Origin of the sequence: Pseudomonas sp. ANT_J28 (assembly GCF_008370005.1) — a bacterium.
GTDB classification, from domain to species: Bacteria; Pseudomonadota; Gammaproteobacteria; order Pseudomonadales; family Pseudomonadaceae; genus Aquipseudomonas; species Aquipseudomonas frigoris.
The window spans coordinates 1-56,381 of the sequence record NZ_VOBM01000036.1 but is presented as its reverse complement, the minus strand read 5'-3'; the positions used below and the strand labels follow the sequence as shown (position 1 = coordinate 56,381).

The 56,381-nt window shown below is 59.4% G+C and carries 55 protein-coding genes, 4 tRNA genes and 1 pseudogene; 14 read left to right on the top strand and 46 right to left on the bottom strand.

Annotated features, from left to right (window positions below; genetic code table 11):
* The first annotated feature begins 86 nt into the window (after positions 1-86).
* Positions 87-959 (top strand): triacylglycerol lipase, encoded by an 873-nt coding sequence (locus FQ187_RS22520; RefSeq protein WP_149631159.1) that lies wholly within the window; start codon positions 87-89, stop codon positions 957-959.
* 60 nt (positions 960-1,019) lie between these two features.
* Here the strand turns inward: FQ187_RS22520 and FQ187_RS22515 are convergent, their stop codons facing one another.
* The 17 genes from FQ187_RS22515 to FQ187_RS22435 all read right to left on the bottom strand — a co-directional run bounded on the left by FQ187_RS22515 (position 1,020) and on the right by FQ187_RS22435 (position 14,684).
* Positions 1,020-1,580, bottom strand: coding sequence for a DUF1285 domain-containing protein (locus FQ187_RS22515; protein WP_149631158.1), 561 nt, complete (start codon positions 1,578-1,580; stop codon positions 1,020-1,022).
* A 17-nt stretch (positions 1,581-1,597) separates the two neighbouring features.
* A complete protein-coding gene (locus FQ187_RS22510) occupies positions 1,598-2,206 on the bottom strand; it encodes a DUF4823 domain-containing protein (RefSeq protein WP_033056964.1) in 609 nt (202 codons plus the stop codon).
* A gap of 87 nt (positions 2,207-2,293) precedes the next feature.
* A complete protein-coding gene (locus FQ187_RS22505) occupies positions 2,294-3,262 on the bottom strand; it encodes a GTP 3',8-cyclase MoaA (protein WP_074878968.1) in 969 nt (322 codons plus the stop codon).
* 139 nt (positions 3,263-3,401) lie between these two features.
* Positions 3,402-4,040, bottom strand: a complete 639-nt coding sequence (locus tag FQ187_RS22500; protein ID WP_007945721.1) for a TetR/AcrR family transcriptional regulator — start codon at positions 4,038-4,040, stop codon at positions 3,402-3,404.
* A gap of 342 nt (positions 4,041-4,382) precedes the next feature.
* Positions 4,383-5,168: a TatD family hydrolase gene (locus FQ187_RS22495; protein ID WP_033056960.1), complete on the bottom strand. Its 786-nt coding sequence runs from the start codon at positions 5,166-5,168 to the stop codon at positions 4,383-4,385.
* Between the two features lie 14 nt (positions 5,169-5,182).
* Complete coding sequence (locus tag FQ187_RS22490) at positions 5,183-5,539, bottom strand: PilZ domain-containing protein (RefSeq protein WP_129437442.1); 357 nt, start codon at positions 5,537-5,539, stop codon at positions 5,183-5,185.
* A gap of 83 nt (positions 5,540-5,622) precedes the next feature.
* The gene (locus FQ187_RS22485; RefSeq protein WP_149631157.1) at positions 5,623-6,612 is read right to left on the bottom strand and encodes a DNA polymerase III subunit delta'; all 990 of its coding nucleotides are present in this window, start codon (positions 6,610-6,612) and stop codon (positions 5,623-5,625) included.
* Positions 6,605-7,237 carry a dTMP kinase gene (gene tmk / locus FQ187_RS22480; RefSeq protein WP_046049079.1) on the bottom strand — a complete coding sequence of 211 codons (633 nt, stop codon included), beginning with the start codon at positions 7,235-7,237 and terminating at the stop codon, positions 6,605-6,607. The genes FQ187_RS22485 and tmk overlap by 8 nt, the downstream gene beginning before the upstream one ends.
* A 19-nt stretch (positions 7,238-7,256) precedes the next feature.
* Positions 7,257-8,522 (bottom strand): endolytic transglycosylase MltG, encoded by a 1,266-nt coding sequence (gene mltG / locus FQ187_RS22475; protein WP_149631156.1) that lies wholly within the window; start codon positions 8,520-8,522, stop codon positions 7,257-7,259.
* A 3-nt stretch (positions 8,523-8,525) separates the two neighbouring features.
* A complete protein-coding gene (gene pabC, locus FQ187_RS22470) occupies positions 8,526-9,341 on the bottom strand; it encodes an aminodeoxychorismate lyase (protein ID WP_149631155.1) in 816 nt (271 codons plus the stop codon).
* The gene (gene fabF / locus FQ187_RS22465) at positions 9,341-10,585 is read right to left on the bottom strand and encodes a beta-ketoacyl-ACP synthase II (RefSeq protein WP_095132060.1); all 1,245 of its coding nucleotides are present in this window, start codon (positions 10,583-10,585) and stop codon (positions 9,341-9,343) included. Before fabF ends, pabC begins: the two co-directional genes overlap by 1 nt.
* A 108-nt stretch (positions 10,586-10,693) precedes the next feature.
* Positions 10,694-10,930 carry an acyl carrier protein gene (acpP, locus tag FQ187_RS22460; RefSeq protein ID WP_003442511.1) on the bottom strand — a complete coding sequence of 79 codons (237 nt, stop codon included), beginning with the start codon at positions 10,928-10,930 and terminating at the stop codon, positions 10,694-10,696.
* Positions 10,931-11,121: 191 nt separating this feature from the next.
* A complete protein-coding gene (fabG, locus tag FQ187_RS22455) occupies positions 11,122-11,865 on the bottom strand; it encodes a 3-oxoacyl-ACP reductase FabG (protein WP_095132058.1) in 744 nt (247 codons plus the stop codon).
* Between the two features lie 16 nt (positions 11,866-11,881).
* Positions 11,882-12,820, bottom strand: a complete 939-nt coding sequence (gene fabD / locus FQ187_RS22450) for an ACP S-malonyltransferase (protein WP_149631154.1) — start codon at positions 12,818-12,820, stop codon at positions 11,882-11,884.
* A 125-nt stretch (positions 12,821-12,945) separates the two neighbouring features.
* The gene (plsX, locus tag FQ187_RS22445; protein WP_149631153.1) at positions 12,946-13,956 is read right to left on the bottom strand and encodes a phosphate acyltransferase PlsX; all 1,011 of its coding nucleotides are present in this window, start codon (positions 13,954-13,956) and stop codon (positions 12,946-12,948) included.
* Positions 13,957-13,960: 4 nt separating this feature from the next.
* Positions 13,961-14,143 (bottom strand): 50S ribosomal protein L32, encoded by a 183-nt coding sequence (gene rpmF / locus FQ187_RS22440; protein ID WP_008152339.1) that lies wholly within the window; start codon positions 14,141-14,143, stop codon positions 13,961-13,963.
* Positions 14,144-14,156: 13 nt separating this feature from the next.
* On the bottom strand, positions 14,157-14,684 hold the full coding sequence (locus FQ187_RS22435) for a YceD family protein (protein WP_004371317.1): 528 nt from the start codon (positions 14,682-14,684) through the stop codon (positions 14,157-14,159).
* 106 nt (positions 14,685-14,790) lie between these two features.
* Here FQ187_RS22435 and FQ187_RS22430 point away from each other — a divergent pair, with 106 nt between their 5' ends.
* The gene (locus FQ187_RS22430; protein WP_149631152.1) at positions 14,791-15,369 is read left to right on the top strand and encodes a nucleoside triphosphate pyrophosphatase; all 579 of its coding nucleotides are present in this window, start codon (positions 14,791-14,793) and stop codon (positions 15,367-15,369) included.
* A 59-nt stretch (positions 15,370-15,428) separates the two neighbouring features.
* On the opposite strand, the gene sppA is transcribed toward FQ187_RS22430, so the two are convergent.
* Genes sppA through rluC form a run of 3 tightly spaced genes read right to left on the bottom strand, consistent with a single transcriptional unit; the run spans position 15,429 to position 18,054 of the window.
* Entirely contained in the window at positions 15,429-16,418 is a 990-nt protein-coding gene (sppA, locus tag FQ187_RS22425) for a signal peptide peptidase SppA (protein ID WP_129437458.1), read from the bottom strand.
* A gap of 24 nt (positions 16,419-16,442) precedes the next feature.
* A complete protein-coding gene (locus FQ187_RS22420) occupies positions 16,443-17,105 on the bottom strand; it encodes an HAD-IA family hydrolase (protein ID WP_149631151.1) in 663 nt (220 codons plus the stop codon).
* The gene (gene rluC, locus FQ187_RS22415) at positions 17,092-18,054 is read right to left on the bottom strand and encodes a 23S rRNA pseudouridine(955/2504/2580) synthase RluC (protein WP_046049069.1); all 963 of its coding nucleotides are present in this window, start codon (positions 18,052-18,054) and stop codon (positions 17,092-17,094) included. The genes FQ187_RS22420 and rluC overlap by 14 nt, the downstream gene beginning before the upstream one ends.
* 700 nt (positions 18,055-18,754) lie before the next feature.
* Between rluC and rne the strand changes: the two genes are divergently transcribed.
* Positions 18,755-21,922 carry a ribonuclease E gene (gene rne, locus FQ187_RS22410; protein WP_149631150.1) on the top strand — a complete coding sequence of 1,056 codons (3,168 nt, stop codon included), beginning with the start codon at positions 18,755-18,757 and terminating at the stop codon, positions 21,920-21,922.
* A gap of 80 nt (positions 21,923-22,002) precedes the next feature.
* On the opposite strand, the gene FQ187_RS22405 is transcribed toward rne, so the two are convergent.
* From FQ187_RS22405 to FQ187_RS22350, 12 genes are all read right to left on the bottom strand, one after another.
* Entirely contained in the window at positions 22,003-22,593 is a 591-nt protein-coding gene (locus FQ187_RS22405; RefSeq protein WP_149631149.1) for a nucleotidyltransferase family protein, read from the bottom strand.
* Entirely contained in the window at positions 22,590-23,573 is a 984-nt protein-coding gene (locus FQ187_RS22400; RefSeq protein WP_149631148.1) for an XdhC family protein, read from the bottom strand. Before FQ187_RS22400 ends, FQ187_RS22405 begins: the two co-directional genes overlap by 4 nt.
* Positions 23,573-25,894, bottom strand: a complete 2,322-nt coding sequence (locus FQ187_RS22395; protein WP_149631147.1) for a xanthine dehydrogenase family protein molybdopterin-binding subunit — start codon at positions 25,892-25,894, stop codon at positions 23,573-23,575. Before FQ187_RS22395 ends, FQ187_RS22400 begins: the two co-directional genes overlap by 1 nt.
* The gene (locus FQ187_RS22390) at positions 25,891-26,361 is read right to left on the bottom strand and encodes a (2Fe-2S)-binding protein (protein ID WP_149631146.1); all 471 of its coding nucleotides are present in this window, start codon (positions 26,359-26,361) and stop codon (positions 25,891-25,893) included. Before FQ187_RS22390 ends, FQ187_RS22395 begins: the two co-directional genes overlap by 4 nt.
* 244 nt (positions 26,362-26,605) lie before the next feature.
* Entirely contained in the window at positions 26,606-27,625 is a 1,020-nt protein-coding gene (murB, locus tag FQ187_RS22385; protein WP_149631145.1) for a UDP-N-acetylmuramate dehydrogenase, read from the bottom strand.
* Positions 27,622-28,086, bottom strand: a complete 465-nt coding sequence (locus tag FQ187_RS22380) for a low molecular weight protein-tyrosine-phosphatase (RefSeq protein WP_149631144.1) — start codon at positions 28,084-28,086, stop codon at positions 27,622-27,624. Before FQ187_RS22380 ends, murB begins: the two co-directional genes overlap by 4 nt.
* A complete protein-coding gene (gene kdsB / locus FQ187_RS22375) occupies positions 28,086-28,850 on the bottom strand; it encodes a 3-deoxy-manno-octulosonate cytidylyltransferase (RefSeq protein WP_046049062.1) in 765 nt (254 codons plus the stop codon). The genes FQ187_RS22380 and kdsB overlap by 1 nt, the downstream gene beginning before the upstream one ends.
* Positions 28,847-29,032, bottom strand: coding sequence for a Trm112 family protein (locus tag FQ187_RS22370; RefSeq protein ID WP_007945752.1), 186 nt, complete (start codon positions 29,030-29,032; stop codon positions 28,847-28,849). Before FQ187_RS22370 ends, kdsB begins: the two co-directional genes overlap by 4 nt.
* A 25-nt stretch (positions 29,033-29,057) precedes the next feature.
* Entirely contained in the window at positions 29,058-30,068 is a 1,011-nt protein-coding gene (lpxK, locus tag FQ187_RS22365) for a tetraacyldisaccharide 4'-kinase (protein WP_149631143.1), read from the bottom strand.
* Entirely contained in the window at positions 30,068-30,499 is a 432-nt protein-coding gene (locus FQ187_RS22360) for a biopolymer transporter ExbD (protein WP_149631142.1), read from the bottom strand. The genes lpxK and FQ187_RS22360 overlap by 1 nt, the downstream gene beginning before the upstream one ends.
* Complete coding sequence (locus FQ187_RS22355) at positions 30,496-31,131, bottom strand: MotA/TolQ/ExbB proton channel family protein (RefSeq protein ID WP_178122745.1); 636 nt, start codon at positions 31,129-31,131, stop codon at positions 30,496-30,498. Before FQ187_RS22355 ends, FQ187_RS22360 begins: the two co-directional genes overlap by 4 nt.
* 98 nt (positions 31,132-31,229) lie before the next feature.
* Positions 31,230-33,452, bottom strand: coding sequence for a DNA internalization-related competence protein ComEC/Rec2 (locus FQ187_RS22350; RefSeq protein WP_149631140.1), 2,223 nt, complete (start codon positions 33,450-33,452; stop codon positions 31,230-31,232).
* Positions 33,453-33,587: 135 nt separating this feature from the next.
* Between FQ187_RS22350 and FQ187_RS22345 the strand changes: the two genes are divergently transcribed.
* Positions 33,588-34,106: a DUF2062 domain-containing protein gene (locus tag FQ187_RS22345; RefSeq protein WP_149631139.1), complete on the top strand. Its 519-nt coding sequence runs from the start codon at positions 33,588-33,590 to the stop codon at positions 34,104-34,106.
* Between the two features lie 167 nt (positions 34,107-34,273).
* Here FQ187_RS22345 and FQ187_RS22340 read toward each other — a convergent pair whose 3' ends face one another.
* The 4 genes from FQ187_RS22340 to FQ187_RS22325 form a co-directional block, all read right to left on the bottom strand.
* Positions 34,274-35,053: an ABC transporter permease gene (locus tag FQ187_RS22340; protein WP_149631138.1), complete on the bottom strand. Its 780-nt coding sequence runs from the start codon at positions 35,051-35,053 to the stop codon at positions 34,274-34,276.
* Positions 35,050-35,982, bottom strand: coding sequence for an ABC transporter ATP-binding protein (locus FQ187_RS22335; RefSeq protein ID WP_149631137.1), 933 nt, complete (start codon positions 35,980-35,982; stop codon positions 35,050-35,052). The genes FQ187_RS22340 and FQ187_RS22335 overlap by 4 nt, the downstream gene beginning before the upstream one ends.
* A gap of 133 nt (positions 35,983-36,115) precedes the next feature.
* Entirely contained in the window at positions 36,116-36,739 is a 624-nt protein-coding gene (locus tag FQ187_RS22330; RefSeq protein WP_149631136.1) for a glutathione S-transferase family protein, read from the bottom strand.
* A gap of 43 nt (positions 36,740-36,782) precedes the next feature.
* Positions 36,783-37,442 carry a transglutaminase family protein gene (locus FQ187_RS22325; protein WP_149631135.1) on the bottom strand — a complete coding sequence of 220 codons (660 nt, stop codon included), beginning with the start codon at positions 37,440-37,442 and terminating at the stop codon, positions 36,783-36,785.
* Positions 37,443-37,691: 249 nt separating this feature from the next.
* On the opposite strand from FQ187_RS22325, the gene FQ187_RS22320 reads away from it, so the two are divergent.
* Both FQ187_RS22320 and FQ187_RS22315 read left to right on the top strand, forming a co-directional pair.
* On the top strand, positions 37,692-40,139 hold the full coding sequence (locus FQ187_RS22320) for an acyl-CoA dehydrogenase (protein WP_149631134.1): 2,448 nt from the start codon (positions 37,692-37,694) through the stop codon (positions 40,137-40,139).
* Between the two features lie 86 nt (positions 40,140-40,225).
* Positions 40,226-40,633, top strand: a complete 408-nt coding sequence (locus FQ187_RS22315) for a PA2817 family protein (protein WP_008152400.1) — start codon at positions 40,226-40,228, stop codon at positions 40,631-40,633.
* A 100-nt stretch (positions 40,634-40,733) separates the two neighbouring features.
* On the opposite strand, the gene FQ187_RS22310 is transcribed toward FQ187_RS22315, so the two are convergent.
* Complete coding sequence (locus FQ187_RS22310; protein WP_149631133.1) at positions 40,734-41,732, bottom strand: LysR family transcriptional regulator; 999 nt, start codon at positions 41,730-41,732, stop codon at positions 40,734-40,736.
* Positions 41,733-41,823: 91 nt separating this feature from the next.
* Here FQ187_RS22310 and FQ187_RS22305 point away from each other — a divergent pair, with 91 nt between their 5' ends.
* From FQ187_RS22305 to FQ187_RS22290, 4 genes are all read left to right on the top strand, one after another.
* A complete protein-coding gene (locus tag FQ187_RS22305; protein WP_149631132.1) occupies positions 41,824-42,450 on the top strand; it encodes an alanyl-tRNA editing protein in 627 nt (208 codons plus the stop codon).
* 92 nt (positions 42,451-42,542) lie between these two features.
* Positions 42,543-43,313, top strand: coding sequence for a 2OG-Fe(II) oxygenase (locus FQ187_RS22300; protein ID WP_056742718.1), 771 nt, complete (start codon positions 42,543-42,545; stop codon positions 43,311-43,313).
* 1 nt (position 43,314) lies between these two features.
* Entirely contained in the window at positions 43,315-43,950 is a 636-nt protein-coding gene (locus FQ187_RS22295) for a LysE family translocator (protein WP_149631131.1), read from the top strand.
* Positions 43,951-44,147: 197 nt separating this feature from the next.
* Complete coding sequence (locus tag FQ187_RS22290) at positions 44,148-45,887, top strand: dipeptidase (protein WP_149631130.1); 1,740 nt, start codon at positions 44,148-44,150, stop codon at positions 45,885-45,887.
* Positions 45,888-45,991: 104 nt separating this feature from the next.
* Here the strand turns inward: FQ187_RS22290 and FQ187_RS22285 are convergent.
* The 4 genes from FQ187_RS22285 to FQ187_RS22270 form a co-directional block, all read right to left on the bottom strand.
* Positions 45,992-46,067, bottom strand: a tRNA-Gly gene (locus FQ187_RS22285).
* Between the two features lie 3 nt (positions 46,068-46,070).
* Positions 46,071-46,146, bottom strand: a tRNA-Glu gene (locus FQ187_RS22280).
* A 105-nt stretch (positions 46,147-46,251) separates the two neighbouring features.
* Positions 46,252-46,327 (bottom strand) — tRNA-Gly (locus FQ187_RS22275).
* A gap of 2 nt (positions 46,328-46,329) precedes the next feature.
* Positions 46,330-46,405: transfer RNA gene (locus tag FQ187_RS22270), tRNA-Glu, on the bottom strand.
* A 393-nt stretch (positions 46,406-46,798) separates the two neighbouring features.
* Between FQ187_RS22270 and FQ187_RS22265 the strand changes: the two genes are divergently transcribed.
* On the top strand, positions 46,799-47,557 hold the full coding sequence (locus FQ187_RS22265) for a hypothetical protein (protein ID WP_046054392.1): 759 nt from the start codon (positions 46,799-46,801) through the stop codon (positions 47,555-47,557).
* A gap of 129 nt (positions 47,558-47,686) precedes the next feature.
* Here FQ187_RS22265 and FQ187_RS30955 read toward each other — a convergent pair whose 3' ends face one another.
* From FQ187_RS30955 to FQ187_RS22250, 4 genes and pseudogenes are all read right to left on the bottom strand, one after another.
* Positions 47,687-48,550 (bottom strand): methyl-accepting chemotaxis protein, encoded by an 864-nt coding sequence (locus tag FQ187_RS30955; protein WP_371925551.1) that lies wholly within the window; start codon positions 48,548-48,550, stop codon positions 47,687-47,689.
* Positions 48,548-48,772, bottom strand: a pseudogene (locus FQ187_RS30950) (HAMP domain-containing protein); the annotation flags it as partial. The pseudogene FQ187_RS30950 and the gene FQ187_RS30955, both read right to left, overlap by 3 nt.
* Positions 48,773-49,758: 986 nt before the next feature.
* Positions 49,759-51,150 (bottom strand): PLP-dependent aminotransferase family protein, encoded by a 1,392-nt coding sequence (locus tag FQ187_RS22255; RefSeq protein WP_149631128.1) that lies wholly within the window; start codon positions 51,148-51,150, stop codon positions 49,759-49,761.
* Between the two features lie 183 nt (positions 51,151-51,333).
* Positions 51,334-52,095 carry an SDR family oxidoreductase gene (locus FQ187_RS22250; protein WP_149631127.1) on the bottom strand — a complete coding sequence of 254 codons (762 nt, stop codon included), beginning with the start codon at positions 52,093-52,095 and terminating at the stop codon, positions 51,334-51,336.
* Positions 52,096-52,330: 235 nt separating this feature from the next.
* On the opposite strand from FQ187_RS22250, the gene FQ187_RS22245 reads away from it, so the two are divergent.
* Positions 52,331-53,335 carry an NADP-dependent oxidoreductase gene (locus FQ187_RS22245; RefSeq protein ID WP_149631126.1) on the top strand — a complete coding sequence of 335 codons (1,005 nt, stop codon included), beginning with the start codon at positions 52,331-52,333 and terminating at the stop codon, positions 53,333-53,335.
* A gap of 123 nt (positions 53,336-53,458) precedes the next feature.
* Here the strand turns inward: FQ187_RS22245 and pyrF are convergent, their stop codons facing one another.
* The gene (gene pyrF, locus FQ187_RS22235; protein ID WP_178122744.1) at positions 53,459-54,157 is read right to left on the bottom strand and encodes an orotidine-5'-phosphate decarboxylase; all 699 of its coding nucleotides are present in this window, start codon (positions 54,155-54,157) and stop codon (positions 53,459-53,461) included.
* Between the two features lie 293 nt (positions 54,158-54,450).
* Between pyrF and FQ187_RS22230 the strand changes: the two genes are divergently transcribed.
* Both FQ187_RS22230 and FQ187_RS22225 read left to right on the top strand, forming a co-directional pair.
* Positions 54,451-55,209, top strand: a complete 759-nt coding sequence (locus FQ187_RS22230; protein ID WP_033053235.1) for a response regulator — start codon at positions 54,451-54,453, stop codon at positions 55,207-55,209.
* Entirely contained in the window at positions 55,209-56,261 is a 1,053-nt protein-coding gene (locus tag FQ187_RS22225; protein ID WP_149631124.1) for a HAMP domain-containing sensor histidine kinase, read from the top strand. The genes FQ187_RS22230 and FQ187_RS22225 overlap by 1 nt, the downstream gene beginning before the upstream one ends.
* Positions 56,262-56,381 lie beyond the last annotated feature (120 nt).

The following is a 56,381-nucleotide window of genomic DNA, read 5'->3' as shown; positions in this document are numbered from 1 at the left end:
CCACTTTGTGACCTACGGTTAGCCGCGACAGATCAAGCAGTCAATAGCATCTGTTCCACTCAAGTCCCCTATCGACAGGTATAAGCATGAACATGGATGCGTCTACGCAATACCCGATTGTTTTGGTCCACGGCCTTTTTGGCTTCGATAAAATTGCCGGTTATCCCTACTTCTTCGAAATCAAGGAAGCCCTGGAACATGCTGGCGCCAAAGTGTTTGCCGTTAACATTCCAGCCGTTAACGGAAACGAGGAGCGCGGTAAAAAACTGCTCGAACACGTCAACCGTATTTTGCAGGAAACGGGAGCCACCAAGGTCAATCTGATCGGCCACAGCCAAGGTCCGCTGGCTGCACGCTACGTAGCGGCGCTACACCCGGAAAAGGTCGCATCAGTCACTTCTGTCAGCTGCCCCAATCATGGCTCCGAGATTGCCGACCAATTGCATAAGGCGCTGACACCTGGTGAGTTGCCCGAAGCGCTCGTACTAGCCCTGTTCAAAGCAGTCGGCACCTTCATTTCGTTGATCAGCGACCATCCGGAAAACCCTCAGGACCCTCAAGCAGCCTTCGAATCGTTGACCAGCGCAGGTTTGGCAGCCTTCAATAAGAAGTACCCGCAAGGGCTACCAGAACATTGGGGTGGGGAAGGCAACGAAATTGAAAACGGCGTGTACTACTACTCCTGGAGCGGGATCCTGCAAAATTTTCAAAGTCTGCAACCTCTCGATCCGTCCCACTTGAACTGTATCGTGCTGTCGAAGTTATTTTATAAAGAGAAACACGCCAACGATGGGCTAGTCGGACGGTACAGCTCGCACCTGGGCAAAGTCATTCGTTCGGATTACCCAATGGATCATTTCGACGCAGTCAATCAAATGGCCGGGATCACGAGTTGGAACGTAAGCCCAGTCCACCTCTATCTTGAACATGCTGCTCGGCTTAAGGACAAAGGTTTGTAGGTAAAAAAAAATGGCCCACCTGATAGCGGGCCATTTTCCAGAACACAGCAACTCGGCGAGTTACGGCTCAAGCCCGATGGGAAAGAACTCGCCACCGCTCCACACGCCCAGCCATCGTTGCCCGTCGATCTCGCGGGTAACGGCCAGCTCCACGAGTTGGTAGAACACGTTGCGGTGGATCAGGGCTTCGAGGTTGGTGCGCACATGCACGTAGGGCGCAGGTTCCTGCGTGACCGGGTCGATCACCACGCGCATGGGGTGTTCGGTGCCGGCCTCGGCGGTCTCGTCAACATTGGTGGTAAAGCGCAGGAGTTGTGCTTCACCTTCGCCTTCGACATCCACGGCAATCGCCACGAAGGGCGCGTCGTCGACCTTGATGCCAACCTTCTCGACCGGGGTAATGAGGAAGTAATCGTCACCATCGCGACGAATGATGGTGGAGAACAGCTTGACCATCGGCTTGCGCCCGATTGGCGTGCCCAGGTAATACCAGGTGCCGTCACGGGCGATACGCATGTCGATGTCGCCGCAGAAGTCGGGGTTCCACAGGTGGACCGGCGGCAAGCCTTTGGTTTTGGGGATTTGCCCCAACAGATCGTTGGCTTTTTGCGGGCCACTCATGGCGTTCTCCTTTTGAATTACTGGTCGCTGAGCCCCAGCAGGCTGCGCGCGTATTGTTCAAGCGGCGGGCCCATCAGGTCTTCTGGCTTTTTGTCGTGGAACGTCAGTAAACCGCCACGACCCTTGATCCGTGCAGTATCAATCAAATACTGGGTGCTGGTCTCGATCAACATGATTTGAATGACACCACCGTCGATACCGAGGCGATCCAAGGCTTCCTGATCGAGCCACTCGTCCGAGTTGCCAATACGGTCATCAGACTTGGCGAACCGGGTATAGAGCAGGTAATGGGCACCGGCGGCACGGGCTTCGCCCATGGCTTGATCAAGACCTTCCGGGGCACGGGCGCGGCGGACCATGGGGAAGTATTCGACAAAGCCATCGAAGGCGACTTCGGCGATCACGTTAGGTCGTGGGTAAACAGTACTGCCCGGCGGCACAAAGGCGCCCTGGGCGATATAGACGAATGAGTCCGGTTGGATGCGCAGGTTATTCACACGGCGGCTGTCGCTATGGTCGAGCAACCCCGCGTCGCTCATGTGGTAGCGAGTCCCTTCAGCCAGATCGCTGACATTCATGCAGCCACCAAGCGCCAAAACGGCCAGCAGCAAAACCAGGCTACGCATCCTACCCTCCAGAGGCCGGTGACGGAAAACCGGCGAATGGCCATTGGATGCAGCTTCCGCGCCAGCTCGGTGTGGCAGGATCTGTGTTTAGCCGCCGATGATTTTCATGATGGTCGCGCCACCGGAAAATGCCACTTCCTGCTTATCGCCCAAGGCTTTCACCAAGAGTCTCTGCAAGGCGGGCAAAGCTTGATGACGGGGCTTGTCCAGCAGGTCGCCAACATAGTGGCGGTTGCTCGACGACAGGCAGCCATGCAGCCAGCCCGTGGAGGACAGACGCAGCCGCGAACAGGTGCGGCAGAATGGAACGCTTTCGTTGGCGATAACGCCGAAGTAGCCCTGCCCCGGAATTTCATAACGCACGGCGGTGGCATCTACGGGCGCATCAGCCTGAAGGTATTCGTAGCGTTCGCCGATCAGGCTGAGCAATTGCTGAAGGCTGACGAACTGTTGCAGGAAAGCATTGGAATCGCTGGCCAGGTGCCCCATGCGCATCAACTCGATGAAGCGAAGCTCATAGCCGCGCTCCAGACAGTAATCGAGTAGCGGCATCACTTGATCGAGGTTCTGCCCACGCAGCGGCACCATATTGACCTTGATCTTCAGGCCGGCGGCGCTGGCCTGATCCATACCGTCGAGCACAGTCGCCAGATCGCCGCCACGGGCAATGCTGCGAAAGGCGCTGGCATCCAGGGTATCGAGGGAAACGTTGATGCGACGAATGCCAGCGTCCACCAGTAGTGGCAGCTTCTTCGCCAGCAGCTGACCGTTAGTGGTCAGACTGATGTCCGCCAGGCCCATCTGCCCGACAGCGGTCATGAAGGTTTCGAGTTTGGGGCTGACCAGCGGCTCGCCGCCGGTGATGCGCAAACGCTCAATGCCCGCCGCTTCAATCAGATAGGCCACGCCACGCGCCATGGCCTCAGCCGACAATTCATCCTGCGCAGCGACCAACCGCTTGCCGTTGGGCACGCAGTAGGTACAAGCGTAATTGCAGGCTGAAGTCAGACTGATTCGCAAATTGCGAAAACGCCTGCCTTGACGGTCAACGATCATGGATTACTCCGGCGGAAGAATATTCGGACCGCTAAAACTTGACTCACAAATCAAGTTTTAGCAAGTCCTATGCCTGAGTATATTCCTGCGGTACTGCACCACGTAGCAAAATAATGGCGCAATAAGGCAACTGAATGGTTCAGCTGCTCGGGGTGTCGCTATCGCGCTTGCGCTTGTTGCCCATGCGCACGCCGATGTCCATCAGGAACTGGAAGAAGCCTTCCTGATCTTCCAGCACGTTGCTCCAGAACGGCGAGTGATACAGCGCCACGGCGCCGTGCACCAGCGCCCAGGAGGCGCAGTAATGGAAATAAGGCGGTACGTCTTCGAGCTTGCCTTCGCTGATCCGGCCTTTGATGAGCAGGGTCAGGCGTTCGAAGTTCGAGGCGCGAATCTTGTGCAGCTCCTCGACCATCTCCGGCACCTGATTGCCCTTTACCACCTTCTCTTCCAGGCGATCGAACAACCGATAGCGTTGCGGGTCGCGCATGCGGAATTCGAAGTAGGCCCGGGACAGAGCTTCCTTGTCCTTGTCGACATCGGCCGAATGCAACAGCTCGTTCAAATCGCGCTCGTAATCGAGCATCAGGCGCAGATAGATCTCAGCCTTGGATTTGAAGTGCTTGTAGATCGTGCCTTTGCCGATACCGACGGCATCAGCAATCATCTCGACGGTGACACTGTCTTCACCTTGATCGAGGAACAGCTTGAGCGCGGTATCGAGAATTTCTTGCTCGCGGCGACGAAACTCACGGACCTTACGAGGTTCTTTGTGCATAAGAAAAGGTCTGTAGGGGTCAAAATTCGAAGCCGCGTATTATGCCTAACTTGCGCAAAAATGCACGGATCATCCGACCATATATGTGTTTCTTGATGAATTCCGGCAGCCTCGCAGATTAATGAGAACTCAACCGAAGCGCCCGTATTCCAAATTTGTTTAAAAACCGTCGCCGGTAAACTGGACTCGGCGCAATACTGATCAATACTTCAACTGTCGGCGGGACATCTCCCCCAAGTGTTGCGCCGATATAGGTACCAACGGACCGCGTGCCTTTGTTTTACTCCTAATGGTCTTAACCCGGATTCACCCCCCAGAACCCGGGTTTTTTTTGCCTGCGATTTAACCTTTCACATGCGCCAGCGGAAACAGCCGCTTGAAATTCTCGGTGGTTTGCTCGGCGAACCGCTCGTAGGGCTCACCTCGCAACATTGCCAGAAATTCCGCTACGTCGCGCACGTACTGCGGCAGGTTCGGCTTGCCACGATGAGGGATCGGCGCCAGGTAAGGCGAGTCGGTTTCCACCAGCAATCGATCAGCCGGCACTTTACTGGCCACGTCACGCAGAGCGTCGGCATTGCGGAAAGTGACAATCCCGGACAAGGAAATGTAATACCCCATGTCCAATGCTGCTTTGGCCATGTCCCAGTCTTCGGTGAAACAATGCAGCACACCAGCCTGTGGCAGCGCCGCTTCACGCAGGAGGTTCAACGTATCGGCGCGGGCACCACGGGTGTGAATGATCACCGGTTTGCCTGTCTGCTGCGCCGCTTGCAGATGCAGGCGAAACGATTCCTGCTGCAACTCCGCCGCTTCCGGCTCGTAGTGATAATCCAGACCGGTTTCACCGATCGCGACCACACGCGGGTGGTTGAGCTCGCGCAACAGCCAATCCAGTGCTGGCGCGGCGCCCGGTTGCACGTCCAGCGGATGCACGCCAACCGAACAGTCGACGTCGTCGTAACGCTCGGCCAGGGCTTTGACGTCGGCGGCATTCTCGACGCTGACGCCGATACACAGAAAGTGCCCTACCCCGCGCAGACGGGCCGCATCAAGTGCAGCATCCAGAGAGCCGTCGTGGGCGGCGAGGTCGAGGCGATCAAGGTGACAATGGGAATCTACGAGCATAAAAGGGCTGCAACTTACATCGTATGAGTGGGACGGTCGGACTTCAGGGCTCCGGCCAGATGGGTTTCGATTCGACTGCGCGCGGTATTGTCGCCATCGTCGAATTGTACGCCGACCCCGGCGGCCCGGTTGCCCTGCGCACCTTTGGGGGTGATCCAGGTGACCTTGCCGGCGACCGGAATCTTCTCCGGCTCGTCCATCAGGTTCAATAGCATGAATACCTCATCGCCCAACTTGTAACTCTTGTTGGTCGGGATAAACAGGCCACCGTTCTTGATGAACGGCATATAAGCCGCGTAAAGCACGGACTTGTCTTTGATCGTCAGGGACAAAATGCCGTTGCGTGGCCCCGGATTGACGAGTTCATTCATGCTGACCTCCGTTGCTGATGCTCAGAGTCTAGTGTCCCGTCTCACAAACAGTATTTGCAAGACAGGATACTAAGCACAGACGGTCACTTCTGGGTAGGCAAACCCACCCATTGCACCAAAAGCGCCTCCAGCAACAACACCCGATTGAGGTTGGCTTTGCTCATCACTTTCTGGCGCTGGGCGAGGATCCAGTCCTGAATATTCAGGACTTTGTCCTGGCCGGCTTTCTGCGCCAGGTACTGAATCACCTTGCGCATGTCCGTCAGTCCGAGCCCTTCTTCATCCTGCGTCAGTTGATAGCGCAGGATCAGGCTCGACCAGTCGCAGAACCAGTCGAACAACAGCAACAGCGGAATCGCATTCCAGCCTTCGGCCAGTTGCGTCGGTGACTGTTGCTGCTTGAGCAACTTCTTCACGCCATCGACCACCAGCGCCCGCTGCTCGCGCACGCCCTGGGCCTGCAAGTTGACGGCGGCCAGTGGCGAACCGGCGGCCAGGGTCAGCAACTCGATGCGCTCTTCTTCCGAGCAGTCCGGCAAAGCCTTCGCCAGCCACGCAAGACTCATGGCTTCGCTCGGTAGTGGACAGGCCTGCTGCACGCAGCGGCTCTTGATCGTCGGCAACAGACGACTGGTCTGGTGGCTGACCAACAGTAAAACTGTATCGCCGGAAGGTTCTTCAAGGCTTTTGAGCAAGGCGTTGGCGGCGTTGATGTTCATCGACTCGGCCGGCTCGACCAGCACCACTTTGCGGCCGCCCATCTGCGCGGTCTGAACCACGAAGCAGACCAGATCACGAACCTGATCGACCTTGATCGCCTTATCGGCTTCTTCCGGCTCCAGAATGTAGTTGTCAGGGTGACTGCCGGCCTTGAGCAACAGACAGGATTTGCATTCGCCGCAAGCATCGTGGGCGGCGCTCGGACGCTGGCACAGCAAACTGGCCATCAAGCGCTCGGCCAGCGCGCGCTTGCCGATCCCGGCCGGGCCATGCAACAGATAGGCGTGAGCATGTTGCTTGCGACCGGCCAAATGCTGCCAGAGACTGTCCTGCCACGGATAGGCTTCAGCCACGGGTCAACTCCAGCAGACGCGGCAACAAGGCATCCAGTGCCTGCTGAACCTGCGCCAACGGCTGGGCGGCATCGACCAGGACATAACGCGCAGGATCCGCTTCAGCACGCTTGAGGAAAGCACTGCGCACCGCATCAAAAAAGGTTCGGCCTTCGAGTTCGAAGCGATCCAGACGACCGCGAGCGCTGGCGCGGGCCAGGCCCACTTCCACCGGCAGATCGAAAATCAACGTCAGGTCCGGGCGCAGATCGCCCTGGACGAAGGCTTCCAGGGTCGCGATGCGCTCCAGCGACAGGCCGCGACCGCCACCCTGATAGGCGTAGGTCGAATCGGTAAAGCGATCACACAGGACCACCGCACCGCGGGCCAGCGCCGGGCGAATCACCTCGGCCAGATGCTGGGCTCGCGCGGCGAACACCAATAGCAACTCGGTGTCGGGGTTCATGACTTCGTCAACCGGCGCCAGCAGCACTTCGCGGATCCGCTCGGCCAACGGCGTGCCGCCTGGTTCGCGAGTCAGCACGACCTCGATACCCGCGGCGCGCAGACGCTCGGCCAGGTATTCGCGATTGGTGCTCTTGCCGGCCCCTTCCGGGCCTTCCAGGGTAATAAACAAGCCAGTCACAGGCAGTCCTTAGTCAGAGTCATTGCGGGCTTTGCGGCGCGGTTGCATCCGGTTCGGGCGCGGGTGCAGCTGCGGGTTCTTGAGCGGGTTCTGGAGCAGGCTCCGGTGATGGCGACTGGTCAGGCGCTTGCAGCTCTGTTGGCGCCGCCTGAGCAGGTTCTTGTGGCGGCACTTGCGGCAAAGCCTCGGGGACTGTGTCGGGCGAAGCAGCCGGAATCGGTGCCTGCTCATCCGTCGCCTCTGGCGCCGTAGCCGGCGCCGGGCTGGAGCGGTAGTCGGCACGGCGCTTGATCTGGAACTCACGCACAGCGTTATTGTGCGCGTCCAGATCATCGGAGAACACGTGGCTGCCATCACCACGAGCAACGAAATAGAGGCTATTGCCAGCCACCGGATTCAGCGCTGCATGAATCGCTTCGCGGCCGACCATGGCGATCGGGGTCGGCGGCAGTCCCGAAATCATGTAGGTGTTGTACGGCGTCGCTTCCTTGAGATGGGCGCGAGTCAATTTGCCGTTGTAACGATCACCGAGGCCGTAGATCACGGTCGGATCGGTCTGCAACAACATGCCTATTTCCATGCGTCGTACAAACACGCCAGCGATTTGCCCGCGCTCCTGCGGCACGCCGGTTTCCTTCTCCACCAGCGAGGCCATGATCAGCGCCTGATAGGGCTCGGTGTACGGCACGTCAGCGGCGCGCTGGCTCCACTCCTTGGCCAGGACTTCGTCGAGGCGGTCGTAGGCTTTTTTCAGCAGCTCGACATCGGTCATGCCGCGCACGAAGCGATAGGTGTCAGGGAAGAATCGCCCTTCCGGAAAAATCCCGGTGTGGCCGAGTTTGTCCATCACCTCGCTATCACTCAAACCGTCGAGGGTCTTTTCAAGTTTTTCATCCTTGGCCAAAGCAGCGCGGACCTGATGGAAATTCCAGCCCTCGACCAGGGTCAGGCTGTACTGAACCATTTCCCCGCGTTTCCACAGGTCAATCAGTCCTTCGACGGTCATGCCGGGCTGCATGCGGTATTCGCCCTTGTGCAACGGTTGTTTGGCGAGATTGAAGCGCCAATACACCCGCAGCCAGAAGGCGTCCTTGATAACGCCATCGGCTTCGAGTCGATAGAAGGTGCGGGTCGGTGTCGTGCCTTTGGGCACTTCCAGCAGCTCTTCCTGAGTGATATTCAGCGGCTGTTCCAGCGCCGAATGGATTTTCCAGGCGGAGGCGCCCAGACACAGCCCTGCCAGAACCAATCCGGTTTCCAGCAGCAGCAAGAATTTACGTCTCACGTATCAAGCATCCAGTAGCGCGCGGGCAATGGTTTGGAGTTTACGGGTGAGCGGACCAACCGGCCAGCTCAGTGCGGCATAGGCGCGCACCGGCCAAACGCCATACACGCTGTTGCAGACAAAGACTTCATCAGCCCATTGCAGCTGATCGAGGGTGATATCGGTGATTTGTGTGGGAATCCCCAATGACTCGGCTTGAAACAATAATTCGGCACGCATCACGCCGGCAACGCCACAGCGCTTCAAATCAGCCGTGATCAGTACGCCATCGCGAATCAGGAACAGATTGCTGAACACGCCTTCAATGACGCGCCCGGCCTGATCGAGCATCAAGCCTTCGGCATGATCGGTGTCTTGCCATTCGGAGCGGGCGATGACCTGCTCAAGACGGTTCAGGTGTTTGAGTCCGGCGAGCAGAGGCTGTTTGGAAAGGCGCGTCGCACAGGGGAACAGGCGAACGCCCTGCTCGCCATGAACGGCAGGATAAGCAGCGGGTGGATTGCCTTGCAGAATACGTCGGGCTTGAGCCGAGGGATCGGGGGCGTAACCGCGCAGACTGTCGCCGCGGGTGATGATGAGCTTGAGCACGCCCTGACCCAGTGCGCTGGCATAGGCCAGCAGCTCACTGCGGATCAACTCATGATCGGCAGTGATCGCCAGGCGTGAACAGCCATCGGCCAGACGCGCCAGATGTCGGTCCAGCAGTAACGGTTGCCCGCCACGCACGGCAACGGTCTCGAACAGACCATCACCGTAAGCCAGGCCGCGATCCTTCAGCGACAAAGCGTCAGCCGGCTGACCGTCGACCCAGCTGTCCATCAGTCAGCGAACCGGCGGAACACCAGCGAGCCGTTGGTGCCGCCAAACCCGAAGGAGTTGGACAGCACCACATCGATATCCATATTGCGCGCGGTATGCGGTACGAAATCGAGGTCGCAACCTTCGTCCGGCTCATCGAGGTTGATGGTCGGCGGCGCTACCTGGCTGTTGATCGCCAGCACACTGAAGATCGCCTCGACCGCGCCCGCCGCACCCAACAGGTGACCGGTCATGGACTTGGTCGAACTGACCGCCAGCTTGTAAGCGTGATCGCCGAACACCGACTTGATCGCACAGGCTTCGGCAAGGTCGCCGGCCGACGTCGAGGTGCCGTGGGCGTTGACGTACTGAACCTGGTCGCCATTGATCTTGGCATCGCGCAGCGCATTGGTGATGCAACGTGCAGCACCCGCGCCATCGGCCGGTGGCGAAGTCATGTGGTAAGCATCGCCACTGGTGCCGAAGCCGATCAGCTCGGCGTAGATCGTCGCGCCACGGGCCTTGGCGTGCTCCAGTTCTTCGAGAACCAGAGCGCCGGCACCGTCGGACAGCACGAAGCCATCACGGCCCTTGTCCCATGGACGGCTGGCGCGGGTCGGCTCGTCGTTGCGGGTCGACAGTGCGCGGGAGGCACCGAAGCCGCCCATGCCCAGACCGCAAGCTGCCATTTCAGCGCCGCCGGCAATCATCACGTCGGCTTCGTCGTACATGATGTTGCGTGCCGCCATGCCGATGCAGTGCGTACCGGTGGTACACGCGGTGGCGATGGCGTAGTTAGGTCCCTGTGCGCCCAGATGGATGGACAGGAAACCGGAAATCATATTGATGATCGAGCCAGGCACGAAAAACGGAGAAATCCGTCGTGGGCCGGAATCATGCAGCGTGCGGCTGGTTTCTTCGATATTGGTCAGTCCGCCAATCCCCGACCCCATGGCCACGCCGATGCGCTCACGGTTGGCGTCGGTGACTTCCAGACCGGCGTTACGAACTGCCTGAAAACCTGCGGCCAGACCGTATTGAATGAACAGGTCGAGCTTGCGAGCTTCCTTGACCGACAGGTATTCCTCGACATTGAAGCCCTTTACCGAGCCGCCAAAACGGGTGGAATAGGCAGAAAGGTCGGTGTGTTCGATCAGACCAATGCCACTGCGGCCAGCCAGAATGCCCTGCCAACTGCTCGGCACATCCGTGCCCAGTGGCGACAACATACCCATACCGGTGACTACGACGCGTCTACGCGACACAGCACTCTCCTTTTTCAAATGACGACTTTGCATCAGGCCTAAAGAAAAAACCGCACGCCGTGATGGCAGTGCGGTTTTTCCATGACAGCAAGCAACGATTACAAGCTATTAAGCCTGGTGGTTAGTAACGTAATCGATTGCGGCTTGTACAGTAGTGATCTTCTCAGCTTCTTCGTCAGGAATTTCGGTCTCGAATTCCTCTTCCAGAGCCATCACCAGCTCAACGGTGTCAAGGGAGTCGGCACCCAGGTCTTCAACGAAGGAAGCAGTGTTGACCACTTCTTCTTCTTTAACGCCCAGTTGCTCAGCAACGATTTTCTTGACGCGCTCTTCGATGGTGCTCATACCTTGTTTTCACTCCTAATGGACAAATTCAGGCAGCTGGCCAGTGGGTAAGTGTATAGAAAGACTTTTCAGTTTTTCAACTGAAAGCTTCACTCCTCAAACCCGACGACCCTCTGCCTATAAATAGATTGCAGCTTTATAACGGATTTTAGACAGCTCGTATGACATTTTTTTGAAGCGATCCGTCACATTTAACTCATGTACATCCCGCCGTTCACCGGGATTGTAGCCCCAGTAACGTAAGCCGCACCGTCGGATGCAAGAAAAGCGACCACAGACGCGATCTCTTGAGCTTGCCCCAGACGGCCCAGCGGAATCTGCGTCTGCAAGGCTTCACGCTGTGCCTCGGGCAGTTCGCGGGTCATATCGGTGTCGATGAACCCAGGGGCCACCGAGTTTACCGTAATCGAACGCGAACCGACTTCACGCGCCAGTGAACGGCTGAAACCTTCCAGACCGGCCTTGGCGGCTGCGTAGTTTACTTGGCCTGCGTTGCCCATGGCACCCACAACCGAGCCAATACTGATAATTCGTCCCCAACGGGCTTTGGTCATACCGCGCAAAACGCCCTTGGACAGGCGGAACAGACTGTTCAGGTTGGTATCGACGACGTCATGCCATTCGTCATTTTTCATGCGCATCATCAGATTATCGCGGGTGATACCGGCATTGTTGACCAGGATCGCCGGCGCACCGAACTGCGATGTAATGCTCGCCAATACTGCAGCAACGGATTCGTCGCTGGTGACATTGAGTTCCAGGCCAGTGCCTTGAATCCCGTTTTCCTTCAGGGTTGCCGCAATGCGCTCGGCACCCGAGGCAGACGTCGCGGTGCCGATAACGATGGCGCCCTGACGACCCAGTTCCAGGGCGATAGCCTGGCCGATACCGCGGCTCGCGCCAGTGACCAGTGCAACTTTACCTTGCAGACTCATGCAGGCTTCTCCTGATTCAAGCCAGCGCTGCGCGAGCGGCAGCGAAGGCGTCGGGGGTATTGAGGTTGGATGTCGACACGCCTTCGGCGCAACGCTTGTTCAGGCCAGCCAGCACTTTGCCTGGGCCGCATTCGACCAATTGGGTAGCACCTTTGGCGGCCAGCGCCTGAACCGATTCGACCCAGCGTACAGGCTTGTAAAGCTGCTCAAGCAGATCGCGCTTGAGGGTTTCCAGATCGGCCGGCACATTGGCGCTGACGTTCTGAACCACTGGAATCTGCGGCGCCTGCCAGTCGATCGCTGCAATCGACTCGGCGAAACGCTCGGCTGCCGGACGCATCAGCTCGCAATGGGACGGCACGCTGACCGGCAACGGCATGGCGCGCTTGGCGCCACGAGCCTTGCAGCCTTCGATGGCGCGCTCGACCGCTGCCTTGGCACCGGCGATGACCACTTGGCCAGGGGAGTTGAAGTTGACCGCACTGACCACTTCGCCTTGCGCCGCTTCGGCACAGGCTGCCAGCACATCAGCATCGACCAGACCGAGAATGGCGGCCATGCCACCCTGCCCGGCCGGAACGGCTTCCTGCATCAACTGACCACGGCGCTCAACCAGCTTCACCGCGTCGCCCAGGCTCAGACTGCCTGCGGCAACCAGAGCGCTGTATTCGCCCAGGCTGTGACCGGCAACATAAGCCGGACGCGCGCCGCCTTCAGCCAGCCACAGACGCCACAAGGCAATCGAGGCAGTCAGAATGGCCGGCTGGGTTTTATCGGTTTGATTGAGTTGCTCTTCCGGCCCTTGCTGGGTCAGTGCCCACAGGTCGTAACCCAGAGCATCGGAAGCTTCTTTGAATGTGTCGAGGACAACCGGATGTTGCGCGCCCAACTCGGCCAGCATGCCGAGGGACTGCGAACCCTGTCCCGGAAAGACGAATGCGAGGGAAGCAGACATGTAACAAGCCCCTAATGATCTTGTCGTCGGAGAATTGACGTCCCGCTTGGGGGACGCAAGAAACTGACAGTTGGATGGCAAATTGAACTGAGCGGTCACATTTAAGCATTGTCCGACGAAAACGCCTAAAGCAACAAATCCTCAAGACGACCGTGAATGCGTTCCGGCAGGTTTTCCTGGATCTCGATCAAGGCGCGCTGAATCGCACTCTGGAAGCCCTGAACCCCCGCCGAGCCATGGCTTTTCACCACAATCCCCTGCAACCCGAGAAAGCTTGCGCCGTTATGCCGCGCAGGCGCCAGATCAGCTTGCAAGCGCTTCATTAGCGGCAATGCCAGAGCACCGACCACTTTCGACGCAAGGTTTTTCTTGAACAAGGCTTCGATGCGCGCGGCAATCATGGTCGCCAGGCCTTCGCTGGATTTGAGCAGGATATTGCCGACAAAACCGTCACAGACCACCACATCCGCCTCGCCACGGTACACACCGTCACCTTCGACAAAACCGATGTAATTGATGCCACGAGCACGCTGCAACAAGGTGGCCGCCAGCTTGACCTGCTGATTACCCTTGATGTCTTCGGTACCGATATTCAGCAGCGCCACTCGCGGACGAACGATGCCCAGGGTTTCCGCCGCCACCGACCCCATCACAGCGAACTGCAACAGATGCTCGGCGCTGCAATCGACATTGGCGCCCAGGTCGAGCAACTGGCAATAACCCTTCTGCGTCGGAATCGCCGCCACCATCGCCGGACGATCAATGCCCGGCAAGGTCTTGAGCACGAAGCGCGACAACGCCATCAGCGCACCGGTATTGCCAGCGCTGACGCAGGCCTGGACCTTGCCATCTCGCAGCAACTCCAGCGCCACACGCATCGACGAGTCGGGCTTGCCGCGCAGGGCCTGAGCAGGTTTTTCGTCCATGGTGATGACTTCGGACGCCGGCGCGATCGACAGACGCGAGCGATCCACAGCCGATTGGCCAGAGAGCAATTCTTCAAGAAGGGAGGGTTGACCGACGAGGGTCAAGTGCAGCGAGGGCGTAGCAGACAGGCAAGCAAGGCTGGCCTGAACAATGCTGCGGGGACCGAAGTCCCCGCCCATTGCGTCAATCGCGATGACTTGAGCAGACAAGTGATTACTCGTCAGCGCCCTTGTCGATCACTTTACGGCCACGGTATACGCCTTCTGGCGATACGTGGTGACGCAGGTGAATTTCACCGGTGGTTTTTTCTACAGACAGAGTGCTTGCCGTCAGGGCGTCGTGCGAACGACGCATGTCACGGGCAGAGCGGGATTTTTTGTTCTGCTGAACAGCCATAATTGATTAACTCCTAAACGTTTGGGTCACGCTTTAACTGCGCCAATACACTGAACGGGTTGGACCGCGTTACCTCGTCCTCGCTCGGTTCGGGCTCATCGAGACCCGCCGGCTGCTGGCATTCTTCCGGATGATGAGCAGGCACAATGGGCAAGGCGAGCAGAAGCTCCTCCTCGATCAGTGACTGCAGATCCAATGGATCTTCGCCCAGTTCCAGCACGTCATAACCTTTCGGCAACGACTGGGTATTCGCACCCTCCTTCACCACAGCATAACTGCATTCGCTGTGGATCGGCAGGGTGACCAGCTCAAGACAACGCTGGCAAACCATTTTGACTTCGGTGTCGATAAAACTGTGGATTACCACAGACTTACGTTCATCTCGTTCAAAAACGAATTTAGCCTGCACCGTACCGACAGTGTCGGAAAGCGGGTCGCAGAGTCTCTCCAAATCGGCCAGCAGCAGTTCACCTTGAAGGGTGGTGCCACGATCAGCCAATTTGCGCGGGTCAACGTGAGGTGGAATCGGGTCATTCAACATAGGCGCAGCATTATAGGGATGCCCCCAGCCATGTCAAAGGAAATTCAGCCCTGTCCGTCACTTGCAAGCCTCCGCTAGAATTCGCGCCTGTCTTCTGGAGATGCGCATGCTGCCTTTATTACTCGCTTCAAGCTCGGTTTATCGCCGGGAATTGCTGGCCCGCTTGCAGCTGCCGTTTATCTGCAGCTCGCCGGACATTGACGAAAGCCATCGTCCGGACGAGTCCGCCATCGAGCTGGTCAAGCGCCTCGCCGAGGAAAAAGCACGTGCGTTGGCCAGCAGCCATCCCGCTCATCTGATTATCGGCTCCGATCAGGTCGCGGTGCTTGGCGAACGGATTATCGGCAAACCGCACACCTTCGAAAAGGCCCGCGAACAATTGTTGGCTTCGAGCGGTGCCAGCGTGACCTTCTTCACCGGCCTGGCGCTGCTCAACAGCCAGACCGGTGAATGCCAGGTCGACTGCGTGCCGTTCACCGTGCACATGCGCACGCTCGACACCGCACGCATCGAACGCTACCTGCGCGCCGAACAGCCCTACGATTGCGCTGGCAGCTTCAAAGCCGAGGGTTTGGGGGTGAGCCTGTTTCAAAGCACCGAAGGCCCTGACGCCACCAGCCTGATCGGCCTGCCATTGATTCGCCTGGTGGACATGCTGCTGGCCGAAGGCGTGCAGATACCTTAAAGATCTTTTGACTTTAAAAAAACCGGCAAAAAGCCGGTTTTTTTTATGCAGCCATAGAATCAGCGCAACGAAGGCCCCTGGAAGCCCATCCACATCGCAAGATGCTCAGCCACGCTGGCACCGAGTTTTTTCGAGAAGCGATCGAACGGCGATTCCTGAACAGTGAAGTCCACCAGCTCTTTCTCGCCAATGACATCACGGGCCACCGAACTGGCATTGCCCAGGCCATCGATCAACCCCAGCGGCAGCGCCTGCTCGCCCGACCAGACCAACCCGGAGAACAACTCTGGATGCTCCTTGTCCTTGAGGCGGTCGCCACGACCTTTCTTGACGCTGCTGATGAATTGCTGATGAGTGGTATCGAGCACACCCTGCCAGAACTGAGTTTCTTCAGGCTTCTGCGGCTGGAACGGATCGAGGAACGATTTGTGCTCGCCGGAGGTGTAAGTGCGACGCTCGACACCCAGCTTCTCCATCGTCCCGACAAAGCCATAACCGGCCGCCGTCACACCAATGGAACCTACCAGGCTCGCCTTGTCGGCGTAGATCTGATCTGCCGCGCTTGCGATGTAATAAGCACCGGAAGCGCCCAAATCCGAGATCACCGCGTAAACCTTGGTATCCGGATGCAGGCCGCGCAAACGGCGGATCTCGTCATAGACGTAGCCCGACTGCACCGGACTGCCGCCCGGACTGTTGATTCGCAGGATGACACCTTTGACCTTCTCGTCCTCGAACGCTGCACGCAGGCTGCCGACGATGTTATCAGCGCTGGCAGGCTCCTTGTCGGCGATCATGCCGGTCACGTCGATCAGCGCGGTGTAGGTGCCACTGCGAGTGGCGGCTTTTTCCATGTCCATCAACGGCGTGAACAGGATCAACGCGCCAAACAGGTACACAAAGGTCAGCAGCTTGAAGAAAATCCCCCAGCGACGGGACCGGCGCTGCTCCTGCACGCCAGCTAGCAGGGTCTTTTCCAGCAGCTTCCAGCTTTTCTCGTCACCGCTCTCTGCGCTCGCCTTGGCGGGAGCTTTCCATTCGTCGGTCATGACATCTACCCCAGCAAAAACCTATTAAGCCCGCTGACTCAGCCAGGCATGCAATTCTGAAAAACGATCAATGGCCAGTGCCGGCTCGAACAACTTCAACGCTTCGATCGATTGCGCGCCATAGCTGACGGCCACCGAATCCATGCCGGCGTTGCGCGCCATCTGCAAGTCAAAGGACGAATCGCCCACCATCAGCGCCTGCTCCGGGCGAACCTCGCAGTGAGCGAGGATCTGCTCGAGCATCAGCGGATGGGGTTTGCTGGCGGTTTCGTCGGCCGCGCGGGTGATATCGAAATAATCTTCCCAGCCGTGAGACTTCAGCACCCGATCCAGTCCGCGACGGGCCTTGCCGGTCGCGACCGCCAAGTGATAACCCTCAGAACGAAACGCTTCCATCGACTCGACCACACCCTCGAACAACGGCGAGGGGACTGCCTCCGAAGCGATGTAGTGATCCGCATAATGCTCACGGAATGCGACCAGTTCGGCATCGCTGATTTGCGGATACAACGTGCGAATCGCTTCCGGCAGACCCAGACCGATGATGCCTTTGACGGCACAATCATCGCGCAACTGAAAACCGGAGCGCTCGGACGCGACATGCATCGACTCGACAATCCGACCAATGGAGTCGGCGAGAGTGCCGTCCCAATCGAAAATCAGCAGCTTGTAATCAGATGGGTGCACTCAGGCGCTCCACGGTTTTGGCCCACATCTCGTCGACCGGCGCCTGCAACTTCAGTTCACCACCATCCGGCAGTGGCACGGTCAGCATGTAGGCGTGCAGGAACAGGCGCTTTCCGCCTAGGTCCCGAATCTCTTTGCTGAAGCCTTCATCGCCGTACTTGGTGTCACCGGCAATGCAATGTCCGGCGTGCAAGGTGTGGACGCGGATTTGGTGAGTCCGGCCGGTAATCGGCTTGGCTTCGATCAGGGTGGCAAAGTCGCCAAAACGACGCAGGACCTTGAACACGGTCACGGACTCCTTGCCCTCCTCCTCGTCGACCTCGACCATACGCTCGCCGGAGCGCAGATTGCTCTTGCCGAGCGACGCTCGGACTTGCTTGATCGAGGCCGCCCAGTTGCCGCGAACCAGCGCCATGTAGCGCTTATCGACGCCATCGCCGCGCAATGCCGTATGCAAGTGACGCAGCATGCTGCGCTTCTTGGCGATCATCAGCAGGCCGGAGGTGTCACGGTCGAGACGGTGAACCAGTTCGAGCTCCTTGCAATCGGGACGCAACTGACGAAAGGCTTCGATCACCCCGTAAGTCAAGCCGCTGCCACCGTGGACCGCGATGCCGCAAGGCTTGTTGATCACGATCAACGCCTTGTCCTCGAACACAATCGAGGCTTCGAGGCGCTGCAGCAGGCCTTGTGCCAGCGGCACCGGCTCGTCGCGCTCAGGTACGCGAACCGGCGGCACGCGCACGATATCGCCCGCCTGCAGCTTGTATTCGGGCTTGATCCGACCTTTGTTCACTCGCACTTCGCCTTTGCGCAAAATGCGGTAAATCAAAGTCTTGGGCACGCCTTTGAGCCGAGCGAGAAGGAAGTTATCAATACGTTGGCCGGCATATTCCGGCGAGACCTCCAGCAGTTGTACGGCTGGGGTCGAAGGGGCAGTAGTCGTCATGGCGCGAATGATAACAATTTTTTATGGAATTGAAGCACTTAATCATTGCTGCTATAGTCGCGAACGCCGCCAAAAGTGGCCTGGACAGCGGACTAACGGTCAAAAACCGGCCCTGACCAACGCAATTCACGAGGACGAGAGGCCGTCCTACGGGGCTTTCGCTACGAAACGGTAGAGTTTGCAGTTGTAACGAGCGCAGGTGACATGAGGCCTGAAGCATGCCGCAAAGCAGAGTTTTCACTCGCCTTGCGAGCAAATATTCACGGCCAGTTCACAAAGTGCAGTCAGCTACGAACAACCCCGAGCGAACGCTTCGGAAACAACGCCTAAATTAGCCATGATGCGTGACCTCCCCTTTCGGAGCTCACGGTAAATGCCAACCCGCTGCGGATTCTGCGCGCGGCAGCACCCGAATTATCAGGGATACGTGTAGGGTGGAGATGCACAACCGCTGGACTGTGTAGCAATAGGCTTTATCAAGACGCTTCATCTCGTCCACAGCCGCTGGTTGATTCCTCCTCCTGACTGAGTGCTTAAGTAGCCACAGCAAGCAGGACGCGTACGTCGCGACGCCGGCCCAATTGGTCGGGGTTCGCTAGACACTGGAGTGTCCAACCACTCCTGACGCACCTGACACCGACCATGAGAAGTCGTGTGTGCCGAACGCCGTTTCCGGCAGCCCGGAAACCGACGGTACTACATGAAAAGAATGCTGATTAACGCAACTCAACCCGAAGAGTTGCGTGTTGCACTGGTAGATGGCCAACGCCTCTACGACCTGGACATCGAATCCGGTGCACGCGAGCAGAAAAAGGCCAACATCTATAAAGGCCGGATTACTCGCATCGAACCAAGCCTTGAGGCTGCCTTTGTCGATTTCGGCTCCGAGCGCCACGGCTTCCTGCCCCTCAAAGAAATCTCCCGCGAATACTTCAAGAAAGCCCCCGAAGGCCGCGTCAACATCAAGGACGTCCTGAGCGAAGGCCAGGAAGTCATCGTTCAGGTCGAAAAAGAAGAACGTGGCAACAAGGGCGCAGCCCTGACCACCTTCATCAGCCTGGCCGGTCGTTACCTGGTTCTGATGCCGAACAACCCGCGTGCCGGCGGTATTTCCCGTCGCATCGAAGGTGAAGAGCGCAACGAACTGCGTGAAGCCCTGAACGGCCTGGTTGCCCCAGCCGACATGGGCCTGATCGTTCGCACTGCCGGCCTGGGCCGCAGCAGCGAAGAAATGCAGTGGGACCTCGACTACCTGCTGCAACTCTGGACCGCCATCAAAGAAGCCTCGCTGGATCGCTCCGCGCCGTTCCTGATCTATCAGGAAAGCAACGTGATCATCCGCGCCATCCGCGATTACCTGCGCCAGGACATCGGCGAAGTGCTGATCGACAGCGTTGAAGCCCAGGACGAAGCCCTGACCTTCATCCGCCAGGTGATGCCGCAGTACGCCAGCAAAATCAAGCTGTACGAAGACAGCGTTCCGCTGTTCAACCGTTTCCAGATTGAAAGCCAGATCGAGACCGCTTTCCAGCGCGTCGTTGAATTGCCTTCCGGTGGTTCCATCGTTATCGATCCGACCGAAGCCCTGGTGTCCATCGACATCAACTCGGCGCGCGCCACCAAAGGCAGCGACATCGAAGAAACCGCTCTGCAGACCAACCTTGAAGCCGCCGAAGAAATCGCTCGTCAGTTGCGCTTGCGCGACATCGGCGGCCTGATCGTCATCGACTTCATCGACATGACCCCTGCCAAGAACCAGCGCGCCGTGGAAGAGAAAGTCCGCGAATGCCTGGAAGCCGACCGCGCTCGCGTGCAAGTCGGTCGCATCTCGCGCTTCGGCCTGCTGGAAATGTCCCGTCAGCGCCTGCGTCCATCCCTGGGCGAAAGCAGCGGCATCGTTTGCCCGCGTTGCAACGGCACCGGCATCATCCGTGACGTTGAATCGCTGTCGCTGGCGATTCTGCGCCTGATCGAAGAAGAAGCACTGAAAGACCGCACTGCCGAAGTTCGCGCACAAGTGCCGATTCCGGTCGCCGCGTTCCTGCTCAACGAAAAACGCAACTCGATCACCAAGATCGAACTGCGCACCCGTGCCCGCATCGTCATTCTGCCGAACGATCACCTCGAAACGCCGCACTTCGAAGTTCAGCGTCTGCGCGATGACAGCCCGGAAGCCGCGGTCGGCCAGTCCAGCTACGAAATCGCTGCTGCCGCTGCCGAAGTCGAAGAAGTCCAGCCAGCCGCTGCGACCCGCACCCTGGTTCGCCAGGAAGCCGCGGTCAAGACTGCTCCGGCCCGCGCCAACGCTCCGGTTCCGACCGAAGTCGTCGCTGCCGCACCTGTTGCCGCACCGGCCGCCGCGCCAGAGCCAAGCCTGTTCAAAGGCCTGGTGAAGTCGCTGGTCAGCCTGTTTGCGACCAAGGAAGAGCCTGCCGCTCCGGTGGTGGTTGAAAAACCGGCCGCCGAACGTCCGGCCCGCAACGAAGAGCGTCGCAACGGTCGTCAGCAGAGCCGCAACCGTAACGGTCGCCGCGATGAAGAACGCAAGCCTCGTGAGGAACGTGCACCGCGTGAAGAGCGCGCACCACGTGAGCCACGCGAAGCCCGCGAAGAAGCTCCAGCAGTCGCCCAGGAACGCGCTCCACGTGCCCCTCGTGAAGAACGTGCACCGCGCGCTCCTCGCGAAGATCGCAAGCCACGTGCCGATCGTGAAGAGCGTCCGGTTCGTGAACTGCGTGAGCCTCTGGATGCCGCTCCGGTCGCCGCTGCTACCGCTGAAGAACGTCCAGCCCGTCAGCCACGTGAAGAACGTGCTCCACGCCCACCGCGTGAAGAACGTCAGCCACGTGCCGAGCAAGCCGCTGCCGCAGTAGCTGAAGAAGAGCTGGTTACCAACGAAGAGCAACTGCAGGAAGACGGTCAGGAAGGCGCCGAAGGCGATCGTCCACGCCGCCGCTCCCGTGGCCAGCGTCGTCGCAGCAACCGTCGCGAGCGTCAACGCGATGCCAACGGTAATGTGATCGAAGGTTCGGAAGAATCCGAGTCCGCCGAAGGTAACGAAGCTGCCGAAACCAACGAAGCGCCAAGCGCTGCCGATCTGGCTGCCGGCCTGGCTGTTACCGCAGCCGTTGCCAGCACCGTGATCAGCGCTCCAGCCGAAGCACAGGCTAACGAGCAAGCCGAACGCGCGACTGCCGCCACCCTGGAAACTGCTCCAGTGGAAGCGCCAGTGGTTGAAGCAACGACTCCGGTCGAAGCCACCGCCGCTCCGGAAATCGAAGTCGCCCCGGTTCGTGAAGAACAGCCTGTATTTGAAGCTGCCGCTGAGCCAGTGGTTGCCGCAGAACCGGTTGTCGAAACATCCACCGAAACAGTGACCGAAGCTGTCCGTGAAGTTCGCGAAGAGCAAACCGCGTTCAACTGGGTTGCCGAGCCAGCCGCCGTCGAAGCGCCAGTAGCCGAGGCCATGGTGTCCGAGCCAGTGGTTGCTGCTGCCGAGCCTGCTCCGGTGGTTGAAGCACCGGTTGTTGCCGAAGTGGCTGCACCGGAAGTCGAAGCCGCCCCTGTCAGCGCCCTGACGCCAAGTGGCCGTGCGCCGAACGACCCACGTGAAGTGCGTCGCCGCAAGCGTGAAGCCGAGCGTCTGCAGAAAGAAGCCGAACTGGCTGCCGCTGCTGCTCCGGCTGCTGTCGAAGCTGCACCGGTTGTCGCTGAAGTCGTCGAGGCAGCACCTGCCCCGGCTGCTGAAGTCTCTGCTGCCGAACCCGTTGAATCAGTGATCGACGAAGCACCGCGCTCCGTTCAGGAAGCGGTAGAGCAACACGAGCAAGCCCTGGAAAAAGAACACGAGCCTAAACCTCTCGTCTGATTCCATCGGCCACTAAAAAGCCCCGCCTGGTGATCCAGGCGGGGCTTTTTTATGCCCGTAAATATCACGGTGTGTCGAGGCTACTGGTAGATCAACTTCTCTGGCACATCCACATCCCACAACACCCCGGGATCGTCCACCATCACCTCGACCACCCTCGCCTGCGCAAACAACGCCTTGGCACCCCGATCACCAGACAACGCCATCAACGCCGGACCAAAGCTGCGCCCAAATCCCACCGGATGCCCAAACTCACCTTGATGCACCGGAACACTGACGGCGTCATCAGCAATCTCCGCCACCACACGTTCAATACTCGACGCAAGGATGAACGGCATATCCCCCAGCACAATCAGCCAGCCACTGAGCTGCGGACACGCCGCCACACCGGCTGCGATGCTGTCACCCATGCCGGTTGATTCGATCAGCACAATCTCGCAACCATAAGCCTTGGCCATGCGGATCACTTGTGGTCGATCCACAGTGGTCACCAGGACGCGCTTCTCAAGGGAGGGCGGCAAATTCACCAGCACTTGCTCGATCATCGAATGAACAGCACCTTCGCGCCCGGTACAATTCGCCACCAGCTTGTCCTTCTCGGCACCGGCCTCCTGTCGAAACCGACTGCCCTGCCCCGCCGCCAGCACAATGACGCCGATGGGTTCACTCATACCACCTCCTGCAACGGCTTCTTCTGCTTCAGTTCGACGCCATTCTTGATCGCCACGATTTCGGCCAGTAGCGACAAGGCAATTTCCGCCGGTGTGTGGCTGCCAATGTGCAAGCCGATCGGGCCATGCAGCCGCTCGATTGCCTCTTGTGACAAGCCTAGCTGAGCGAGGTTTTCCCGGCGCTTCAGGCTGTTAATCCGCGAGCCCAGCGCACCCACATAAAACGCCCTGGAATCCAGCGCCGTGAGCAGCGCCATGTCATCGAGTCGAGGATCGTGGGTCAGCGCGACGATGGCCGTACGCTCGTCAGTCTGGATGCTGAGCACCGCTTCATCGGGCATGCCCGAAACAAATCGCCCGTGCTGCTCTTCCCAGCCATAAACGAACTCAGTACGTGGATCGCAGATCAGCACTTCGAAATCCAGCAGCCGCGCCATCTCGGCGACATAACGGGACAACTGCCCCGCACCGATCAGCAACAGCCGCCAACGCGGACCGTAAATGGCCCGCAACGTCTTGCCATCGAACGTCAGCACATTGGTCTTGTCAGCCGGTTGCAGCATGACTTCACCCGTCTCGACACAAAGCGAGCGAGCCACGATTTCATGCACCTCGCAGCGCGCCAGCAACTCAGCGACCCAAGCCGGGTCGCCGACCCGCTCCTCTGTCAGGCGCAAAGTGCCGCCGCACGGCAAACCGAAGCGTGCCGCCTCCTCACGGGTGACGCCGTAAGTGATCAATTGCACCGGCGGCCCATCGGCTGGAATACGACCGTCGTGCAGCCGGGCAATCAAATCGTCTTCGACACAACCACCGGACACCGAGCCAATCACCACGCCGTCTTCACGCAAGGCCAGCATGGCGCCAGGCGCCCGAGGCGCGGTGCCCCAGGTCTGGACCACGCTGTACAACACCACCCGCTGACCGGCACGGCGCCATTCCAGCACGCTGCGCAGGACATTCAGATCGACGCTGTCCATCAGGCTTGCGCCTTCTGCCAACCTTGCAACTGATAGCGAACCGGCAGGTTGCGGATGCGCTTGCCGGTGGCGGCAAAGATTGCGTTGCACAGTGCCGGCGCAATCGGTGGCACGCCCGGTTCACCGACGCCGCCCAACGGCACTGCGCCCGGTGGGGTGACCAGATGAACCGCGACTTCCTTCGGTGCCAGGGACATGCGCGCCACTTCATACATGTGGAAGTTGTCCTGCTGGACCTTGCCGTCCTTGAAGCTGATTTCCCCCAGCACCGCGTTGCCCAGGCCCATTACACAGGCGCCTTCGAACTGCGCGCGAATCCGCTCGGGGTTGATCTGAGGACCGCAATCCACCGCGATGTCAGCCTTGTGCACGATCAGCGTGCCGTCGTCTTTGACTTCAACCTCAATCACCGCCGCCACATAGGTCACGAAACTGTAATGCACCGCCAGACCCAGGCCTCGGCCCTTGGGCAACTCACGGCCCCAACCGGAAGCTTTGGCAGCGGTTTCCAGCACCGTGCGCAGACGCGCGGTGTCGATCGGATAACGCTCGGGGGATTCACCGTAATTCCACTCTTCACTCAAGGTGCGCGGATCGATCTGCCGGTCCGGACCAAGCAATTTGATCTGGTACTTGAGCGGATCCTGGCCGGCCTTGTGCGCCAGTTCATCGACAAAGCTCTGAATCGCAAAACCGTGAGGAATGTTCGACACCGAGCGATACCAGCCGACGCGGGTATGGACCGTCGCTTCGGGGTTTTCCAGGCGCACGTTGGGGATCGCGTAGGCCATGTTGGTGAAACCCATGCCCAGCTCGAAGGCCGCCTCGTGGTTCATGCCCGGCGCAAACAACGCGGTGATGCTCGGCGCCACGGTGCGGTGCAACCAGCCGGACGGCAGGCCATCCTTGTTGAGGCTGGCTTTCAGGTACTCGGCCGACACCGTGTGGAAATAGGAGCAGTGGATGTCGTCTTCACGAGTCCATTGCACCCGCACCGCCTTACCGGGGAATTCCTTGGCAAGGATTGCGGCTTCGATGATGAAGTCCGGTTTGGATTTACGACCGAAACCGCCACCGAGCAAGGTGACATTGAAGGTGACGTTATCGAACGGAATGCCGAGGCGTTCGCCAATTCGTTCGCGGGTGACTTGTGGTGCCTGGCTTGGGGCCCAGGCTTCGCAGACGCCGTCCTTGAAGCGGGCGATGGCGACCATCGGTTCCATTGGCGCCTGCGTCAGGTGCGGCAGGTAATAGGACGCTTCGAGCATGCTGTCGGCGCTGCCCATCGCTTCATCGATGTTGCCGGTATTGCGCACCACTTTGCCCGGTTTGAGGGACGCGGCTTCCAGTTCCTTGCGGTAGGCGATCGAGTCATAACTGGCGTTAGGACCATCATCCCACTCGATTTTCAACGCCTCGCGGCCCTTGATCGCCGCCCAGGTATTGCTGGCCACCACGGCCACGCCGCCCAACGGCTGAAACTCCGACGGCAGCGGATGGCCTTCGATCTGCACGACCTTGATCACGCCCGGGACTTTCATCGCGGCGCTGGAGTCGACGGACTTGACCTTCCCACCGTACACCGCAGGACGTGCAATGGTGGCATAGAGCATGCCGTCGAAATGGACGTCGGCACCGTAAATGGCGCGGCCATTGACGATGTCGGCACCGTCGATAGCCTTGGTGCCTTCCTTGCCGATGTAGCGAAATTCCGACGGTTGCTTGAGCCGCAGGCTGTCACGCGCCGGCACTGCCAACGCACCGGCAGCGGCAGCCAATGCGCCGTAACCCAATTCACGACCGGACGGTTTATGGACGACTTTATGCAGTTGCGCATGGCATTCGCTGACTGGCACTTTCCACTGTTCGGCAGCCGCTTGTTCAAGCATGGTCCGCGCGGCAGCACCGCAGCGACGCATCGGCTCGTACCAGTGGCGCATGCTGCGCGAGCCATCGGTGTCCTGGTTGCCGAAGCGCACTTCGTCGCCCGGCGCCTGTTGCACCTTCATCATCGCCCAGTCGGCTTCCAGTTCATCGGCCACCACCATCGTCAGGCTGGTGCGCACCCCCTGGCCCATTTCCGAACGGTTGCAGACCACGGTCACCGTGCCGTCAGCAGCGATGCTGACGTACACCTTGGGATCGTCGATCCAGCCGTTGGGCATGCCATCGGCGCCGAATTTTTTCCCTTTTTCGGCAGCGAAAGCGTCTTGCCAGCCCCAGCTCGCAACCAGAACCAACGCGCCGGTCGCACCGACACCTTTAAGGAAACCACGGCGACTGAGGTTGCTCAGCGCGAAATCATTCGGTAACTGGCTCATGCCTTGGCCTCCTTCAGGTGAGTGGATGCCTGGCGGATGGCGGTCTTGATGCGGTTGTAAGTGCCGCAGCGGCAAATATTGCCGACCATCGCCTCTTCGACCTGTTCGTCGCTGGGGTTCGGGTTGGTCTTGAGCAGCGCCGTGGCGGACATGATCTGCCCGCCCTGACAGAAACCGCACTGGGCCACGGCGGTATCGAGCCAGGCTTGCTGGACGATTTGCCCGACCGGGTCGGCGTGCAGGTTATCGATGGTGGTGACGTTCTGGCCGACCACCGAACCGATCGGCGTGATGCAACTGCGCGCCGGAGCGCCTTCGATATGGATGGTGCAGGCGCCGCACAGGCCCATGCCGCAGCCAAATTTGGTGCCGTTGTAGCCGGCCACGTCGCGGATCGCCCAGAGCAGCGGCATGTCCTCGGTGACATCGAGTTGATGGTCTTGACCATTGAGCTTCAGGGTAATCATGGGCACGCCCGCATAGTTATTGGTTATGGGGTCGAGCAATCTGCCGCCTGGGGTTGGCGGTTGGCATCACGCAGATCGGCTCAGGCTAACGAGGCTCTCTTATGCGGACGGTCGCGTCTGCATCGGGCCTTTGGTGGAGCAAACGTTTGCATCGTTAGGTGGCTAAGTTAACCCAGCATTAACAAAAAAGCCCTGCACCGTTAAACGTGTGCAGGGCTTTGAAATCAGTATTGAAAGCGTAGCCTCAATACCGATTGGGCTCCATTTCCAGGTCGACATGAAAACGTTCTGAAATGTCTTTCTGGATACGTTGCGCCAGGTTCAGCAATTGCAGACCGGTCGCATTGCCGTAGTTGACCAGCACCAACGCCTGCAATTTATGCACGCCGGCATCGGCCTCACGAAAACCTTTCCATCCGGCCCGCTCGATCAGCCAGCCCGCCGCCAGTTTCATCTGGCCGTCGGGTTGGGCGTAGGCCACCAGATCCGGGTATTCACCTTTGAGTTGCGCGACAAGTGCCGCTGGCACCAAAGGATTCTTGAAGAAGCTGCCGGCATTGCCCAGCACTGCCGGGTCTGGAAGCTTTTCGTTGCGGATGCTGCAAATCGCCTGGCTGACATCGGTGGCGGTCGGGCGATCGATGCCTTGCTCGGTCAGGCGCTGACGCACCGGGCCGTACTCCAGATGCAGGTGCGCGGCGCGGTCCAGGATGAAACGTACCCGCAGGATCAACCAACGCCCCGGTTCCTGTTTGAACAGGCTGTCGCGGTAGGCGAAGTTGCATTCTTCCAGGGTGAAGTCCCGCAGGTTGCCGGTCTGGCGATCGAGGGCAGTCAGGCCGGCGAAAACGTCTTTGATCTCCACACCATAGGCGCCGATGTTCTGCATCGGTGCCGCGCCGACAGTGCCGGGGATCAAACTGAGGTTCTCCAGGCCCGACAATCCTTGCGCCAGGGTGTGCTGCACGAACGGATGCCAAGGCTCGCCGGCCTCGGCTTCGATCACAACCTTGCTGCCATCATCGCTCAGGATGCGAATCCCGCGCGTGGCCATGCGCAGCACCAGCGACTGGATATCGGCCGTCAGCAGCAGGTTGCTGCCACCGCCAATCACCAGCAGCGGCACGTCATGTTCCGCAGCATAGGCCTGGGCTTCACGCACGTCGGCATCGCTGTGGGCCTCGGCAAACAGCCGGGCCTGAACATCGACGCCAAAGGTGTTGAACGGCTTGAGCGAAACCTGGGCGTGCACCTGCAAACTCATAACCGTCCCTTCAATTCGATCACCAGCAAATCACTGGCGCGCTCGATCAGGTCCAGCACCTGCTCAAAGCCTTGGTCGCCGTCGTAGTACGGATCCGGCACTTCATCGATTTCCGACTGGTAGCGACGCAGGAACAGGTCCAGCTCGGCCTTGCCCCTGGTCGGTTGCAAGGCCTTGAGATTGCGCAGGTTGCTGTGGTCCATCGCCAGAATCAAATCGTAGGTGGCGAAATCGGCGCGAGACACTTGCTGGGCGCGCTGAGCGGACAGGTCATAACCGCGCAGCTTGGCCGCCGCCTGACTGCGCTTGTCCGGGGCCTTGCCGACGTGCCAGTCACCGGTGCCAGCGGAGGCGACTTCAATTTGATCGGCCAGCCCCGCTTCGCGCAGTTTGTGTCGCAACACGCCTTCAGCCGTGGGCGATCGGCAGATGTTGCCCAGGCAGACAAACAAAACCCGCATCAGGCCTCCAGCAGGCGACGAACGCGCTCAAGGTCTTCGACGGTATCGACGCCAGTCGGCGGTGCGATCAGTGCATCGGCGACGTGAATCCGCACGCCGTGCCACAGGGCACGCAGCTGTTCCAGGGATTCGGTGTTTTCCAGCCAGCACGGGCCCCAGCTGACGAAGTCATGCAGGAAACCGGCGCGGTAGGCATAGATGCCTATATGCCGACGATACGGCACGCCTTCCGGCAATTGCTCGCGGCTTTTGGCAAACGCGTCCCGGGCCCACGGCAACGTGGCACGACTGAAGGTCAGCGCCAGGCCATTAAGGTCGCTGACAACCTTGACCACGTTGGGGTTGAACAGGGTTTCCACGTCTTCGATCGGCTCGGCCAGCGTGGCCATGCGCGCTTCGGTGTGGGCGGCCAGGTTGGCGGCAACCTGATCGATCACGCTCGGCGGGATCAGCGGTTCGTCACCCTGAACGTTGACCACAATGGCGTCGGGCGCCAGGCCCAGCTTCGCGGCGACTTCGGCCAAACGGTCGGTGCCGGAATTGTGATCTTCGCGGGTCAGCACCACTTCAGCGCCAAACCCGTTGCAGGCCTCGACGATGCGCGCATCGTCAGTGGCAACCACCACGCGTTGGGCGCTGCTTTTGCTCGCCTGTTCCCAGACGTGCTGGATCATCGGCTTGCCGGCGATCAGCAGCAGCGGTTTGCCCGGCAACCGGGTGGAGGCGTAACGCGATGGAATGACAACGGTAAAGGCTGTGGTCATTTATCCAGACGCTCGTCGGTGGTCAGGGTGCGGGCTTCGGTTTCGAGCATCACCGGGATGCCGTCGCGAATCGGGTAAGCCAGACCTGCGCCCTTGCTGATCAGCTCGGTTTTGTCGGCACTGAGCTTGAGCGGGCCTTTGCAGACCGGGCAAGCGAGGATATCGAGCAATTTGGTGTCCATGAGCATTCCCTGGATAAAAACGGATTTAAGGCAAAAGACGAGCCGGCAACAGGCGCATCAGCTGCGTATCGAACCAGGCCACGAAGGCCGGCGATGGCGCAGCATCGACCGCCAGGTACCACCAATCGGCGGCGGCGAAGGCACGGCACTTCACCGCGTCCTTTTCGGTCATCACCAACGGCAATGACGGTGTGAAATTCAAGGCCTGCACGCTGTATTCGGCGTGGTCGGCAAACGCATGCGGGACTGGCTGCCAGTGTAGCGTTTCGAGGGTTGTGAAGAAACGCTGCGGATTACCGATCCCGGCCACGGCGTGCAGCGCCTGGCCAGCGGGAAAGTGGTCAAGGGGACGCCGCTCGCCGCTGTGCAGATTGACCAGTTCGGTGGGTTGAAGCTGGAAGGCAAAACCGCCATCGCGATCAGCATCGGCACCGTTGTACAGCACCGCGTCGACGCTTTGCAGACGTTCAACCGGTTCGCGCAACGGCCCGGCGGGCAGGCAACGCTGGTTGCCCAAGCCGCGGGCGGCGTCGATCAACACCAGTTCAAGGTCGCGGGCCAGTCGGTAATGCTGCATGCCATCGTCGGACAGGATCAGGTCCAACGGTTCACTCGCCAGCAGCGCTTTGACGGCACGACTGCGGTCGGGGTCGATCATCAACGGAACGCCAGTGCGCTGGACGATCAACAGCGGTTCGTCGCCTGCGATCTCGGCGCTTTGATCTGCCTCAACTCGCCACGGCAGTTGCGGCGGTTTGGCGCCGTAACCCCGGCTGACCACGCCGACCCGCAAACCGTTGCGCTGGCAGTGCTGGATCATCCACAGAATCAGCGGCGTCTTGCCGGTGCCGCCGACGGTGATGTTGCCGACCACGATCAGCGGCACCGGCGGTTGATAGATCTCGCCCTCACCCGCCAGAAAACGCTTGCGCTTGTTCATGACCACGCGCCGATACAGCCACTCCAGCGGCTGTAACAACTTCAGGGCCGGATGACCTTGGTACCACGCAGCGAGCAAGCGATCGGACATGGCCATCAGGGCGCGGGCGGCGCCGCCTCGACAGTGGTCATGCGCAGGTGACTGAAACCGAGTTTACCGGCGGCGTCCATGGCGGTAATGACGGACTGATGCTGAGTCTTGCCGTCGGCGCTGATGGACAGCGGCAGGTTGGTGTCGCCACTGGATTCTTTCTGCAGTGCGTCCATCAGCGTGGCCAGATCGTTTTTCGGCAACAATTGGTTGTTCACCGAGAATACGCCCTCGGCGCTGATGGCAACGTCCAGGTGTTTGACCTCCTGGTCTTCGGCAGGTGAACCGCTGACCGCTTCCGGCAGATCGACACGCAATTGGGTTTCACGGGTAAACGTGGTGGTCACGACGAAAAACAGCAGCAGGATAAACACCACGTCAATCAGCGACGCGAGGTTGATGTCCACATTCTCCCGTTGCTTGCGGCGGAATTTCACGCTTTGCTCCCATTCAGGTCAACATCACGGTCGCCCTGCACCACCTCGACGAGCTTGATCGCTTCCTGCTCCATGCCCACCACCAGTTCATCGATCCGGCGTTGCAGGAACCGGTGGAAGAATACCGCCGGGATGCCGACCATCAGGCCTGCGGCTGTGGTTATCAGCGCCTTGGAGATACCACCGGCCAACACGGCAGCGTTGGTGGTCATGCCCGAACCCATGAATGCACTGAAGATATCAATCATGCCCAACACCGTCCCCAACAGACCCAGCAACGGGGCCATGGCGGCGATGGTGCCCAGCGCATTGATGTAGCGTTCGAGCTCGTGAACCACTCGCGCGGCGGCTTCTTCTATGCACTCTTTCATGATCTCGCGACCATGCCTGGAGTTCGCCAGGCCAGCGGCCAGGATTTCACCCAACGGCGAGTTGGCGCGCAGTTCCTTGAGTTTTTCTTTATTGAGTTGTTTGTCCTTGATCCAGACCCAGACCTGCCCGAGCAAATGCTCCGGGGTCACACGGCTGGCACGCAGGGTCCAGAGACGCTCAGCGACGATTGCCATGGCCGCGATGGAACTCAGAATGATCGGCAGCATCATCCAGCCGCCGGATTTGACCAATTCCCACACAGTGATAGTCCCCTCGGAAAAGTGCGCCACTCTAACATAGGGGATCCATGCACCGAAGACTGTGATGTCGCATCCGGTCGGGCTTCAATCACTTCGGGCTACTGCGCAGAACGCCAGAACCGCCGTTCTTGACGCATCGTCCATGGCGGCTTGAAGTGCCCCAGCTGCAGACGGATGGCACCCTGTTCGGCGCTGTCATGGATCGATATGCCGCGCTTTCGATAGCGCGCCATGATCGTGGGATGGGGATGACCGAATGAATTCCCCTGACCGCGGGAGATCAACACCGCGTGGGGCTGCAACGCGGCAAGCAACGCCATCGATGACGAACTGCGACTGCCGTGGTGCGGCGCCTGCAACCAATCAGTGGTGACGGCCAGTGGACTGTCGAGCAGCGCCCGCTCGGCTGCGGCGTCTATATCACCGGTCAATAACAGACGCTCACCGTTGGCTTCTATCTGCAAGACGCAGGATTTTTGATTGCTGTCGCGGGCGGAAGACCATTGCCAAAGCTGGAACCTCACATCATCCCAGACCCATTGCTTGCCGCTCTCGCAGCCCTGCGCCTGCAACTCGGCAGGCAACGCCAGGGGATCGCCACTGACCACCCGTTTCACCGGCAGGCCATTGGCAACGGCCCGGGCGCCGCCCGCATGATCGGCGTCAGCATGGCTGATCAGCATCAAATCGAGCCCCTCCACCCCCAGTTTGCGTAATGTCGGCAGCACCACCCGCTCGCCCAGGTCGAAATCGCCGAAACGTGGCCCGGTGTCATACAACAGTGCGTGATGACGAGTGCGCACCAGGATTGCCAAACCCTGGCCGACATCCAGCTGCCAGACTTCGGCGATGCCTTCAGGCAAGACCTGCTTGGGTGGAAAAACCAGCAACAGCAGCATCGGCCAACCCAACGAGCGAAACGGCACACCTCGAGGCATTAATAGTAGAAAGGCACCGAGTGTGCCGAGTGCCCATATCCACAACGGGTTGGCCACCGGCACCCACGCGGGCAAGTACCCGGCCATCAGCGTCAGGCCCTTGAACAAGAGGTCGATCAAACCTCCTGCCAACCACAGCAACCCTTCGCCCACGTAAGGAAGGGGTAAAAACAACGTGCCCAGCAATGCCGGAGGCAGCACGACCAGGCTGATCCACGGCACCGCGAGCAAATTGGCCACCGGCCCGCTGAGACTGATCGGCAACCCGAGCACCAGCAGCAACGGGCACAGACCGATCGCGATCAACCATTGGGCGCGGGTCCACGTTTGCCACCAACGCCATGGGCCCAGCCGACCACCGAAGGTGAAGATCAACACCGCCACCGCCGCGAACGACAGCCAGAAACCCGGTTGCAGACTCGCCAGCGGGTCGAGCAGCAAAACACCATCGAGCGCCAGCAACAGCGGCCACCAGGCGCCGAGGTGACGAAATCGCAGGCGCCACAACAGCACCAGGCCGATCATCACGCAGGCCCGCCGCACCGGCACCTCGAAACCGGCCAGCAGCCCATAACCGAGAGCGGCCGCGAACGCCAGTCCACAGGCCCACGGCAGCCAAGACAAGCGTTTCGGCCACAGGCCATAACGGGCCAGCCCGGCGATCAGCAGATACACCAGCCCTGCCAACAAACCGACGTGCTGTCCGGAAATCACCAACAGATGGACGGTTCCGGTGTCTTGCAGCACCTGCCAGTCTTCGCGACTCAGCCCGGCGCCATCCCCCAGCACCAACGCCGTCAGCGCTCCCGTTCGCCCTTGGGCATCCACGGACTGCAAGCGCTGACGGATGCCGTCGCGCCAGGCCCATTGGGCTTCCTTGAGCCGCTCGCCAGCCTTGACCGTCCCGGTAGCGCCGATGCGTTGCGCCAACAGCCAGGCGTCGTAATCGAAGGCATGGGGGTTGAGCAGCCCCGCAGGACGCTTCAACTTGACCGCCAGTCGCCAATGTTCACCGCTGTTGACCGGCGGCCCGTCATACCAGGCCAGGCGCATCAGTTGCGGCACCTTGCCGTGTCGCGACCGGGCGTCCGCCAACTCGAAACGCACGACGGCCTTATTGTTCTGGGGCAAACCCGTCACCCGACCTTCGACCCAACGGGTTTCGCCATCAAGGCTAATCGGCAGCCGATCATCCAGCGCCCACTGTGCATTCGCGCACGCCCAACTGAAGCCGAACAGGAAAAACGCCAACGGATAGGTCCTGAACGGCAGCGCCATCAATCCCATGACTGGCAACAACAGCCACAACCAGACCGGCGGTAATACCGGTAAAAAACGCAGGATCAACAGACCCAACGCCAGCGCCATCATCCCTGTGCGCATACGCCCGTCCTTGAGAGTCCCCTTCTATGCATAGCCGGCTAATCGCACGGGCATCGTTATTAATTGTCACAAAGTCTGAATGGGCGGTTCATAGAATCCAGACATACTTGCCGCCTTAACCGACCGAGAAGCCTTATGCCCCGGCGCTTATTCAAACGTTACATGCCAGACCCGATCAGCATCAGGGAACACAAGTCCTTACGCTTTCTCGGCACCCTGCTGCATGACCCGAACCTCTGGCACCTCAACCGCCATTCCGTCGCACGGGCCATGGCGGTTGGTCTGTTCGCGGCGTTCCTGCCGATTCCACTGCAGATGCTGGTCGCCGCCATTCTCGCCATCATGGTGCGCGGCAATATGCCGATTGCGGTCAGCCTGGTCTGGCTGACCAACCCGATCACCATGCCGGCGGTGTTCTTCTGCACTTACCAGACCGGGGCCTGGCTGATGGACGTTCCGGCCCGTCATCTGCCGGACGAGCTGACTTGGGAATGGATCAGCGGCGAACTCTCAAGCCTTTGGCAGCCGTTTTTACTCGGCTCGGTGGTGACGGGACTGGTGCTCGGCGCACTTGCCTATTGCCTGACCATGATGTATTGGCGCTGGTGGGTCGGGCGGCAGTGGCGGCGACGCCAGAAAAGACGGATGCAGTGAACGCAAAACGGCCTCCACTTGGGAGGCCGTTTGTTTTTGCGGTGTTTGGACTGACGCCTTCGCGAGCAAGCCCGCTCCCACAGGGGATCTTCGTTACGACATAGATCCAGTGTGGGAGCGGGCTTGCTCCTGGCGGCGTTCCGACGAAGCAGGCGACTCGGGGTCCCTTAAGTACGCATCCCGCGACCGCTGACCAGCAGTCGTGCGCAACCGATGTACAACACAACAGTTGCCACCAGCATGAAGGTGATTGCCACGCTGATCCTGATGTCCGAAACGCCAAGAATGCCGTAACGGAAGGCGTTGACCATGTGCAGCACCGGGTTGGCCAGGGACACGGTCTGCCAGAACGGCGGCAGCAAGGAGATCGAGTAGAACACCCCGCCCAGGTAGGTCAGCGGTGTCAGCACAAACGTCGGGATGATCGAGATGTCATCGAAGTTGCGCGCAAACACGGCGTTGATGAAGCCCAGCAGCGAGAAGATCGTCGCCGTCAGCACCACCACCAAAATGGTCACGCCCAGGTGATGCACCTGCAATTGGGTGAAGAACAGCGACAGCAGGGTCACGATGATCCCGACCATCAAGCCGCGCAGCACGCCGCCCAGGGTGTAGCCGATCAGAATCGTATGCGGCGACACGGGCGACACCATCAACTCTTCGATGGAACGCTGGAATTTGCTGCCGAAGAAACTCGAGACCACGTTGCCGTAGGAGTTGGTGATCACCGACATCATGATCAGCCCCGGCACGATGTACTCCATGTAGGTGAAGCCACCCATGTCACCGATCTGCCGGCCGATCAGATTGCCGAAGATCACGAAGTACAGAACCATGGTGATGGCCGGCGGCAGCAGCGTCTGCGGCCAGATCCGGGTAAAGCGTTTGACCTCTCGGTAAACGATGGTGTTGAGGGCAACGAGGTTGGGTTGCAGCTCGGAACTCATACCGCCACCTTCGACAGATTTTTCTCCACCAGGGACACGAACAACTCCTCGAGGCGATTGGTTTTGTTACGCAGGCTCAACACCTCGATGTTCTGCTGCGCCAATTGGGTGAACAGCGCGGTGATGCCCATGGCCTTGTCGACCTGAACTTCGATGGTGTGGCTGTCGAGCAGCTTGGTCGGGTAACCGAGCAACGGCGGCGCGGTTTGCAAAGTGTTTTTGAGGTCGAGCAGGAACGTTTCCACATGCAGTTGGCCGAGCAACTGTTTCATGCTGGTGTTCTCGACGATGGTGCCGTGGTCGATGATGCCGATGTTGCGGCACAACTGCTCAGCCTCTTCCAGGTAGTGGGTGGTGAGGATGATGGTGATGCCTTTCTTGTTCAGCTCGGTGAGGAACGTCCACATCGAGCGACGCAGTTCGATGTCCACACCCGCCGTCGGTTCGTCGAGGATCAGCAGGCGCGGTTCGTGAACCAGCGCACGGGCGATCATCAGTCGACGCTTCATGCCGCCAGACAGTGAACGCGACGGCGTATCGCGCTTGTCCCACAGACCGAGCTGGGTCAGGTACTGCTCGGCGCATTCCTTGGCGATTTTCGGTGGGATGCCGTAATAACCGGCCTGGGTCACGACGATATCGAAGGTTTTTTCGAACTGGTTGAAGTTGAATTCCTGAGGCACTACGCCGATGGAGCGCTTGAGCTGCGCAGGATTCTTGTCCAGGTCGTGACCGAAGATATTCACCGTCCCGCTGGTCTTGTTCACCAGGGTCGAGAGGATGCCGATGGTGGTGGATTTGCCGGCGCCGTTAGGGCCGAGCAAGGCGAAAAAGTCACCTTCGGCGACGTCCAGATCGATACCACTCAAGGCCTGGAAACCGTTGCCGTAGGTTTTGGTTAGCTGCCGGATGGACAGAGCGGAACTCATATCGGATTTACGCACCAAGAAGGGAAGAAAGGGACAAATAAGGGCGGGCGGCGACTAATACAACCGCGGCGCACGAGCGCAATGGTGCTTGTCGCCGCCACACAAGTACAGTCAAGTGTGTCGATAGTGAGTATTAAGTCAACGCGGTCATAACCGCTTTCTGATACGCCGGACGCTGTTTCAGGCGTGCATACCAGGCTTGCAGATGAGGCTGCGGTGCGCGCTCGATCGGCATCTCGAACCAGGCATAAATGAAGCTGCCCAGAGGAATGTCGCCCATGCCGATCTCATCGCCGGACAGGTACGGTTGGGTCGCCAGCGCCTGATCAGCCATGGACAGCAGGCCATCGCACTCCTTGATCGCGGCGTTGATTGCGGGCCAGTCCTGTTGGCTTTCTGGTGTACGTAACACACCCCAGAACACCGTGCGGAACGGGCCGGCAAAACTTGAAGTGGTCCAGTCCATCCACTTGTCGGCAGAGGCCCGAGCCTGCGGATCTTCTGGATACCAGGCTGTGCCGCTGGCGTGGCGAGCCATCAGGTAACGCACGATGGCGTTGGATTCCCACAGCACGAAACCCTCGTCTTCAATCACCGGCACGCGGCCATTGGGGTTCATCGCGCGGTACTGCGGCGTATCGACTACACCAAAGGCGCCGCCCGCATCGATGGCTTCATAGGCCAGGCCCAGCTCCTCGGCGGCCCACAAAGGTTTTCTGACATTCGACGAGTTTTTCCGACCCCAGATCTTCAGCATGACCGCCTCTTTATGGATGAATGCGCAGGCAGCATACGCCGGATCAGGCGCGACTCAAATCGCTCTGCATGTCACCCAGCAGCGCGGGCAGTGTGTCGCTGAACAGGTGCGGATAGCACTTCTCAAGGTGCTCGAAAAAGAACGCTTCAGGCACGTCGGTGAACTGGCCGTGGTCGATCAGGTATTCCATCAATTGCTCGCCGTCGCGATTGAACGGATGGAAAACGCTGTCGTTGATTCCGTCGAATTCCAGTGGTGCGACATTGAACAGTTCGCACAAGCCTTGGTTGAACGCTGGCGTGGCTTTGACCCAGCGGCCGTTCAGGTGAAGCTCTGTATAGCCGTGCATGGCGAACACGTCGCTCTTGAGCAACTCGAGCAAACGCGGGGTCGACAGGTGATTGCGCACGTCCGCCAGGCCGATACGGGCCGGGATCCCGCAATGTCGCGCGGCACCGGCCAGAAGCGTGGCCTTGGGCACGCAATAACTCTCGCCTGTCATCAATGCATAACTGCCGCACAACGTATCCGGGTCGTGACTGAAGGTGTAGGGGCTGTAGCGCACGGCCTCTCGCACCGCGTAATAGAGGTTGATCGCCTGCTCAAGCGGATCGCGACTGTTGCCGCGATGTTTTTCAGCGAACTCCACCACCGACGGGTGGTCACTATCGATGAAGCGGCCGGGACTCAGATACTCGTGCATGAGAACAATCTCCTGGGGAAGCCACGAGTCTAGCGACACGTTCAGCACAGAGATAACGACGTTTCGGCCAAACATGGACGCTTTGCCGCCCGCCCAACGAACGATTTCCCCGGCCTGTTGCCCACCGGGCCTACAAAACTCATCCATGGTTTCCCACGAATTCAATCACATCGCTCTGACCACCCTGTTTTGCGGATGCCGTCTAAGCTCTGAAAGTTGGTTTTGCCCTGGTTTCACGGAGGATTAAATATGCTGCTGTTGTGGATACTGGTTCTGGTTGTCGGGATTGCTTATTTAGCCCACCGTCGTATCGCCCCGCTGCCCGCCCTGTGCGTCGTTGCCGTTTACGTAGTGGCGATGGGTGCTTTCAGCCGCGCGCCAGGCTGGTTGCTGCTGGTTTTCTGGGTGTTGATCGCGGCCGTGGCTGCGCCCTTGTTGTTGCCCGACCTGCGCCGTAAATATTTCAGCGCGCCGCTGTTCAGCTGGTTCCAGAAAACCCTGCCGCCGATGTCGCAAACCGAACGCGATGCGATCGATGCCGGCACGGTGTGGTGGGACGGTGAACTGTTCAGCGGTCGCCCGGACTGGAACACACTGCTGGCCTATCCAAAAGCACAGTTGAGCGAAGAGGAACAGGCCTTCATCGACGGCCCGACTGAAGAACTCTGCGCCATGGTCAGCGACTGGCAGATCGGTCAAACCATGGACCTGCCTCCCGAAGCCTGGGCCTACATCAAGGAAAACGGCTTCTTCGCCCTGATCATTCCCAAGGAGTTTGGCGGCAAAGGTTTCTCCGCCTATGCCCACTCCCAGGTGGCGATGAAACTGGCGACCCGCAGCGGCGACCTTGCCTCTACCGTGATGGTCCCCAATTCCCTCGGTCCGGCCGAATTGTTGCTGCATTACGGCACCGACGAGCAACGCAACCACTACCTGCCACGACTGGCGCGCGGCGATGACATCCCGTGCTTCGCACTGACCGGCCCACTGGCCGGCTCTGATGCCGGCTCGATGCCCGACACCGGGGTGATCTGCAAAGGTGAATGGGAAGGCAAGGAAACCTTGGGCCTGCGTTTGAACTGGGAAAAGCGTTACATCACGCTGGGTCCTGTTGCCACCCTGCTCGGCCTCGCGTTCAAGGCCTACGACCCGGATCACCTGCTGGGTGAGGAGGAAGACCTGGGGATCAGCCTGGCGTTGATCCCGACCGATACCGCCGGTGTTGAAATCGGCCGTCGCCACTTGCCGTTGGGCGCGTCATTCATGAACGGCCCGAACTCCGGCAAAGATGTATTCGTACCGTTGGAGTTCCTCATCGGCGGCCAGGAAATGATCGGCAAAGGCTGGATGATGTTGATGAACTGCCTGTCGGTCGGGCGTTCGATTTCGTTGCCAGCGGTCGGCACCGGTGCCGCCAAGTTCACCAGTCTGGTGACCGGCCAGTACGCTCAGGTCCGTGAACAATTCAATGTCCCACTGTCAGCCTTCGAAGGTATTCAGGAAGCGATGGCCCGTATCGGCGGCAACGCCTGGATGATGGACGCGGCGCGGATGCTCACGGCCAATGCAGTGGATTTGGGCGAGAAACCGTCAGTGCTGTCGGCGATTCTCAAGTACCACCTCACTGAACGCGGCCGCGAGTGCATCAGCCACGCCATGGATGTTCATGGCGGCAAGGCAATCATCATGGGGCCGAACAACTACCTCGGTCGCAGCTGGAACGGCGCGCCGATTTTCATCACCGTGGAAGGCGCGAACATTCTCTCGCGCAACCTGATGATCTTCGGTCAGGGTGCGATTCGCTGCCATCCATTCGTGCTTAAGGAAATGGCCCTCGCCGGTCGTGAAGACAAGGACCAGGCCCTCACCGAATTTGATGGCCTGCTGCTCAAACACATCGGTTTCGCCGTGAGTAACGCCGCCAGCACACTGGTGCTGAACCTTGGTTTCGGTCACTTCGAACATGCGCCAGGCGACAAGCTCAGCCAGGGTTACTTCCGCGCCCTCAATCGCCAGGCGGCTGCGTTCGCCATGCTCGCCGACCTGAGCATGATGCTGCTGGGCGGCGAATTGAAACGACGCGAACGTCTGTCGGCACGTCTGGGGGATGTGCTCAGCAACATGTACCTCGCCTCCGCCGCACTCAAGCGTTACCACGACCTCGATTCACCGGAGCACATGGCACCGCTGTTTACCTGGGCCATGGAAGAAAGCCTGGGTCAATCGGAACGAGCGCTTGATGAACTGCTGACCAACTTCCCGAACAAGGTGTTGGGTTGCCTGTTGCGGGTGATCGTGTTCCCGTTCGGACGTCGTCACAAAGGGCCGTCGGACAAACTCGGCGCGGAAGTGGCGGCGGTGATCGGTCGCACCAAGGGCGATCCAACTTTGGAAGAGTTGCTCGGCGGTTGCTACCGACCGCAATCCGCTGATGACCCGGTCGGCGCCCTGCAACATGCGTGTAACCTGCTGAGTGCCGCGCAACCGCTGCGCAAAAAGCTTCATGTCGCACTCAAAAGCGGCCAGTTCAAACCGGTCGCCGGGGAACACGTCATCGATGCCGCGCTTGAAGCTGGCGTGTTGCAGCCCGTGGAAGCGCAGACCCTGCGTGACGCCGAAGCGGCGCGGCGCAAGGTGATTGATGTCGATGATTTCGACAAAGAGGAACTGGCGCTGGCGCAAGGAAAGGTCCGCTGATCCAGCCAGCCATGTCTCTCTACCATGCAAAAAAGGCGCAGGCGCTTTATACTCCCGCGCCCGTTTTGCTCTTGAGGACTTATCTCGTGTCCAATGTCGTTGCCGATCATCTTGTCTTGCTCGACCACCTGCGCAGCATCCTGGTCGCCGTAGGTGAGGCCGAACAGGTTCCCGAAGAAAGCCATGCCTTGTTCCTGGAGCGCTTCGACGAACTGCGTGCGTTGCTGCCGGTCGACCCGATCGAAAGCCAATACCTGGGCCAGGACATTCTGTGCCAGGTGATCACCCGCTACCCGCAAATCGCCCACCTGGTCCCGCGTGACCTGCTGTGGTACTTCGCCGGTGACTGCCTGCATTACATGCCCGACGATGAAATCGACTTGTATCAGGCGCTGGAAGAACGTCGTTTCGAAGCTGAACAAAACGACGAACCCTTCGACTGGAACCAGGAAAAACAACTGCTGGCGATGTCGAAAGACGACAGCAAGCACTGATCCTCGGTCAGAAATGCAAAGGCCCGCATGGTTGAACATGCGGGCCTTTTTTTTGCCGGGTGATGGGGTGTTTGGGCGGACGCCTTCGCGAGCAAGCCCGTCAAAGCAACCCATCACTCTCGGGCAACTCATACTCTGCCGCGCCCCTGCCCAATGCATTAGGCTTACCCGGCTTGCTCAGGGTCGGTTCCTTCTCCAGGCACTCCACCAGATAGTCGATAAGCACCCGTAGCTTCGGTGGCAAATAACGGGTCGGCGAATGCAGCAACCAGGCGCCGCCGTGGTAAGAAGCCAGAAAGGTCCAGTCCGGCAACACCTGCACGATCAGCCCCTGCTCCAGCGCATAACGTGCGGTGAAGTACGGCAGGCTGCCAATCCCGATGTGCTGCAACACTGCGCCCAACCGCACGCCGGTGTGATTGGCCGCATACCGTCCGCGCACGCCAACGGTGACGGCCTTGGTGCCTTTCTTGAATTTCCAGCGTGCATCGCTCGGGGTTTCGCCCAGGTAGATGCAGCTGTGGTTGAGCAAGTCGTGGGGATGGGTCGGCGTGCCGTGTTCGGCCAGGTATTGCGGCGTTGCACAGAGCAAATGATCGATGGTCAGCAATTGCCGCCCGACCAGTCCGGCAGGCGGCCGATCTGTAATACGAATCGCCAGATCAACGTTGTCGTCGATCAAATCCACCTGGCGGTCCTCAAGCAACAGTTCCACATCCACTTTGGGATAACGACGCAAAAATTCCGGCATATGCGGATGAATCACGAAACGCCCCACCGCCTTCGGCACACTGACGCGCACCAGTCCTTCCGCTTCATGGGTGAATTGGCCGCTGATTTCCATTACCGACTTGGCTGCGTTGACCATCTCCTGGCAACGCTTGAACACCTCTTCCCCACCGTCGCTCAAGCGCAACTTGCGCGTGGTTCGCTGCAGTAAACGGGTGGCGAGCGCCTTCTCCAGGCGCGAAATGCTGCGACTGACCGCCGAGGGGGAAGAACCCAACTGTCGAGCAGCCTCGGAGAAGCTGCCAGTCTCGACAACCTTGACGAAGATCGCCATTTCACCGAGCAGCGGTAGTGGAAGATTTATGCTCACAGCGCAACAGTCCTTTGATGTTTGAACGGATTATCACGCAATTCCACGCTTCATATAATAAAAAATAGAATAGTTAATAAGGGCATGGAATATGACGCTTCGCCTCTTTTTCCATAGTGATGACCTCAAGGCCAATGTGGAAGTCCTGGATTGCACGCCCCACGAGAACGAATTTGCCGTAGTGCTGCGCGCCACATTGTTTCATCCCCAAGGCGGTGGACAACCCTTTGATACCGGCTGGATCGGCGAAAGCCGGGTGCTGCGGGTTGTTCAGGATCCGGACCGGATCATTCATTTCGTCGACCATCCGGTAAAACCGGGCATGACTCAGATTCGTGTCGACGAACAACACCGCCAGTTCAATTCACGCATGCATTCCGCCGGCCACCTGATCGGCCACTTCGTCCAGGCCATGGGCTGGATGCCGATCAAGGCTCATCACTGGCCGGGCGAAGGACGCGTGCAATTCAAACCGGCAGAGTCGGCAAAAGAGGTTGATACCGAGATGATTCAGCACGGCATCGAGCAGTGGATCGCCCATGATTTTCCGCGCCTGACGTCGATGCGTGAAGGCGCCCGGGAAATCGGTTTCGGTGAACTGCCCGCCTACGGCTGCGGCGGCACCCATGTACGCAGCCTGAAAGATTTGGGCACGGTCACGATCGCTTCCCTTTCACTGAAGAAGGGAACGCTGTCAGTCCACTACAGCGTGGATTGAGCATTTGGGCGATGCCGTTCCTGTCATCGCCTGACGCCGGGGGAACCTGCGGTCGCGGGTTCTGTTGACTATCTGATAGATGGACCTAAGACATGATGCTTGACGTCGAGCGTCTCGATGAGACGTGCATAAAAAAACTAGCCAACGAAGAAGTCCTCGCCATCCGCGTCAAAGGCTTGTTGCCCAAGCCACTGGCGATTCAGATTGGCGACAAGATCCTCGCCCCTGGCTTCGAAGGCTATATCAATGCGCCGAGCATCGGTCGCATCGGCATGGCGTTTTATGAAGCGGAAAACCAGCCGCTACTGATCGAAGATTATTTCGAACGCGCCACCCGCAACATTGCGGAATTGCGCAACCGGTGTGCGCCCTATTCGTCCCCCGTCGACACCCTACGCTGTATGCTCGACGAGTCCTGGCCGGCGGGTGCGCACCTGGAAAATCTCTACGGTCGCAAGATGTATGTCGGGCTGTCCCGGGTGGTGAAACCCGGGATCTGTTTTCTGGCCCACCACGACATTTTCGCCAAGGACGCCCCGGACAGTTACCAGGCCAAAAGCCTGGAAGCGCAGTTCGCCTGCAATGTTTACCTGAACATGCCCGCCGAGGGCGGTGCACTGCAGATGTGGGACCACGACATCTCCCCGGACCAGTTCGACGAAATGCGTGGCGACAGTTACGGAATCGATCCGGCTCTGCTCGGGACTCCGACCCTGGAGATTCTTCCCGAGCCGGGTGATTTCATCATGTTCAATTCGCGCTGCATGCACTCGGTGACACCGGGAGTGGCTGATCCGCGCTTGAGCCTTTCGTTCTTTGTCGGCTATCGCGGCAATGCTTCACCCCTTACTTTCTGGAGTTGAAATGCTTTCGAATTACCTGGGCGAGTTTCTGGCGCTGGCAACTATCCACTTTCTGGCCGTGGTTGCACCTGGACCGGACTTCGCAGTGACCATCCGTCAGAGCGTGCGCTTCGGTCGACTGGTCGGGATTTGCACGGCGCTGGGCATCGGTGCGGGTATTTCCGTGCATGTGCTTTACACCTTGCTCGGTGTCGGCGCGCTGATGCACACGACGCCTTGGCTGCTGACTGTGGCCAAGGTTGTGGGTGGTGCTTACATTTTGTACCTCGGCGTCAGCCTGTTGCGCAGCAAGCCCAAGACCGTACTGGAAGGCGACAAGCCTGACGAACCGGCCGTAGAACAAACGTTGCTGAAGGCATTTACCACCGGCTTTCTGACCAACGCGACCAACCCGAAAGCCACACTGTTTTTCCTGGCGATCTTCACCACCATCATCAGCGCCACAACGCCACTGAAGATCCAGGCGCTTTACGGGGTCTGGATGTGTTTTGTGAATGCGCTGTGGTTTGTGATCGTCGCGCTGTTCTTTTCCAGTGCCCGGGTACGGCTGCTGTTTATGCGCATGGGGCACTGGTTCGAACGCACCATGGGGGTGATTCTGATCCTGTTCGCCGGGCGCCTGATTCTGTCGATGTAAAACCTGCGCCCATGCAAAAGGCCCGCTCAGTCTGACTGGCGGGCCTTTTTCGTTTCTGCGCCGCTTTTGCATTTCTGTGCGACAGATCCCACTTCGGGGACTCCCCTATCGCTCTCTCGTGGTGTTAGCTTGTTAACGTTTCTGTCTCATCGATCAGAAACTTCTCACAAACTGCCTGCAAAGGAATGCCCTCAGCAATGAATTTCTCACTCAAGCACCTGGCCGCGTCAACCCTGATACTGGCCAGCCTTTCGTCGTTCACCCTGACCGCGCACGCTAACATCAACCCGCAACAGAGCGCGGCCATCCTCAAAACCTTCAGCGACGAATCGGTAACGGATTTCAGGCAGTTCCTGGGAGGCCTGGCCAAAAGCGACCTTGGCAAAACCGACGACCTCGGCCCGGCCATCAGTGCCTTTCTCGACAACAAGACCCTTTCTTCAGAACAGCAGAACGAGATCCATCGCCTGCTCGGCCTCTATGCACGCGTGAAGTACGGCAGCGCCGCCACCGAGACCCTGCGCGAGTTGGTGGCCATCCCGACCTTCCGTGTGGATGGCGTTGCCCAGCACGACAATCCCGAATTCATCAAGATCGCCGAAAAGATCAAGAGCCTTGCCCAGACCTTCGACCTGAATTTTCGCAACATCGACAACCGCGTCTATGAAATCTCCCTGGAAGGCAGTGGCGATGAAGTCGTGGGCATTCACGCGCATGCCGACGTGGTGCCCGTGACGCCGGAGAACTGGGTCCTGAAAGACGGCACCCGACTCGATCCGTTCAAAATCACCCTGATCGGCGACCGCATGTATGGCCGGGGTACCGAGGATGACAAGAACGGCATCGTGGTAGCGCTCTACGCCATGAAGATCATCAAGGAAGAGAAGCTGCCGCTGGCCAGGAATCTCAAGCTGCTGGTCGACACCACCGAAGAAACCACCGGCGACGCCATCCCCTATTACTTCGAAAACAACCCGACACCCAACTACAACCTGGCGCTGGATGGCAGCTACCCGGTGGTGATTGCCGAGAAAGGCTACGGCACCGTCATGGCGAACTTCGCCAAGCGCAAAGCAGAGGGCAAGGGCGCTGAAATCATCTCGATGACGGGCGGCATGGCCACCAACCAGATTCCGTCAACATCGGTCGCCACCCTTTTAAGTGACAAGCCTGCTGAATTGGCCGCCAGCCTGCAGAAGGCAGGTAGCGATTATGCCAAGCGCAACGGCGGCAATTTCGAAGTAACCGCCAAGGTCGTCGGCAAGGACGTCAAGCTGACGGTCACCGGCGTTTCGGCCCACTCCTCCGAGCCCGAGTCAGGCGTCAACCCGGTAGCCAGGATGCTGGACTTCATCAACAGCCTCGACGGAAAAGTTGCGCTCAAGCACAACCACATTACCGACGCCGCCCGCTATGCGGCCGACAACTGGGGGCTGGATTACCTGGGTGGCAAATTGGCGGTCGGCTTTTCCGATGCCTTCATGGGACCGCTGACCGCTTCCCTGACTTATGTCGCAATGGATGAAAAAGTCTTCAAGCTCGCGGTAAACCTGCGCGTGCCAAAGGGTAAGTCGCCGGAAACGCTCAAGACCGAAATCGCCGACAAGCTTGATGCCTGGAGCAAGAAGACCCACGTCGCGGTAGCCATCGACTACTCGATCGCCGAGCCGATGTACCGCAATCCTGAGGGTGAATGGGTCAAGGCCCTGCAGGCTGTAGCCAGCGAAAACCTTGGCATGGTGCACAAGTTCGGTACTTCCGCCGGCGCCACCTCGGTCCATGAACTGCCCAATGGCGTGCAATTCGGCCTGGCCAGGTCCGAGGTCAAGTACACCGGCCACACTGACAACGAGTTCAAGACCGTCGACCAGTTCCTGTTGGATCTGCAGATCGTGACCGAGATGATGGGACGCATCGGGCAATTGCCGAAGCTCTGATCCCCTTTCGGACCCGCTATTTTGGCGGGTCCAACGCTGTGATCGTGTTGATTCCAACACAAACGAAAACGCCGCTCATTGCTGAGCGGCGTTTTCGTTAAATATGGAGCGGGAAACGAGACTCGAACTCGCGACCCCGACCTTGGCAAGGTCGTGCTCTACCAACTGAGCTATTCCCGCAAATGGCGTCCCCTAGGGGACTCGAACCCCTGTTACCGCCGTGAAAGGGCGGTGTCCTAGGCCACTAGACGAAGGGGACACGCTAACTGAAACACATGGTGTGCATTTCAGTGCCCAAATCCGCATCCGAAGATGCTGGTTCTGGTTTCACTCAGCCCTGCCCGAAAGCAACGCTGTTTAAAATTGGAGCGGGAAACGAGACTCGAACTCGCGACCCCGACCTTGGCAAGGTCGTGCTCTACCAACTGAGCTATTCCCGCATTGGCGTCCCCTAGGGGACTCGAACCCCTGTTACCGCCGTGAAAGGGCGGTGTCCTAGGCCACTAGACGAAGGGGACACACGTACAACATTCACTCCCTACCGCGTTTCGCTGTGTGCTTTACGCTGTAAGTGGCGCGCATTCTATGGATGGATTGAAGGGTCGTCAACCCCCAGATATAAATTTATTTAAATCAATGACTTCGCCCTGCTTTGAGCCACTAATCGGGCTTTTCCGTCGCCCGGTGTTTGACGCCTATATTCTGACACCCGCCAAGACGTTATAGTCCACCCACGCCAAAGATGATGGCAATGTGCACCTCGCACGCTATTACTTATATAAGCAGGAACGCGGCCGATACAGGCAGTGCAGTAGCCGATTCAACTCGCCGAGCGGCGCTATGCGTCCCAATGCCAAGCCACTACACTCGCACGCGAACCCCATAAAGAGGTCTTACCGGTGACACCACTCATGATCACCCTGCTAGTCGTAGCCGGGATCGCACTATTGATCGCCATTGGCTACATGAACCATGTGGTGGAAAACAATAAGCTGGAAAAGGCCCGCGCCAAAGTTGAGCTCAACGATCGTCTGCGTCGTTGCGGCGAAATCACCGAGACCTTCCCCGGCCAGTTGATGACACCGGCGCTCAAGCTGCTGTTGACCCGTCTGGAACTGAACGTCTGCCAACGCCTGCTCAATCTGGAAAAAACCAGCTCCAACCTCAAGGCACGGATTGGCGAACTGAGCGCCCTGGTCGGCCAAGGCGAATCGATCCCGGTCAACAACCCACCGGCACCGATCCAGACCGAAGCCAAAGCCAAAGACGTACGCTTCCTGCTCGAAGCCCTGCACGGCCAAATCACCCGCGCTGCACAGGACGGCTTCCTGCCGACCAACGAAGCCAAACGCTGGATCCGCGAAGTTCGCCACATCCTGGTCCTGCTGCACATCGAGTTCTTCAACAACCTCGGACAGCACGCCCTGCAACAGAACCAACCCGGCCAGGCCCGCCTGGCGTTCGAACGGGGCGTGCAATACCTGCGCAAACAACAGGAACCGCAGGTCTACGCCGAACAGCTGGAATACCTGGAAAAACTCCTGGCTCGCGCCAACGCACAAGTCATGGACAACATCGCCCCGGTAGAAGGCGAAGTGAACCAACTGACCGAAGGCCTAAAAGACGTCGAGGCCGATGCGGACTGGAAGAAAAAAGTGATCTACGACTGATCACAAAAAGCAGAAAAGCCACCTAAACAGGTGGCTTTTTTTTTGCGTTGAGTTTGGCGTGTACACCCAGGAAGGATAGCTCGGCTGTCAGGCCGCAAGCCCGGTTCCCACAGTTGATCGGTGTACGCCTCAGAGCCGAAAGTGCCCCACCATCCCCTTCAACTCAACCCCCAACTGCGCCAACTCAATACTGGAAGCCGCATTCCCCTGCATCGCCAACGAAGACTGATCCGCGCTGGCCCGAATACTCGTGACACTGCGATTAATCTCCTCAGCCACTGAACTCTGCTCCTCGGCAGCTGCTGCGATCTGCTGGTTCATCTGCTGAATCAAAGACACTGCCGCTGCAATACTCCCCAGCGCACTCTCAGTCTGCAACGCATCACTCACCGCCAGCTTCACCAGCTCGCCACTGTTCTGAATCTGCTGAACAGAAGACTGAGCCGCCGAGCGCAAGGCGCTCACCAGTCGTTCAATCTCCTCGGTCGATTGCTGAGTGCGCTTGGCCAGTGCCCGCACTTCATCGGCCACCACCGCAAAGCCCCTGCCCTGCTCGCCGGCTCGAGCCGCTTCGATAGCGGCGTTGAGGGCCAACAGATTGGTCTGCTCGGCCACACTCTTGATGACGCTCAGCACCGTACCGATGTTCTGGATTTCTGCGCTCAAACTTTCGATGCTCGAACTGGCCGAGTTGGCTGAATCCGCCAACTGTTCGATCCGCGCCATGCTCTGGCGCACCACCTGCTGACCACTTTCAACCTTGCCGTCCGCCGTTTGCGCCGCCTGAGCGGCCTCCTCCGCGTTACGCGCAACGTCATGCACGGTGGCGGTCATCTGATTCATCGCGGTAGCGACCTGTTCGGTTTCTTCCTTCTGGCTGCTGACTTCAAGGTTGGTCTGCTCGGTCACCGCCGACAGCGACTGCGCCGAACTGGCCAACTGTTCGATACCCGCCTGCAAACCGCTGACAATACTGCTAAGCCCCGCGCCCATCTGCTGCATGGCCTGCATCAGCTGCCCGATTTCATCACGGCGGGTCACTTCAACCGTCGCACTCAAATCGCCAGAGGCAATCTGTTGAGCAACACGGATCACACTGCGCAGCGGTGCCACGATCAACCGGGTAATCACCCAGGACGCAATCAGCCCGACCAGCAACGCCAGCGCCGAGGAACCGATGATCAGCAGCGAGTTCTTTTTCAGCTCTGCCTGCATCGACTGGTCTTCGGCGACATAGGCCTGATCCACCCGCGCCACCACCTGAGCGGCGCGCTGATGCAGCTGCTCATAGACCGTTTTTTCCTGCGCCAGCAGGCCAGTGTACTCAGCGAGTTTTTCGCTGAATCCGCCGATGTGCCCGACCACTTCATTGAGGACCGTCTGGTAACCCTCATCCTTGACCGTGGTTTTCAGCTGCTCGGCCTGGGTCAGTGCCTGGTCGGCCTGCTCGATTTTGCCCTGCCCTGCGCTGTCGTCGCCCTTGCGGCTCAGGTCCAGGCGCACGCGCGCTTCGTTCATGGCTTGCAACATCAACCGCGACACCTGGCTGACCTGATTGGCCTGTTCGATGAACTGCCCACCGTCCTTGCCTTCGGATTCCTTCAAGGCATAAGCGCCGTCATCGGCCAGCCCGGCCTGCAGCACGTCGAGGTTGTTGGCTACGCTGGACACCGACCAACTGGCCATCTCCAATGCCAGGTCCTTGGCCTGGCTGAGCGAGACGAACTCGTCAAAGGCTTTGCGGTAAGCCCCCAAGGACTGCTCGACGTCATTCATCACCGGCACGTTGGCCGCAGACGCCGCTTTCAGTTGGGTTGCCAGAGCGATCAGGCCGTCAACGCCCTCGTGCAGGGCATCGGCGGTTTTCGGGTTGCCGTGCAAGGCGTATTCCTGTTCGAGCAGTCTCACCTTGAGCAAACCGCTGTTGAGAGACGACATCTGCTTGAGCCCGTCGAAGCGCTGGCTGATGGTTTGCAGGGACCACACGCCGATGGCCGCCACCAAGGCTGTCAACAGCAGCACCAGTACAAACCCGACACCCAGTTTTTTCGCCATACCGAGGTTGGCAAAACGTCCTTGCACGGCCGAAATCATTGCACTTAGTCCCCTGAATAGTCTGTTGACGCAGATTCGCAACGGGCCTGTATCAACACAAGTCTCTGGCGTCGGAATAATGGCAAAAAGCTACGCTTCCGTCGTTTTCAGAACGCTTGAGGTCGATCCGGAGCGGTGGCCTGAAAAAACGCCCGGGCTCGCGGATCACAGGCATAGGCCACATTGATACGCTGCCAGTCACTGGCCTCTGCGGTGGGACTGAATGCCGTCGCAGAAGACAACAGAACACCGAAGCGCTGGGCTTGTTTGCGCACCTGAGCGTAGTCGGACATCCGCGATCGCGCCCAGATGAACAGGCCTCCGACCGGCTTGCCGAACACCTCCCACTCGGCATCTTCAAGCACTTGCAACGCCGCCTCCCTGTCACTGCTCAAACGCTGGCGCTGGCGCTGGACCAATTTGCGATAGGCGCCGCTGGCCAACAGGCTGGCCAACACCGACTCGCAAAACCGTGAGGCGCCCATGCTGCTGATCATCTTGACCTCGGCCAGCCGCGAAATAACCCCGGTGCCGGCCACTACAAAACCGACCCGCAACGAGCTGCTGAGGGTTTTGGAGTAGCTGCCGACGTAGATCACGTTGTCATCGATACCCAATGCAGCGAGGCGCGTACCGGGGCCGCTTTGCAAATCCGCATAGACGTCGTCTTCGATCACCAGAAGGCCATAGGTTTTGGCCAGTTGCACAACCCGCTGCGCCACCGCCGGCGCCAGGCTGCTACCAGTGGGATTGTGGTAGAAGCTATTGATAAAGATCCCGCAGGGCCTGTACTTCACCAGCAGCGCCTCAAGCGCTTCAATGTCCGGCCCGCGCGGGGTTCGCGGCACCTCGATCATGCTGACCCCGTGCAGCCTGAGCAAATCGAACAGCAAGGAATAGCCGGGATTCTCCACCACCACGCAATCACCCGGTTTGAACAAGGTCCGCACGATCAGGTCCAGCCCCTGACTGGCCCCCGCCGTTGTGAGGATCCGGCTTTCCTCTACCAGGATATCGAGCTGTTTCAGCCGTTTGTGAATCTGCTGGCGCAAGGCTGGCAGGCCCAGCGGCGTGCTGTATTTGAACAGGCCGGCCATGTCGGAGCGACTGACCTGACGGATCGCGTAGCTCAGGTCGTCTGTTTCGCGCCAGCTCTCGGGAAGTCCGCCACACCCCAGCTTGAGCTCGCCCGAGGTGTCGCCCTGCTTCATTTCTGCCCCCTCGAACCAGGGGCAATCCTGTTGCCCCTGCGCGGCCGGCGCTGGCAAGGCGACAACGAAACCGGCGCCATGACGCGACGCCAGCACCCCTTGCGCCACCAGACGTTCACAGGCCTCAACGACGCTGGACTGACTGAGCAAATTGATCCGGGCGATTTGTCGCACAGAAGGCAAACGCGTTCCCGGCGGTACCTCGCCACGACGGAGCCAGCTGGCTAGCGCGTCGACGATTTGCTGTACGACCGGCACCAATGCCTGTCGATCGATTCTCAACTCCATGAGCAAGCAAACTCCTGTCCGTTTTGCGGGAAACAGTTAATCACAGGAGCGGTCGATCAGCTGTGCGACAACGCCACCAAAACCCTCTGTTCTAACCATTTGAAACACATTGTCCGGCGCCTTTAAGGAACCGAAAAAAAACCCGCACAAGTGCGGGTTTTTTCCTACGTTGCAGTGCCTGATTCAGAACGCCGTAACGCCACCGTCCACCGCCAGTGAATGCCCCGTGGTGAATGCTGCGCCGTCGCTGCACAGGTACAGCACCGCACTGGCGATTTCCTCGACCTTGCCGATGCGTCCGACGGGGTGCATGGCATTGGCGAACTCGCCTTTCTTCGGGTCGGCTTCATAGGCACGGCGGAACATGTCGGTGTCGATCACTGCCGGACACACCGCGTTCACGCGAATCTTTTTCTTGGCGTATTCGATGGCCGCCGACTTGGTCAGGCCGATCACCGCATGTTTCGAGGCCGCGTAAATGCTCATCTTCGGCGCAGCCCCGAGGCCGGCTACCGATGCGGTATTGACGATCGCGCCGCCGCCCTGGGCCAGCAGTAAGGGCAACTGGTACTTCATGCACAACCAGACGCCTTTGACGTTGACGCCCATGATCGCGTCGAACTCATCGACCGTACCTTCGGCCAGCTTGCCTTTCTCAATCTCGATGCCAGCGTTGTTGAAGGCATAGTCGAGACGGCCGTAGGTATTGACCACCTCGTCCATCAGATTTTTTACATCGCTTTCCAGCGTGACGTTGCAACGCACGAAGGTAGCTTCACCGCCAGCTGTACGTATCAGCGCCACCGTATCCTCACCACCCGCCACGTCCAGGTCGGCCACTACCACTTTCAAGCCTTCAGCAGCGAATGCCTGGGCAGTCGCGCGGCCAATACCATTGGCAGCGCCCGTCACAACGGCGACCTGGCCAGAAAACGTCATGCTCATTGTTATGTCCTCGAAGAGAAGATGCGGGGGATCGCGTGTTCGCAATCTAGCCACAAGGGCCTGCGGTGCGGCAGCACTATCAGAAGGCCGGTTGGGTACCCATGAGTGACAGTGATAAAACCGCCGGCTCGACTATCACTGCACTGGATCGATGTGCATTCGCCGCATCAGCCAAACTTGCGGCATCGTTCATGAAGGTCTATCAACAAGTCTTCATTCATCTTGAGTGCCTGTCATGACTACCCAGACCAATCGCCAGTTCCTGCTCGCCAAACGTCCGGTGGGCGCGGCGACCCGCGAGACCTTCACCTATCAAGAAGTACCGGTCGGCGAACCGGCTGCGGGTCAGATCCTGGTCAAAAACGAATACCTGTCCCTGGACCCGGCCATGCGTGGCTGGATGAATGAGGGCAAGTCCTACATCCCGCCGGTCGGTATTGGCGAAGTGATGCGCGCATTGGGCGTAGGCAAAGTCGTTGCCTCGAGTAATCCGGGCTTCGCGGTCGGGGACTACGTCAATGGTGCCTTGGGTGTGCAGGATTACTTCCTCGGCGAGCCACGAGGTTTCTACAAGGTCGATCCGAAACTGGCGCCTCTGCCGCGCTATCTGTCGGCGCTGGGCATGACCGGGATGACCGCCTATTTCGCCCTGCTCGATGTCGGCACGCCAAAGGCTGGCGACACCGTGGTGCTGTCGGGCGCGGCCGGTGCGGTGGGCAGCATTGCCGGGCAGATCGCCAAGATCAAAGGTTGCCGCGTCATCGGCATTGCCGGGGGCGCGGACAAGTGCCAGTTCCTGATCGACGAACTGGGTTTTGACGGTGCCATCGATTACAAAAACGAAGACGTCCACGCCGGCCTCAAGCGCGAATGTCCGAAAGGCGTCGATGTGTATTTCGATAACGTCGGCGGCGATATCCTCGACGCGGTGTTGAGTCGCCTGGCCATGAAGGCGCGGGTGGTGATCTGTGGCGCCATCAGCCAGTACAACAACAAGGAAGCGGTCAAAGGCCCGGCCAACTACCTGGCGCTGCTGGTCAATCGCGCGCGGATGGAAGGTTTTGTGGTGATGGACTATGCCGCGCAATTCGCCGCCGCCGGGCAGGAAATGGCCGGCTGGATGGCCAAGGGGCAACTCAAGAGCAAGGAAGATATTGTTGAAGGACTGGAGACGTTCCCGGAGACGCTGATGAAGTTGTTCAGCGGCGAGAATTTCGGGAAGTTGGTGCTGAAGGTTTAACGCCAACTATAAATGTGGGAGCGGGCTTGCTCGCGAAGGCGGAGTGTCAGCCGACATCAACGTTGACTGACACTCCGCCTTCGCGAGCAAGCCCGCTCCCACATTTTGATCTTCGGTGTTAGATCAGGCCAGTTCGGCGACTACGGCGGCGAGCGCCTTGGCCGGATCCGCTGCCTGGCTGATCGGACGGCCGATCACCAGATAATCGGAACCGGCATCCAGCGCCTGACGCGGCGTCAGAATGCGGCGCTGATCGTCCTGGGCGCTGCCCGCTGGACGAATCCCCGGGGTCACCAGTTGCAGCGACGGGTGCGCCGATTTCAGGGCCTGGGCTTCCATAGCCGAACAAACCAGACCGTCCATCCCGGCTTTTTCCGCCAACGCGGCCAGGCGCAACACTTGCTCCTGCGGCTCGATATCCAGACCGATACCCGCCAGGTCTTCACGCTCCATGCTGGTCAGCACGGTCACGCCGATCAGCAATGGTTTCGGACCAGTGCGCTGGTCAAGCACTTCGCGGCACGCGGCCATCATGCGCAAACCACCGGAGCAGTGCACATTGACCATCCACACGCCCATCTCCGCAGCCGCCTTGACGGCCATGGCGGTGGTGTTCGGGATGTCGTGGAACTTGAGGTCCAGGAACACTTCGAAACCCTTGTCACGCAGGGTGCCAACGATTTCCGAAGCGCAGCTGGTGAACAGTTCTTTACCGACTTTGACCCGGCACAACTTCGGGTCCAACTGATCGGCCAGCTTCAGTGCGGCGTCACGGGTGGGGAAATCCAGGGCGACGATGATAGGAGTCTGGCAGGCGGACATGAGTGGGCTCTCAGGCAGGTCGAAATCGGCGCGCATTGTAGCGGAACCAGCGCCTCTGCGGGACCCGATGATCGGTAATTCGTCGAGGCGACTCTAGCAAGACTAGCCCCTGCACCAATTGTGTCGAGTCAGATACACACACGACACGCCTGCAACACCCTTCAACGTTACCTTCGGCAGCCGCAACACGTCCTTACAGCACTTCCCGCCTCCGGGCCGGACGCCTATGCTGAAACCACAACCTCGCAGCCCATCTTTGTGGTTGGCAGCCTACCTGGCAGATGAACGCACGCATGCACAACCTCCACGCACCTGTGAACGACGATCAAAAAGCGCCCGGCGACGACAAACGCTGGAGCATTCGCGCCCTGATCGTCGACGATGACGTCCCGATCCGCGAACTGATGATCGACTATCTGGCCCGGTTCAACATTCACGCCAGCGGCGTCACCGATGGCGCCGCGATGCGCCTGGCGCTGCAAGCGGAGCATTTCGACGTGGTGGTGCTCGACCTGATGCTGCCCGGCGAAGACGGTTTGTCACTGTGCCGCTGGCTACGCGCCGAATCGGACATCCCGATTCTGATGCTCACCGCCCGCTGCGAGCCGACCGACCGGATCATCGGCCTGGAACTGGGCGCCGACGACTACATGGCCAAGCCGTTCGAACCGCGAGAATTGGTGGCGCGCATCCAGACTATCCTGCGCCGGGTACGCGACGATCGCACTGAACAGCGAGCCAACATCCGTTTCGACAACTGGCGCCTGAACAGCGTGCTGCGCCAGTTGATCGCCGCTGATGGCCTGGTGGTGCCGCTGTCCAACGCCGAGTTCCGTTTGCTCTGGGTGTTCATCGAACGTCCGCGCCGGGTACTCAGCCGCGAACAACTGCTGGATGCCGCTCGCGGTCGCTCGATCGAAGCCTTTGATCGCAGCATCGACTTGCTGGTCTCGCGCCTGCGCCAGAAACTCGGTGACGACCCGAAAGCCCCGCAGCTGATCAAAACCGTTCGCGGTGAGGGTTATCTGTTCGACGCCAGAGACATCGGCTGATGCGTGCGCGCTTCGATACGCTCTTCGGCCGCCTGTTTGGCATGCTGCTGGTGGCGATCATCCTGGCGCACTTGTTGGCGTTTTTCTGGTTTCACTATTACGGCCCGCCGCCGCCCCCTCCGCCGCCGGGGTTTTCCGAAAACTTCGACGGACAGCGCCCACCCAGGGACCCGCGCTTCGAAAGTCGGCCACCGCGGCCGTGGTTCGGCGGCCCCTTGGTGCCGCTGACCTTTCAACTGGTCTCGCTGATCATCGCCGCCTGGTACGGTGCCAAACTGTTGAGCCGGCCGATCCAGCGCCTGAGCGATGCTGCCGAGCGACTGAGCGAAAACCTCGACAGCCCGCCTCTGGATGAGTCCGGCCCACGGGAAGCACGGCAAGCGGCGCACACCTTCAACAAGATGCAGCAACGCATTCGTGAACAAGTGCAGCAACGCTCGCGGATGCTTGGCGCCGTCTCCCACGACCTGCGTACGCCGCTGTCGCGGCTCAAGCTGCGGCTGGAGCAGATCGACGACAACAAATTGCAAGGCCAGATGCGTCAGGATCTGGACGACATGATTGGCATGCTCGACGCCACGCTCACCTACCTGCACGAGCAGCGCACCAGTGAGGCCCTGCAATGGATGGATGTGCAGGCGCTGGTCGAATCCCTGAGTGAAAACGCCCAGGACCAGGGCGCCGATGTTCTGACCAGTGGCCACTGCGCACCGTTGCAAGTGCAGCCGATGGCCTTGCGCTCGTGCATCAACAACCTGCTGGACAATGCCCTGCGTTATGCCGGGCAAGCAGTGATTACGCTCGAAGACACGCGCGAAACCCTGGTGATCCGGGTCATCGACCATGGGCCGGGTATTGCGGCGGATAAACGTGAAGCCGTGTTCGAGCCATTTTTTCGCCTGGAAGGATCGCGCAACCGCAACTCCGGTGGCGTCGGGCTGGGCATGACCATCGCCCGCGAAGCGGCCGAACGCCTGGGTGGGCAGTTGAGCCTGGAAGAAACCCCCGGTGGTGGCTTGACCGCCGTTATACGGCTACCTCGATCCTTGTAATTGGATGGACTCGCCCAAGCCGAGGCGTCAATGCGCCACGGTGGCAGTCTAAACAGCCAACGACAGCGAGGGCGAGTCCATGAAAAATCATAGTTCGATTGATCAATCCCTGTCTTCTTC

Excerpts from the sequence above, each read along its gene's own strand:
- FQ187_RS22520 (WP_149631159.1), top strand. The coding sequence starts at position 87 with ATGAACATGGATGCGTCTACGCAATACCCGATTGTTTTGGTCCACGGC.
- FQ187_RS22515 (WP_149631158.1), bottom strand. The coding sequence starts at position 1,580 with ATGAGTGGCCCGCAAAAAGCCAACGATCTGTTGGGGCAAATCCCCAAA.
- FQ187_RS22510 (WP_033056964.1), bottom strand. The coding sequence starts at position 2,206 with ATGCGTAGCCTGGTTTTGCTGCTGGCCGTTTTGGCGCTTGGTGGCTGC.
- FQ187_RS22505 (WP_074878968.1), bottom strand. The coding sequence starts at position 3,262 with ATGATCGTTGACCGTCAAGGCAGGCGTTTTCGCAATTTGCGAATCAGT.
- FQ187_RS22500 (WP_007945721.1), bottom strand. The coding sequence starts at position 4,040 with ATGCACAAAGAACCTCGTAAGGTCCGTGAGTTTCGTCGCCGCGAGCAA.
- FQ187_RS22495 (WP_033056960.1), bottom strand. The coding sequence starts at position 5,168 with ATGCTCGTAGATTCCCATTGTCACCTTGATCGCCTCGACCTCGCCGCC.
- FQ187_RS22490 (WP_129437442.1), bottom strand. The coding sequence starts at position 5,539 with ATGAATGAACTCGTCAATCCGGGGCCACGCAACGGCATTTTGTCCCTG.
- pabC (WP_149631155.1), bottom strand. The coding sequence starts at position 9,341 with ATGGACAGCTGGGTCGACGGTCAGCCGGCTGACGCTTTGTCGCTGAAG.
- acpP (WP_003442511.1), bottom strand. The coding sequence starts at position 10,930 with ATGAGCACCATCGAAGAGCGCGTCAAGAAAATCGTTGCTGAGCAACTG.
- fabG (WP_095132058.1), bottom strand. The coding sequence starts at position 11,865 with ATGAGTCTGCAAGGTAAAGTTGCACTGGTCACTGGCGCGAGCCGCGGT.
- fabD (WP_149631154.1), bottom strand. The coding sequence starts at position 12,820 with ATGTCTGCTTCCCTCGCATTCGTCTTTCCGGGACAGGGTTCGCAGTCC.
- rpmF (WP_008152339.1), bottom strand. The coding sequence starts at position 14,143 with ATGGCTGTTCAGCAGAACAAAAAATCCCGCTCTGCCCGTGACATGCGT.
- FQ187_RS22435 (WP_004371317.1), bottom strand. The coding sequence starts at position 14,684 with ATGTTGAATGACCCGATTCCACCTCACGTTGACCCGCGCAAATTGGCT.
- FQ187_RS22430 (WP_149631152.1), top strand. The coding sequence starts at position 14,791 with ATGCTGCCTTTATTACTCGCTTCAAGCTCGGTTTATCGCCGGGAATTG.
- sppA (WP_129437458.1), bottom strand. The coding sequence starts at position 16,418 with ATGACCGACGAATGGAAAGCTCCCGCCAAGGCGAGCGCAGAGAGCGGT.
- rluC (WP_046049069.1), bottom strand. The coding sequence starts at position 18,054 with ATGACGACTACTGCCCCTTCGACCCCAGCCGTACAACTGCTGGAGGTC.
- rne (WP_149631150.1), top strand. The coding sequence starts at position 18,755 with ATGAAAAGAATGCTGATTAACGCAACTCAACCCGAAGAGTTGCGTGTT.
- FQ187_RS22405 (WP_149631149.1), bottom strand. The coding sequence starts at position 22,593 with ATGAGTGAACCCATCGGCGTCATTGTGCTGGCGGCGGGGCAGGGCAGT.
- FQ187_RS22400 (WP_149631148.1), bottom strand. The coding sequence starts at position 23,573 with ATGGACAGCGTCGATCTGAATGTCCTGCGCAGCGTGCTGGAATGGCGC.
- FQ187_RS22395 (WP_149631147.1), bottom strand. The coding sequence starts at position 25,894 with ATGAGCCAGTTACCGAATGATTTCGCGCTGAGCAACCTCAGTCGCCGT.
- FQ187_RS22390 (WP_149631146.1), bottom strand. The coding sequence starts at position 26,361 with ATGATTACCCTGAAGCTCAATGGTCAAGACCATCAACTCGATGTCACC.
- murB (WP_149631145.1), bottom strand. The coding sequence starts at position 27,625 with ATGAGTTTGCAGGTGCACGCCCAGGTTTCGCTCAAGCCGTTCAACACC.
- FQ187_RS22380 (WP_149631144.1), bottom strand. The coding sequence starts at position 28,086 with ATGCGGGTTTTGTTTGTCTGCCTGGGCAACATCTGCCGATCGCCCACG.
- kdsB (WP_046049062.1), bottom strand. The coding sequence starts at position 28,850 with ATGACCACAGCCTTTACCGTTGTCATTCCATCGCGTTACGCCTCCACC.
- FQ187_RS22370 (WP_007945752.1), bottom strand. The coding sequence starts at position 29,032 with ATGGACACCAAATTGCTCGATATCCTCGCTTGCCCGGTCTGCAAAGGC.
- lpxK (WP_149631143.1), bottom strand. The coding sequence starts at position 30,068 with ATGGCCATGTCCGATCGCTTGCTCGCTGCGTGGTACCAAGGTCATCCG.
- FQ187_RS22350 (WP_149631140.1), bottom strand. The coding sequence starts at position 33,452 with ATGCGCACAGGGATGATGGCGCTGGCGTTGGGTCTGTTGATCCTGCGT.
- FQ187_RS22345 (WP_149631139.1), top strand. The coding sequence starts at position 33,588 with ATGCCCCGGCGCTTATTCAAACGTTACATGCCAGACCCGATCAGCATC.
- FQ187_RS22340 (WP_149631138.1), bottom strand. The coding sequence starts at position 35,053 with ATGAGTTCCGAGCTGCAACCCAACCTCGTTGCCCTCAACACCATCGTT.
- FQ187_RS22335 (WP_149631137.1), bottom strand. The coding sequence starts at position 35,982 with ATGAGTTCCGCTCTGTCCATCCGGCAGCTAACCAAAACCTACGGCAAC.
- FQ187_RS22330 (WP_149631136.1), bottom strand. The coding sequence starts at position 36,739 with ATGCTGAAGATCTGGGGTCGGAAAAACTCGTCGAATGTCAGAAAACCT.
- FQ187_RS22325 (WP_149631135.1), bottom strand. The coding sequence starts at position 37,442 with ATGCACGAGTATCTGAGTCCCGGCCGCTTCATCGATAGTGACCACCCG.
- FQ187_RS22320 (WP_149631134.1), top strand. The coding sequence starts at position 37,692 with ATGCTGCTGTTGTGGATACTGGTTCTGGTTGTCGGGATTGCTTATTTA.
- FQ187_RS22305 (WP_149631132.1), top strand. The coding sequence starts at position 41,824 with ATGACGCTTCGCCTCTTTTTCCATAGTGATGACCTCAAGGCCAATGTG.
- FQ187_RS22300 (WP_056742718.1), top strand. The coding sequence starts at position 42,543 with ATGATGCTTGACGTCGAGCGTCTCGATGAGACGTGCATAAAAAAACTA.
- FQ187_RS22295 (WP_149631131.1), top strand. The coding sequence starts at position 43,315 with ATGCTTTCGAATTACCTGGGCGAGTTTCTGGCGCTGGCAACTATCCAC.
- FQ187_RS22290 (WP_149631130.1), top strand. The coding sequence starts at position 44,148 with ATGAATTTCTCACTCAAGCACCTGGCCGCGTCAACCCTGATACTGGCC.
- FQ187_RS22265 (WP_046054392.1), top strand. The coding sequence starts at position 46,799 with ATGATCACCCTGCTAGTCGTAGCCGGGATCGCACTATTGATCGCCATT.
- FQ187_RS30955 (WP_371925551.1), bottom strand. The coding sequence starts at position 48,550 with ATGGGCGCGGGGCTTAGCAGTATTGTCAGCGGTTTGCAGGCGGGTATC.
- FQ187_RS22255 (WP_149631128.1), bottom strand. The coding sequence starts at position 51,150 with ATGGAGTTGAGAATCGATCGACAGGCATTGGTGCCGGTCGTACAGCAA.
- FQ187_RS22250 (WP_149631127.1), bottom strand. The coding sequence starts at position 52,095 with ATGAGCATGACGTTTTCTGGCCAGGTCGCCGTTGTGACGGGCGCTGCC.
- FQ187_RS22245 (WP_149631126.1), top strand. The coding sequence starts at position 52,331 with ATGACTACCCAGACCAATCGCCAGTTCCTGCTCGCCAAACGTCCGGTG.
- pyrF (WP_178122744.1), bottom strand. The coding sequence starts at position 54,157 with ATGTCCGCCTGCCAGACTCCTATCATCGTCGCCCTGGATTTCCCCACC.
- FQ187_RS22230 (WP_033053235.1), top strand. The coding sequence starts at position 54,451 with ATGCACAACCTCCACGCACCTGTGAACGACGATCAAAAAGCGCCCGGC.
- FQ187_RS22225 (WP_149631124.1), top strand. The coding sequence starts at position 55,209 with ATGCGTGCGCGCTTCGATACGCTCTTCGGCCGCCTGTTTGGCATGCTG.